General features: G+C 43.8%; 51 protein-coding genes (2 of these 51 only partly in view). 31 read left to right on the plus strand and 20 right to left on the minus strand.

The window, feature by feature from the left end; all coding sequences use genetic code 11:
• Both EBI00_RS08975 and EBI00_RS08980 read right to left on the minus strand, forming a co-directional pair.
• Nucleotides 1-62 carry the beginning of an EAL and HDOD domain-containing protein gene (locus EBI00_RS08975; protein WP_123095597.1) on the minus strand. The gene continues 1,165 nt to the left of window position 1, outside the view, so 62 of the gene's 1,227 nt are visible here — the first part of the coding sequence; the start codon lies at nucleotides 60-62; the stop codon falls past the left edge of the window.
• Between the two features lie 44 nt (nucleotides 63-106).
• The gene (locus EBI00_RS08980; RefSeq protein ID WP_158600740.1) at nucleotides 107-1,360 is read right to left on the minus strand and encodes an EAL and HDOD domain-containing protein; all 1,254 of its coding nucleotides are present in this window, start codon (nucleotides 1,358-1,360) and stop codon (nucleotides 107-109) included.
• Nucleotides 1,361-2,214: 854 nt separating this feature from the next.
• Here EBI00_RS08980 and EBI00_RS08985 point away from each other — a divergent pair.
• The 4 genes from EBI00_RS08985 to EBI00_RS15980 all read left to right on the plus strand — a co-directional run bounded on the left by EBI00_RS08985 (nucleotide 2,215) and on the right by EBI00_RS15980 (nucleotide 5,552).
• Nucleotides 2,215-3,834, plus strand: a complete 1,620-nt coding sequence (locus EBI00_RS08985; protein ID WP_123095599.1) for a methyl-accepting chemotaxis protein — start codon at nucleotides 2,215-2,217, stop codon at nucleotides 3,832-3,834.
• 236 nt (nucleotides 3,835-4,070) lie between these two features.
• Nucleotides 4,071-4,835 (plus strand): sigma 54-interacting transcriptional regulator, encoded by a 765-nt coding sequence (locus EBI00_RS16240; RefSeq protein WP_277749201.1) that lies wholly within the window; start codon nucleotides 4,071-4,073, stop codon nucleotides 4,833-4,835.
• Entirely contained in the window at nucleotides 4,804-5,121 is a 318-nt protein-coding gene (locus EBI00_RS08995; RefSeq protein ID WP_206612573.1) for a DUF5655 domain-containing protein, read from the plus strand. The genes EBI00_RS16240 and EBI00_RS08995 overlap by 32 nt, the downstream gene beginning before the upstream one ends.
• A 263-nt stretch (nucleotides 5,122-5,384) precedes the next feature.
• Entirely contained in the window at nucleotides 5,385-5,552 is a 168-nt protein-coding gene (locus EBI00_RS15980) for a hypothetical protein (protein ID WP_158600741.1), read from the plus strand.
• 106 nt (nucleotides 5,553-5,658) lie between these two features.
• Here EBI00_RS15980 and EBI00_RS09000 read toward each other — a convergent pair whose 3' ends face one another.
• Both EBI00_RS09000 and abiEi read right to left on the minus strand, forming a co-directional pair.
• The gene (locus tag EBI00_RS09000; RefSeq protein WP_241556992.1) at nucleotides 5,659-6,426 is read right to left on the minus strand and encodes a nucleotidyl transferase AbiEii/AbiGii toxin family protein; all 768 of its coding nucleotides are present in this window, start codon (nucleotides 6,424-6,426) and stop codon (nucleotides 5,659-5,661) included.
• A 124-nt stretch (nucleotides 6,427-6,550) separates the two neighbouring features.
• Nucleotides 6,551-7,075 (minus strand): type IV toxin-antitoxin system AbiEi family antitoxin, encoded by a 525-nt coding sequence (gene abiEi / locus EBI00_RS09005; RefSeq protein WP_123095600.1) that lies wholly within the window; start codon nucleotides 7,073-7,075, stop codon nucleotides 6,551-6,553.
• A gap of 307 nt (nucleotides 7,076-7,382) precedes the next feature.
• Between abiEi and EBI00_RS09010 the strand changes: the two genes are divergently transcribed.
• Entirely contained in the window at nucleotides 7,383-7,940 is a 558-nt protein-coding gene (locus EBI00_RS09010; RefSeq protein ID WP_123095601.1) for a histidine phosphatase family protein, read from the plus strand.
• A 41-nt stretch (nucleotides 7,941-7,981) separates the two neighbouring features.
• Here the strand turns inward: EBI00_RS09010 and EBI00_RS09015 are convergent, their stop codons facing one another.
• The 3 genes from EBI00_RS09015 to EBI00_RS09025 all read right to left on the minus strand — a co-directional run bounded on the left by EBI00_RS09015 (nucleotide 7,982) and on the right by EBI00_RS09025 (nucleotide 11,979).
• A complete protein-coding gene (locus tag EBI00_RS09015; protein WP_123095602.1) occupies nucleotides 7,982-8,842 on the minus strand; it encodes an NAD(P)-dependent oxidoreductase in 861 nt (286 codons plus the stop codon).
• A gap of 82 nt (nucleotides 8,843-8,924) precedes the next feature.
• Entirely contained in the window at nucleotides 8,925-9,971 is a 1,047-nt protein-coding gene (locus tag EBI00_RS09020) for an NAD(P)/FAD-dependent oxidoreductase (RefSeq protein WP_123095603.1), read from the minus strand.
• Between the two features lie 100 nt (nucleotides 9,972-10,071).
• Complete coding sequence (locus tag EBI00_RS09025) at nucleotides 10,072-11,979, minus strand: tetratricopeptide repeat-containing diguanylate cyclase (RefSeq protein ID WP_123095604.1); 1,908 nt, start codon at nucleotides 11,977-11,979, stop codon at nucleotides 10,072-10,074.
• Nucleotides 11,980-12,202: 223 nt separating this feature from the next.
• Between EBI00_RS09025 and EBI00_RS09030 the strand changes: the two genes are divergently transcribed.
• Entirely contained in the window at nucleotides 12,203-15,355 is a 3,153-nt protein-coding gene (locus EBI00_RS09030; protein ID WP_123095605.1) for an EAL domain-containing protein, read from the plus strand.
• Between the two features lie 54 nt (nucleotides 15,356-15,409).
• Here EBI00_RS09030 and EBI00_RS09035 read toward each other — a convergent pair whose 3' ends face one another.
• From EBI00_RS09035 to EBI00_RS09045, 3 genes are all read right to left on the minus strand, one after another.
• Nucleotides 15,410-16,027, minus strand: a complete 618-nt coding sequence (locus tag EBI00_RS09035; protein ID WP_241556993.1) for an OmpA family protein — start codon at nucleotides 16,025-16,027, stop codon at nucleotides 15,410-15,412.
• 224 nt (nucleotides 16,028-16,251) lie between these two features.
• Complete coding sequence (locus EBI00_RS09040) at nucleotides 16,252-16,674, minus strand: VOC family protein (protein WP_123095606.1); 423 nt, start codon at nucleotides 16,672-16,674, stop codon at nucleotides 16,252-16,254.
• A 150-nt stretch (nucleotides 16,675-16,824) separates the two neighbouring features.
• Nucleotides 16,825-17,142 (minus strand): hypothetical protein, encoded by a 318-nt coding sequence (locus EBI00_RS09045; protein WP_123095607.1) that lies wholly within the window; start codon nucleotides 17,140-17,142, stop codon nucleotides 16,825-16,827.
• A gap of 106 nt (nucleotides 17,143-17,248) precedes the next feature.
• Between EBI00_RS09045 and EBI00_RS09050 the strand changes: the two genes are divergently transcribed.
• Nucleotides 17,249-18,277: a nucleoid-associated protein gene (locus EBI00_RS09050; protein WP_123095608.1), complete on the plus strand. Its 1,029-nt coding sequence runs from the start codon at nucleotides 17,249-17,251 to the stop codon at nucleotides 18,275-18,277.
• Nucleotides 18,278-18,355: 78 nt separating this feature from the next.
• Here the strand turns inward: EBI00_RS09050 and EBI00_RS09055 are convergent, their stop codons facing one another.
• Nucleotides 18,356-19,000 carry an HAD family hydrolase gene (locus tag EBI00_RS09055; RefSeq protein WP_123095609.1) on the minus strand — a complete coding sequence of 215 codons (645 nt, stop codon included), beginning with the start codon at nucleotides 18,998-19,000 and terminating at the stop codon, nucleotides 18,356-18,358.
• Nucleotides 19,001-19,239: 239 nt separating this feature from the next.
• Nucleotides 19,240-19,431, minus strand: coding sequence for a hypothetical protein (locus EBI00_RS09060; protein ID WP_123095610.1), 192 nt, complete (start codon nucleotides 19,429-19,431; stop codon nucleotides 19,240-19,242).
• A gap of 162 nt (nucleotides 19,432-19,593) precedes the next feature.
• Here EBI00_RS09060 and EBI00_RS09065 point away from each other — a divergent pair, with 162 nt between their 5' ends.
• Nucleotides 19,594-20,076: a DUF2947 family protein gene (locus EBI00_RS09065; RefSeq protein ID WP_123095611.1), complete on the plus strand. Its 483-nt coding sequence runs from the start codon at nucleotides 19,594-19,596 to the stop codon at nucleotides 20,074-20,076.
• Here the strand turns inward: EBI00_RS09065 and EBI00_RS09070 are convergent.
• Nucleotides 20,056-20,784 carry a tRNA-uridine aminocarboxypropyltransferase gene (locus tag EBI00_RS09070; protein ID WP_123095612.1) on the minus strand — a complete coding sequence of 243 codons (729 nt, stop codon included), beginning with the start codon at nucleotides 20,782-20,784 and terminating at the stop codon, nucleotides 20,056-20,058. The two genes, EBI00_RS09065 and EBI00_RS09070, sit on opposite strands and share 21 nt — an antisense overlap.
• A 278-nt stretch (nucleotides 20,785-21,062) precedes the next feature.
• Here EBI00_RS09070 and EBI00_RS09075 point away from each other — a divergent pair, with 278 nt between their 5' ends.
• A complete protein-coding gene (locus tag EBI00_RS09075) occupies nucleotides 21,063-21,827 on the plus strand; it encodes a DUF1499 domain-containing protein (protein WP_123095682.1) in 765 nt (254 codons plus the stop codon).
• Nucleotides 21,828-21,892: 65 nt separating this feature from the next.
• Complete coding sequence (locus EBI00_RS09080) at nucleotides 21,893-22,480, plus strand: TetR/AcrR family transcriptional regulator (RefSeq protein ID WP_123095613.1); 588 nt, start codon at nucleotides 21,893-21,895, stop codon at nucleotides 22,478-22,480.
• Between the two features lie 37 nt (nucleotides 22,481-22,517).
• Here EBI00_RS09080 and radD read toward each other — a convergent pair whose 3' ends face one another.
• Nucleotides 22,518-24,275, minus strand: a complete 1,758-nt coding sequence (radD, locus tag EBI00_RS09085) for a DNA repair helicase RadD (protein ID WP_123095614.1) — start codon at nucleotides 24,273-24,275, stop codon at nucleotides 22,518-22,520.
• A 30-nt stretch (nucleotides 24,276-24,305) separates the two neighbouring features.
• Here radD and EBI00_RS09090 point away from each other — a divergent pair, with 30 nt between their 5' ends.
• From EBI00_RS09090 to EBI00_RS09140, 11 genes are all read left to right on the plus strand, one after another.
• Complete coding sequence (locus EBI00_RS09090; RefSeq protein WP_241556995.1) at nucleotides 24,306-25,061, plus strand: 2OG-Fe(II) oxygenase; 756 nt, start codon at nucleotides 24,306-24,308, stop codon at nucleotides 25,059-25,061.
• Nucleotides 25,062-25,127: 66 nt separating this feature from the next.
• A complete protein-coding gene (trhO, locus tag EBI00_RS09095) occupies nucleotides 25,128-26,123 on the plus strand; it encodes an oxygen-dependent tRNA uridine(34) hydroxylase TrhO (protein WP_123095615.1) in 996 nt (331 codons plus the stop codon).
• A gap of 285 nt (nucleotides 26,124-26,408) precedes the next feature.
• Nucleotides 26,409-28,478 carry a DNA polymerase III subunit gamma/tau gene (gene dnaX / locus EBI00_RS09100; RefSeq protein WP_123095616.1) on the plus strand — a complete coding sequence of 690 codons (2,070 nt, stop codon included), beginning with the start codon at nucleotides 26,409-26,411 and terminating at the stop codon, nucleotides 28,476-28,478.
• An 18-nt stretch (nucleotides 28,479-28,496) separates the two neighbouring features.
• The gene (locus EBI00_RS09105) at nucleotides 28,497-28,823 is read left to right on the plus strand and encodes a YbaB/EbfC family nucleoid-associated protein (protein WP_123095617.1); all 327 of its coding nucleotides are present in this window, start codon (nucleotides 28,497-28,499) and stop codon (nucleotides 28,821-28,823) included.
• A 9-nt stretch (nucleotides 28,824-28,832) separates the two neighbouring features.
• Nucleotides 28,833-29,426, plus strand: a complete 594-nt coding sequence (recR, locus tag EBI00_RS09110) for a recombination mediator RecR (protein ID WP_123095618.1) — start codon at nucleotides 28,833-28,835, stop codon at nucleotides 29,424-29,426.
• A 1-nt stretch (nucleotide 29,427) separates the two neighbouring features.
• Entirely contained in the window at nucleotides 29,428-30,570 is a 1,143-nt protein-coding gene (gene rnd, locus EBI00_RS09115) for a ribonuclease D (protein WP_123095619.1), read from the plus strand.
• Between the two features lie 59 nt (nucleotides 30,571-30,629).
• Entirely contained in the window at nucleotides 30,630-30,923 is a 294-nt protein-coding gene (locus tag EBI00_RS09120) for a YcgL domain-containing protein (protein WP_123095620.1), read from the plus strand.
• 17 nt (nucleotides 30,924-30,940) lie between these two features.
• A complete protein-coding gene (locus tag EBI00_RS09125; protein WP_123095621.1) occupies nucleotides 30,941-31,420 on the plus strand; it encodes a YcgN family cysteine cluster protein in 480 nt (159 codons plus the stop codon).
• A 52-nt stretch (nucleotides 31,421-31,472) separates the two neighbouring features.
• Nucleotides 31,473-33,347, plus strand: a complete 1,875-nt coding sequence (locus EBI00_RS09130) for a VWA domain-containing protein (RefSeq protein WP_123095622.1) — start codon at nucleotides 31,473-31,475, stop codon at nucleotides 33,345-33,347.
• A 17-nt stretch (nucleotides 33,348-33,364) separates the two neighbouring features.
• A complete protein-coding gene (locus EBI00_RS09135; RefSeq protein ID WP_123095623.1) occupies nucleotides 33,365-34,165 on the plus strand; it encodes a class II glutamine amidotransferase in 801 nt (266 codons plus the stop codon).
• 74 nt (nucleotides 34,166-34,239) lie between these two features.
• The gene (locus tag EBI00_RS09140; RefSeq protein ID WP_123095624.1) at nucleotides 34,240-34,488 is read left to right on the plus strand and encodes a hypothetical protein; all 249 of its coding nucleotides are present in this window, start codon (nucleotides 34,240-34,242) and stop codon (nucleotides 34,486-34,488) included.
• Between the two features lie 163 nt (nucleotides 34,489-34,651).
• On the opposite strand, the gene cysK is transcribed toward EBI00_RS09140, so the two are convergent.
• On the minus strand, nucleotides 34,652-35,617 hold the full coding sequence (gene cysK, locus EBI00_RS09145) for a cysteine synthase A (protein WP_123095625.1): 966 nt from the start codon (nucleotides 35,615-35,617) through the stop codon (nucleotides 34,652-34,654).
• A 269-nt stretch (nucleotides 35,618-35,886) separates the two neighbouring features.
• On the opposite strand from cysK, the gene hrpA reads away from it, so the two are divergent.
• From hrpA to EBI00_RS09175, 6 genes are all read left to right on the plus strand, one after another.
• Nucleotides 35,887-39,762 (plus strand): ATP-dependent RNA helicase HrpA, encoded by a 3,876-nt coding sequence (gene hrpA / locus EBI00_RS09150; RefSeq protein WP_123095626.1) that lies wholly within the window; start codon nucleotides 35,887-35,889, stop codon nucleotides 39,760-39,762.
• Nucleotides 39,763-39,803: 41 nt separating this feature from the next.
• Nucleotides 39,804-40,592 (plus strand): MlaA family lipoprotein, encoded by a 789-nt coding sequence (locus EBI00_RS09155; protein WP_123095627.1) that lies wholly within the window; start codon nucleotides 39,804-39,806, stop codon nucleotides 40,590-40,592.
• 109 nt (nucleotides 40,593-40,701) lie between these two features.
• Nucleotides 40,702-41,649 carry a tripartite tricarboxylate transporter substrate binding protein gene (locus EBI00_RS09160; protein WP_123095628.1) on the plus strand — a complete coding sequence of 316 codons (948 nt, stop codon included), beginning with the start codon at nucleotides 40,702-40,704 and terminating at the stop codon, nucleotides 41,647-41,649.
• 30 nt (nucleotides 41,650-41,679) lie between these two features.
• Nucleotides 41,680-44,418, plus strand: a complete 2,739-nt coding sequence (locus EBI00_RS09165) for an EAL domain-containing protein (protein WP_123095629.1) — start codon at nucleotides 41,680-41,682, stop codon at nucleotides 44,416-44,418.
• Nucleotides 44,419-44,500: 82 nt separating this feature from the next.
• Nucleotides 44,501-45,610 (plus strand): ABC transporter substrate-binding protein, encoded by a 1,110-nt coding sequence (locus EBI00_RS09170; RefSeq protein WP_123095630.1) that lies wholly within the window; start codon nucleotides 44,501-44,503, stop codon nucleotides 45,608-45,610.
• The gene (locus EBI00_RS09175) at nucleotides 45,597-47,921 is read left to right on the plus strand and encodes a putative bifunctional diguanylate cyclase/phosphodiesterase (RefSeq protein WP_123095631.1); all 2,325 of its coding nucleotides are present in this window, start codon (nucleotides 45,597-45,599) and stop codon (nucleotides 47,919-47,921) included. Before EBI00_RS09170 ends, EBI00_RS09175 begins: the two co-directional genes overlap by 14 nt.
• A gap of 33 nt (nucleotides 47,922-47,954) precedes the next feature.
• On the opposite strand, the gene EBI00_RS09180 is transcribed toward EBI00_RS09175, so the two are convergent.
• The 5 genes from EBI00_RS09180 to lipA form a co-directional block, all read right to left on the minus strand.
• Nucleotides 47,955-49,067 (minus strand): PQQ-dependent sugar dehydrogenase, encoded by a 1,113-nt coding sequence (locus EBI00_RS09180; RefSeq protein ID WP_123095632.1) that lies wholly within the window; start codon nucleotides 49,065-49,067, stop codon nucleotides 47,955-47,957.
• A 152-nt stretch (nucleotides 49,068-49,219) separates the two neighbouring features.
• Nucleotides 49,220-49,741 (minus strand): sugar O-acetyltransferase, encoded by a 522-nt coding sequence (locus EBI00_RS09185; protein ID WP_123095633.1) that lies wholly within the window; start codon nucleotides 49,739-49,741, stop codon nucleotides 49,220-49,222.
• 68 nt (nucleotides 49,742-49,809) lie between these two features.
• Nucleotides 49,810-50,760, minus strand: a complete 951-nt coding sequence (gene tal, locus EBI00_RS09190) for a transaldolase (RefSeq protein WP_123095634.1) — start codon at nucleotides 50,758-50,760, stop codon at nucleotides 49,810-49,812.
• 5 nt (nucleotides 50,761-50,765) lie between these two features.
• Nucleotides 50,766-51,791 carry a tRNA dihydrouridine(20/20a) synthase DusA gene (gene dusA, locus EBI00_RS09195; RefSeq protein ID WP_123095635.1) on the minus strand — a complete coding sequence of 342 codons (1,026 nt, stop codon included), beginning with the start codon at nucleotides 51,789-51,791 and terminating at the stop codon, nucleotides 50,766-50,768.
• A gap of 322 nt (nucleotides 51,792-52,113) precedes the next feature.
• Nucleotides 52,114-53,133, minus strand: coding sequence for a lipoyl synthase (gene lipA / locus EBI00_RS09200; protein WP_123095636.1), 1,020 nt, complete (start codon nucleotides 53,131-53,133; stop codon nucleotides 52,114-52,116).
• 421 nt (nucleotides 53,134-53,554) lie between these two features.
• On the opposite strand from lipA, the gene EBI00_RS09205 reads away from it, so the two are divergent.
• From EBI00_RS09205 to proX, 4 genes are all read left to right on the plus strand, one after another.
• Complete coding sequence (locus EBI00_RS09205) at nucleotides 53,555-54,190, plus strand: SDR family oxidoreductase (RefSeq protein ID WP_123095637.1); 636 nt, start codon at nucleotides 53,555-53,557, stop codon at nucleotides 54,188-54,190.
• A 363-nt stretch (nucleotides 54,191-54,553) separates the two neighbouring features.
• Nucleotides 54,554-55,750 carry a glycine betaine/L-proline ABC transporter ATP-binding protein ProV gene (gene proV, locus EBI00_RS09210; protein ID WP_123095638.1) on the plus strand — a complete coding sequence of 399 codons (1,197 nt, stop codon included), beginning with the start codon at nucleotides 54,554-54,556 and terminating at the stop codon, nucleotides 55,748-55,750.
• A complete protein-coding gene (gene proW, locus EBI00_RS09215; RefSeq protein ID WP_123095639.1) occupies nucleotides 55,747-56,820 on the plus strand; it encodes a glycine betaine/L-proline ABC transporter permease ProW in 1,074 nt (357 codons plus the stop codon). Before proV ends, proW begins: the two co-directional genes overlap by 4 nt.
• Nucleotides 56,821-56,866: 46 nt before the next feature.
• A protein-coding gene (gene proX / locus EBI00_RS09220; RefSeq protein ID WP_123095640.1) for a glycine betaine/L-proline ABC transporter substrate-binding protein ProX crosses the window boundary here: on the plus strand, nucleotides 56,867-57,671 show its 5' portion. 182 nt of this gene lie beyond the right edge of the window; the window shows 805 of its 987 coding nt (coding positions 1-805); it begins with the start codon at nucleotides 56,867-56,869; its stop codon lies off the right edge, out of view.

The raw sequence follows: 57,671 nt of genomic DNA on the forward strand, positions 1-57,671 counted from the left end.
CTATTGAGTATTGGTTGTTGAGCCATCATTAAATCATCTAATACCGTTGGAAATTCAATCATTTTTATTTTATGTCCGAGTTGTATTTTTTAAATGTATTTTCTTATTATATATTTTTAAAAAGATAATCCGTACTTAACAAAGAATTTAAGTATATAATGTGTAAGTCACTGATCGAGATGTTGATAATATCTGAAATATTGTCTTCATCCTGAAATCTGTCTTCACTTAGTTGAATGGCTGTTTTAAGTAAAATTCCTAGAATACCTTCATGGGCAATAATCGCTCGATTACATTCTTCGCTTAAACCAAGGGATGGCAATATTTTATCTATTGGGAAATCAAAGATGGCATCTAATACTGATAGTAACCCAACGAGATATGCTTGAAATGACTTATTTGGATCGTATGTTTTGATCACAGCCTCACAAAATTTTGCTCTTATGAGTGCCAGTTTGCAAAGTTCTTCAGGTTTGTTGTTTGCTGATTCGGTTAAAATAAAAAGAGTAATGACTTTCTTTACTTCGTACTGTCCCAGGTAAATTAATGCATGATCAATACTGCTTATGCTGATTTTTTTTCTTCCAGCGCTATTGGCTAGCCGAAGAAAACGACTTGTCATCGCTGGATCTTTTTTTACAACTTTTGCAATTTTAGCAAAGTCAAAATCCTCATCCAAATTGATTCTTAGTAAATCACTGATGGAGTTACTTGATAGTTTAAACTCTTTTATTTTTATGCTTTTTGGGGTGGAAAAATAAGGTCCTTGAAATAAATCTACGTTAAGATCTGATAATGAATCGTAATCTGAATAAGTATTTATGTTTTGGATTATTATTTCGCAGTTGGGATTTAACTGATTTATAAAGTTAATGCCATTCAATAATATTTTTTTATCGTTATTAAACTCCAACTTAATGTATTTTATTTTACTAATAATGTCCTTGTTTTTTTTAATCTCTGCTTTATCTGAAAAAAATAAAAAATTATTTTCATTTAAGCTTTTTATATGTTCGTTTGATTCAGGGTTTTTAATTATTTCTGAATTTAATCCGAGAGCAACTTTTTCAGGGGGCAAAATACTAGGTATTTCAGATTCTAAAAATCGTTTTGGGATGTTAAGGAGTGCGCGTTTTTTATTGGAAAACTCAAGCATGCCGAATAAAAGAATGGAATCAGTAAAAATACCATTTTTATGTACTTCTAATTTTTCATGATTTTTTGGATCTTTATAAGTGATTTCATAAGCTACGACATTGCCCTTTGAGTTTAATATAGGCTGCCGATAAATAAAGCCGTTTAGAAAAATAGAATTATTTTCTTGATTATCAAAGAAAAGATTTAGGAACGCACTGTCCATAAAAATCACCATACGATTTTAAATTTTTATAATTCGTGGAAAAGCTTTGAGACACTGATTTTTATCTTGTTATTCTCTACACAACTTAAAAACACAAGCATCTTACAGTAAAATGACAACGATAATCATACTATTAACAAAAAATAACAAAATATTACACTTATAGTTATTGCTATATTTTTTAAGCAATAATTGATGTCCCTGTAAGAGATACTTTTTCTCCAAAAAGTTCGGCTAATGAGAATGAAAAACATCCGGTTTTTGTCTATACAAGTACATTTGTACCATCAAAAAGCAGTTTTGGTTTCCTGCTAGGTGTCATTGTGCAGTGGCGCCATGAAAGTTGAGTGCAAAATGCACAGTGGGTTTTTAGAGAGGACGAGGATGAGTTTTATTTATTGAAAAATTCATTAAATAATTGAATTATAAGGTTTATATTTATAAATATATTAAAATCTATCGGTTTTATGTATGTTTCTTCACACTCTAAAAAACAACAGAAATGATAGGGCGAAACGTCGATTCCAAGGTTAAGTGGCCCTGTCTGAAAATAAAAAATTTATTGAAATCAATACTTAACCAAAAAAATAGACGAATTTCTTTATGTCGGCCGCTCCTTATGTGATTTTTTTCTAAAAATTTACATTTTTATAATAATCTTGACAAAATAATACATAAAAGTGATATTGCTCCGATTGACAGTATTTTTCTTATTTAGTAGCTAAAAAAATACTGTCATATAAGCGGTGCTTATAAAATGTGTGATCAAGCAAGGAGGGTTAGAGCACTATGTTTCGTTTGCCACCTCCTAAGTAATTTCATGCTTATCATAGCATCGCTATTCGGAGTATCTCGTGTTTAGAAAAATCAGTATTAAAACTCGCCTTATGTTCTCCTTTTTAATCATCACATGTTTGATGGTTGGTATTGGTGGCGTTGCCATACTCACAATGAAAGAAATACGCAGTAATTTAACTGCTATAGAAAGCAATTATTTGCCTTCCGTGAGGCATTTGGGAGTGATGAGTACTAATCTAACACTGATAAGGCTTTATACTCTGAGGTTGCTTGTTGAAACAGACAATAAAGCAATGCAGTCCATTTCAAAAACAATAGATGAAACCAAAAAAAGTTCCAAAGAGTCGGATACTTACTACCAAACTCTCATAACGGAAGATCGAGAAAAAGCATTGTATGCGTCATACAAAAAAGCTGAGGAAATATATTATCGCTTGCAAGTAAAAGTGGTGGAGTTTTCTTTGCGTAACAATAACGTTGACGCTAAAAAACTTATGGAAGAGATGAACCAAGCTGCTAATCAGGTAAATGATCTTCAGCAAGAACTCATTAAGCTTAATCGAGAATATGCTGATAAGGCTTCGTTGATTGCAGGATCACAATACACTCAAAGTTTTATTTCCATAGTCACTATTATTCTAGTCAGTGCAAGCTTTGCCTTAATCATTGCTTTTGTCATCTCCAAAAGTATCAATTTTCCGCTGCGTCGAGCAGTTAAAACTGCACAGACTATTGCTCAAGGTGACCTCACAGAGCATATTGTGACAGAGGGCGACGATGAGATAACAGAGCTATCGAGTGCTCTTATAGACATGCAAGAAAGTCTCAAAAATGCCATTATCCATATTGGTGATTCTTCAAGCCAGTTAGCATCGGCTGCAGAAGAGTTGAGCAGCGTAACCGAAGGCTCTACCAAAGATTTAACGCTGCAAAATAGTGAAATTCAATTAGCCGCTGCGACTATTTCGGAAATGAGTTCAGCCATCAATGAAGTGGCTAGAAGAGCCCAGAAAGCCTCAGAAGATTCTGCCTATTCAGCAAGTTTAGCGGAGCAGGGCAAGAAAAAAGTGGATCAAACAACGACGGTAATTATTGAAATGAATGAGGGTATGATAGTAAGTACTCGCGTGATCAATCAATTAGCTGAGCAAGTAGCATCAATTAGTCAAATATTGGATGTCATTCGTGCTGTCGCAGAGCAGACAAATTTACTGGCTTTGAATGCAGCTATTGAGGCTGCTCGAGCCGGTGAATCTGGACGAGGTTTTGCCGTCGTGGCGGATGAGGTCAGAAATCTTGCACATCGTACTCAAGAATCCACAGGGGAAATTGAGACCATGGTTCGACAAGTACAGCTTTCTGCCAATGAAGCCGTGTCTTCGATGGAAACGACGAGCCAAAAAACAACCCAAGCCCAGTTAGTCGCAGATGAAGCAACAAAAGCATTTGAACAAATAACCGCCCGGATTGTATCAATAAGTGACAGCAATCTTATGATTGCCAGTGCGGCAGAACAACAGTCTAATGTGGCTAAAGATATAGACGGCAACATCACCAAAATAAGCGATTTGGCAGCACAAACAGTGGTTGGTGCTAACCAAACGACGGCAAGCACGGCGGAGTTAACCCGATTAGCTATAGAACTGAATGAGTTAGTTGTAAAATTTAAAGTATAAGTCGTTTCCCCTAAATTCTTACCGTGACATCTAGTGTGTATAGTATGTATACAGGCTGTAAGTCGATAGAACAAAAACAATGGCAATCCAGCGTTTAAGACCCCAGTATCCTTAGATGCTGGGCGTCTTGAGCGGTATGATCTTGGTCAATGGCTTGTTTCCTAATGATGTGCTGAGCGAAAAACTGTAGTAGTCTTTACAGTCGGTCAGTTGTTGTTTTCATTAGGGATGAGTTTGTGGTTGATAACGTGTTAGTGTCATGGATTGGCGAAGCCGATCTGCAATCAGCGGCGGCAAATTTGCCTTCAAGTGGGCCTATATCAGCCACTTTGTCTTCTGTAAAGTTTGATAAGATCATTTTGCTGTGTTCCTATTCTGCGGTGAGAAGTTCACCTTACATAGATTGGCTCAGATACCAAACACAGATTGACGTTGAATATCATCAAGTAGCACTGATATCCCCAGTGCATTTTGAATCCATTTATCTTGCAGCAGATAAGCAACTGGCGTCTATTGATTCCCCTAACACTCAGTTGTCTATTTTACTGAGTCCAGGCACACCTGCTATGCAAGCTGTCTGGATTTTGCTTGGTAAAACCAAATATGCCGCGACTTTTTATCAATCCAGCAAAGAGCAGGGCGTTCAAGAAGCAAATATCTCGTTCGAGATATCAGCGGAATACACGCCGCTAGCCACCACACTCACTAATGAGCAGTTAACACAATTAGCCAATGGTGACAGTGCGCACACAGCTGCCTTTGAACACATCATCACACAAAACCCCATCATGGAGCGTCTCAAGCGCCAGGCACACATTTTGGCGGAGCGTGACGTGCCCGTGCTTATCCAAGGGGAAACCGGAACCGGTAAAGAGCTCTTTGTCCGCGCCATCCATAATGCGAGTTCGCGTTCAGATCAGCCCTTTGTGGCGAGTGAGTTTTCGACAGGGGCGCAGCACGCGGGTCGGATTGATACTCGAGCTAACGGCGACGATTCGTGAGTTTATCCTTGGCTTAGATAAGTCCATTGAGGAAGTGCCGAAGAAGTATTATGTCGCTTACAAGATCTCGCAAAATATCGTCTGCATTGAAGTCAAAGGGCGTAATATCAAGTTATTTTTGAAGTTGAAACCCTCTGATATACCAGCGGATACAGGCCATTATCGTGATGTCACATCAATAGGGCATTACGGTACGGGCGATGTGGAATTTACTCTTGCCTCAGAAGCGGACTTTGAGCCAGTAAAAGCCTTTATACAAATGGCCTATAACAAGGTTGGTGAGTAGAGATCGGTTCTGAGCAATACCCCACAAATCTAGTCTCGATAATTTATACAGCATGCTTCAAATTTTCGCAGAAGCTTTTTGTTTGTTGGTAGATGACATAGTGTTTTGGCGCAATTGTAAGTTAGGGTTGGCGCAATTGTGGCGCAATTGTGGCGCAATTTCTGGAATCGCGCCAACTTGAACGAGTTGCTTGGCGCAATTTTAGCGTTTTTTTACTTAATAAATGTTTAACTGATGTCTAGTGAGGTCGTGTCACCATCTTTATGAAGACTAAGTTAACGAAAAATCATTATCGTGATGCCACGTCAACTGGGTATTGGGGTACGGGCGATGTGGAATTTGCTCTTGCCTCAGAAGCGGACGTAGGTTGCTCACAGCCTCAGGCCATAGGCTTCTCGCTTTTTTCATGGCACCATCAAAGTGCGGTTTGATCGCTCGCCATGGGATATCTCATGTTAGCAGCCCAATATTCAAAGTGTTTATATGAGACAGCGTACCAAGCTTTTGCTTTGGCGAGGTACGGGAAGTCCATACTGTTTAAAGCCCCATATCAAATTTCTTTGTCTGTAAATCCGCTTTGAGTATCGGGTCTGTCATGCTTTTAATCTCAAGTTGCACGTATTGCCAATATTCTGGGTTATCAATTGTTCGAGCTTTAATTTGGCTTGGAATGAAACGGCTCATTTCGTTGTTGAAGTCGGCTTTTACCTCTTCTTCGTTGAGTAATTTTTCGACCTGAGGCGTAAGCGACTCTATGAAGTGAGATTTTGTTTTTTCTCTTGCCGCAAGTTTTTTGTTGATCAGCTCTATGGATACGTCAATACCTCTTTGTTTGATCCAAAGAATATCCCAAACATCACGAGGTTTAATACGTCTGGAACGGTATGCTAGAGCAATGAATTTATCTGCCAAGGTTTCTTCTAATGACTGTACAGGGATCAAAAGTCCTTCTGTTGGAACGACGACATCGTAATGATTGACCAGTGGTCTTTTTTCAATGTCGAAAGAAGGGATAGCACAAATGTCGATATGCATTTTTTGACGTGGTAGATCAGGGCGGTTGGCTTCTTTTTCGATACTGATTTTCCAAGAAGATGTGTCGCCTTGTTTGACTTGGTTCGGCTTATTGACCCAGACTTCTGTTTCATATTTTTTTTGTATGTACTTTTGAATCTCGACTTCCAGACCATCAAAATCATCAGGTTTAAAGTCATGCCCTCCATTAAAGTCTAAATCCTCAGACAATCGAGAGCTGTTGTGACATAAACGAAGTGATGTGCCGCCAATAAAAGTCAGTGACTGCATAACTCCCTATTTTACCATGACCGCCATAATATCATGGTGCAATATTTCTTTTTCTATAACAGGAGTTATCCCTGCGAACTCAGGATTGGTGTTAACAATTTGTTTGATGACTTCTTTGAGCATGTTATGCCTCCAGCATGTGCAGATTTCGATTACAGTTTTTTAAATCAATAAGAGCTTGGGGTGTTTTGGCTCGATACATTTTGATATCTGAATCGAAATAAATATTAGGAGCGATTGTCTCGATGGTTTTTTTTGTATGCGTAAACTCAATGACCCCATAAGGTGTAGAAAAAATGCCACTTCTGCCTTTTGTCATCACAGTGAGTCTGTCCATAACAATTTGTGAAATATCACCTGTATAGCTAAGTTGGCTCTCTAGGCTGATGTAGTTAAAAACGTCTCCTCTGAGCTTATTTACAATCTTGTAAATTGCTGTTGAACCATCAGGCGGCGTTATTGTGCTTTCAAAAATACCGGTTGCGACTCTTCGTAACACACCTTTTTTTACGCAATCTGTGAGGAACTTTGTAAAAGCTGGGGTATGCTTTTCGCTGAGCATAAATGCTATCTCTGCCGCCGTATGAACCCCCCCACCAGCTTTAGTAGCGTGAGACAGTGCGGACAGTAATTTTTCTTTTTTACTCATGATGGTCTACGAATTATTACTCTATTGGTATTAAATTGTAGACTTTGTAGATTAATTAGACAACATTCAAGTCTACAAAATATTACTTTTAAGGTGTTTCTTTGTAGACCTAATATACTGAAATAAGCTCTTAATGGTATGAGGCTGTATTTTGCTTCGAAATGATATGATGAGCTTTTCTATTAAGCATTGGCTTTTGTGTATGCTTTCATCGCTCTTTTTATATTGAACCTCTTGGTTTGTTGGTGCGTACTTTTCACTGGGGGCGCGATGCTATTAAGGCAGTCATTATAAAGGGGACGGGTTGATGCGGTGGTTTGTGTGTTTGTTGTTGTGTGTTGGGCCTTTGGTGAGTTGGGCGGCGACAGAAGCGGAGGCTTGGCAGTCGTGGCGTGAGGGTAATGCTATTTTGATTATGCGTCATGCTTTGGCGCCTGGTGGTGGGGATCCTAACGGTTTTGTGTTGGATGATTGCAGTACACAGCGCAATCTTAATGACGTTGGTCGTCGGCAGTCTGTTGCTTGGGGTCAGTACATAAAAAGTCAGTACGAGGGCTCGGTTTCTGTTTATAGCAGTCAGTGGTGTCGTTGTTTAGAAACCGCGCGCTTAATGGCGCTTGATGAGGTGATGCCTCTGCCAATGTTGAATTCATTTTTTGCCGGTCAAGGCGATAGAGTCGGCCAAACAGCTGAGGTGCTGGAGCGGTTTTCATCCCCATCTGTGGATCAGCCAACCGTGTTGGTAACTCATCAGGTGAATTTCACCGCGCTTACGCAGGTATTTCCTAGCTCAGGAGAAGCGGCTATTTTGTCATTGCCTCTGACGATGCCTGCCAAAATCTTAGCGCGCATCGAACCACGATAACAGCCGTGTTATCGTGGTTACTTGGCTACTTTTTTTAATAACTATTTAACAACCTTGTACACGGCTGCGATGTCGCTGTCGGCTAAGCCCGCTTTTATGGCTTGTTTGAACGCTTCGTTGGCGATGGCGGCCGTGGGGAGTGGTTGTTCTAGTTGATCCCCTAAGGCGATGGCTAGGCGTAAGTCTTTTTGCATGTGTTTAAGGGGAAAGCTGGTGGTGTAGTCTTCATTGAGAAGCATGGCGCCTTTGCCTTTAAACATGGGATTGGCCATGGCGCCCGCGTCGACTATGTCTAAAATTTGTTGCCCGTCTAAGCCTGCTTTTTGTCCTAAGGCCATACCTTCGCTAAAGATGCTTAGCATGCCGCCCATCATCATGTTGACCACCAGCTTCATGTTTGCGCCTTGACCGACGTCGCCAAGATAGGGTGACATTTTCCCCATGACCTCAAAGGCTGGTAGTGCGTCTTGGTAAAGGGAGGCATCGCCCGCGGCTAAGATGATGAGGGTGCCGTCTTCTGCGGGTTTTTTTGTACCGGAAACGGGGGCTTCTAAAAAGCGTCCGCCTGCTTGAGAGATGAGATCTGAGATGGTTTGCGAGGTGTGGTCATCCACGGTAGACATATCGACATAACCTCGGCCAGCACCAATTCCAGCGGCTACGCCGTCTGGGCCTTGGCAAAGTGCCAGAGCCGCTTCTGGGTCAGACACCATGGCAAAGGTAATATCGCAATGCGCTGCAACGTCTTTTGGTGTTGTACCTTGGTGAGCACCTAATGCGACCAGTTCTTCGCATTTTGCGGTGTTTCTGTTCCAAACCGTTACGTCAAAACCCGCTTTTAGAAGATTTGCGGCCATGGCTTTGCCCATGATGCCTAGTCCTAAAAATCCAACACTTATCATAATTCGCTCTCTTGTCTAATGGTTTTATCTGATGTTGTTTTCGTATGATCGCTAATCTTACGTTGTCGTTAGTATTATGTGATCAGTTTGCGTTTAGGTTTTTCCATTGTTTTTTAATAAACAGGTCTTTTTGCTTCATGTTGACCATGAGTTTTAAAGTGGTGACCGCGAAGGGGAGCTGAACAAACCCTTGGTGACGACCAACCGGTACAAGGGATACCATAGGGTTGAGTTTGTAGTCTTTGGGGGTTTTATAGTTGGCCATAGCTATGATGTTTTTAGCCAACGCAGAGGCTTGTTTGTCGGCTAAGTAGCCTAATTTTCCTTCTGGGGTATTAGCGCAATCACCCAAGGCAAATAAATGCTGAGTGCCTTCGACACGAAATTGAGCGTCTACTTTTATTCGGCCATTTTGGTCTAATTGATCGTTAAAATGCACTTTCATCATACTGGTGTTGGGCGTGCCCCCCACACAGTGATAAACCAGATCCGCGTTTTGGTAGCGGTCATCATTTGGGCTAAGTCTGGTGTTGTATTGTATTTTAACCCCAAGGGCGCTCAGTTGCTTGTCCGCCAGTTGGCTGGCTTTGGGTTTGAGTTCTGGCAGTACGCGATCTGAGCCGTGGACTAATGTGACGGTTTTTTCTGGGAAGTGATCGGCTATCTCGCCCGCTAGTTCGACTCCAACAATCCCGCCTCCTACGATGAGGATGGTTTTGGCGTCATTGAGTTGCTGACGGGCGTGGGTTAATTCGGTTTCTCGCTGGGCTAACTGCATGGCGTTTTGTGATTTGGCGATGGGAAAAGTCGAATAGGATGAGCCGCTTGCTATCACCGCCATATCGAACTCAAGTTTACTGCCATCGGCTAATAGGGCGGCATTGTGTGTCAAGGTGGTGACGTCGCCTTGATGAAAGGTGCCTTTAATAAAGGTTTCATAAGGTAGGCGTGAACGTTTACCTAGGTCTGGCTGACCCAGCGAGCGAAGCGTTGCATAGGTGACTTCAAAGTAGGCTTTTTTATCCACTAAATTAACATGGTTGAACCCCGCTTTTGCTAGGTCTTGTGTGACACGAGCACCGGCGAATCCGCCGCCTATTATGAGTATCTTGGCCTCTTTGTTGAACATCAAATCTCTCTTTTTATGGTTACAGGGTAATACATTGTAATGTGTCTAGTATGTAGTTGTTGGTGCACTGTCTCCGGTGCATGATTTTAAGAGTGTGTCGTTAGCGCACTGAGTCGGTTGTCGGTTTGTTGGCTTCTTTCATGGTGTACATACGTTGGTCTGCTAGTGATATCAACTCTTGGTCGTTGCGTACTTCGTCCCGCATGGCGAGACCATAGCTGGCGCCTACTCTGGCAAACCCCGTCTGCTGAGTCCTGGTCAAGGCGTCCTTCATCCATTCATTTACGATTGTGTGGGGTATGGTGTGATGAAATAAGATCGCGAACTCATCACCCCCTATTCTAAACAGCTCAGCATCTGCTCGGCTAAGGACTTTCTGCATTTGATTTGCATAGCTTTTTATCAATTCGTCGCCCTTTTGATGGCCATAGTTGTCGTTGTAAAACTTTAAACCATCAATATCGGCAATGATCAATGCTGTGTAATTGGGCTTTTTCAAAGCGTGTAAGAATGCATGGCGGTTACCCAATTTTGTGAGCTGATCTTCTATCGCCATCTGGTGAAGCTGAATGCTTTTTCGACGCAGTTGAAAGAGCATCACTGAAATGATGGTTACAATGATGACGAGAGTCGTAGCGGCCCAGGTCAACACTCGCGTGTGTAAATGAGCTCGATTTTCATTGGCTTTCGCTAAGGCGAGTTGTGCTTCAGATAGAGCCTGCTGCTGTGAAAGACGTTGGTTTTCTTGTTGAAATGCTAGGTTAGCAATTTCTGTTTGATTAATGCGTTGGCTCTCTTCGACAAAAGCGGAATGATAGCGTGCATAGTATCCCAATGCGCTTTGGTACTGGCCAAGTTTTGTGAGCACCTCAACGTAGTCTAGATACGCCTGAGGTGGGTTGCCTTCACGAATATGAGAGGGCGATTCTATGGCTTCTTTCAGAAGACGCTTTGCTTTGTCTAACTGATTAAAGTAGGCGTAGAGAAAACCGAGATGACGTGTAGCATCTTTCAAATAATCTTCATTTCCCACCTCTGTTGCTAAAGCATGAGTGGATTTTGCTAGCTCGAGCGCCAAATCAAATTCTTGTAAATGACGCAGTACTTCAATATGAATCAGGGAAAAATACAAAAAATAATCACGCCTTGGGTCAACGGGGTTAGCAAGGTAAGTCTCAATAGCATCCAGTGCTTCCACAGGGCGTTGCTGTCGTTCTAAAGCAGACGCCAGAATAGCATACAGATAGCTGATGGCATCGACTCTGCCTTCTGGCACCATGTTTAAAGCAAGGCGAATAAACTGCTCGGCGCGTTGATAGTCTTTTGCCTGTAGAAAGGCTTCGCCCAAAATTACTTGTATAACAAATATAGAAGGGTGGTTGTCATCAACGGCTTTAAACCAAGCCTCGGCTTGATAAAAATAGGGCAATGCTTCGGCAACACGTTGCTGCCTTACAAGCAATTGTCCATAAATATGATAGAGATTGGCTTGAACTGTTCTGCTGTCATCCGTGGTTGGGGTCCATTTTTTTATGGTATCCAGCTCCACATCTAGTATGCTCTTGAGGGTGGAAAATTCAGTAAAAAACATCAAGTCATAGCTTATTTTCATCATCCAACGGTAGCGAGGGGCGAGTTTCATAAAAGAAGCGTCCTCACTCACCAAAAACGCGGCCAAAGCTTTTGTGGCAGCCGTTTGATTTGTTTTTCGAAGTATTAGGCTAACATTCGCACTGACCTCGATGTAGTCGTTTTCGGCGATCGAGTTTGAGTCAACAATGATTCTGGAGAGTATTTCAATCACAAGCTTTTGATTGCCAACGTCCGCTGCGGCACTCATTTTTTGCATTGCTATAGCAATACGGTTTGACGCTAATGGGCTTAATAGTTCTGTGTTATCCCATGGCGTATCGGCTTGCAATGTAGGGACGCGTAGTAACACAAAAACAACAAAGAGCAGTGCCAAAAAGTAGTGGAGACGTTTTTCCTTGAATTCTAGTGAAAGCATTAGAAACGACCAAGATTAGAGGTCTCTAAATCTAATGCATTATTTGACCGACTGTCAAAAACAAAACGCCCAACACCTGAGAAATCGCGTACAAACACTAAATAACCATTAAAATTGAAAATAATAAGTATCTGTCTACCATTGTAATGATAAAGGACTCGTTCATCTTTACAAACTGATACAATAATTTTGGTAATCAATTACATGGCTGGTATAAAAATAAATGGAAAAACCACTTCACCCTCATAATGAATCACTGCGTTTGGCGGAACTGTATCAGTCATCTCTTTTAGAAGGCAAAGAGAATGCCTGTTTTGATCGTTTGACCCGTCTTGCTAAAAATGTATTTGATGTTTCATTATCGTTTCTTTCTTGGGTGGATGAGTCATCTCTTATGTTTGCCTCTAAACAGGGCGCTCTTAGCTTGTTGGCGGATCGAGAGGTGTCTTTCTGTGGTCATGCGATTTTATCCTCTGGTCTATTTGAAGTGAAAAATGCGTTAGAAGATGTGCGTTTTGCTGATAATCCCATGGTGGTTGGCTCACCTTTTATCCGCTTTTATGCCGCCATGCCGCTTTATTCCACTAAGGGTGTTGCCTTAGGTGCTTTGTGTATTATGGATATCAAACCGCGCTCTTTGTCGCCCTCAGAGCAGCAGACTCTAAAAGAGATAGCCGAGCTTGCGCAGCTTGAAATTCAGCGTTTAGAATGCCCGTCAACCTACCAAGATTCTGAATCTCTGCAGCGCTTGTCTGAAGTGATCGTTCGTGCCCAATCCCATTTTATTAATCAAAAAAGTCGTAGAGAAGCCTTTAACTTATTGCTTGAGGACATTCTTAAAGTTACCAACAGTGAGTACGGTTTTATTGGTGATGTGGTGTATTCCGAAGAAGGGGTTCCTTATCTAAAAGCCTACGCCATAACCGATATCGCTTGGAATGACGCAACTCGGCAAATCTACGCGCAGGGGACCATAGATGGCGTTGAGTTCCGAAACCTAGATTCTTTATTTGGCGCGGCATTGCGCACTAAACAGCCGGTGATATCGAACCATCCAAGCCAAGATGCTAGAAGTGGAGGGTTGCCAAAAGGGCACCCTGACTTAAACAGCTTTTTAGGTGTTCCCATCAATAGCGGTGACAAAATGGTTGCCATGGTCGGCATGGCTAATCGAGTAGGAGGGTACGACGAGGATTTTGTGGCTTTTCTCAACCCTTTAATGCTAGCTATTGGCCAAATTGTTGATGCGTCTAATCGTCAAGCAGCGCAAGAGAAGGTCAAGGCGGAGTTGGCCAATTTGTCTGCGGTTGCCAGTCAAACCACCAATGCTGTGGTTATTACAGACGCTAGGGGTAAGACGGTTTGGGTGAATGCAGGCTTTACGCGTTTGACCGAATACACGCTAGAAGATATCCGCGGAAAATCCCCTGGCGAGCTGCTTCAAGGTCCAGAAACAGATCTATTGACCGTAAAAAAAATGCACGCCGCTTTTGTTAAAAAGCAAGGGTTTGAAGTTGAAGTCATTAATTATTCCCGATCTGGTCGCGCTTACTGGGTACGTGTGTCTTGTACTCCCCTGTTGAGTGAGTCGGGAGAGTTGGAGGGCTTTATTGCTATTCAAAGTGATATAGACGCACAGAAGCGCAATGAAATCATGCTTCAAGAGTCGGCGCGTTTGCAGTCAACGATTTTAAACACCATGGTAGAAGGGCTTATTACTACGGATCAAGATGGTGTTATTCAGATGTGTAACCCTGCGGTGCTCGATATCTTTGGTTATTCTCAGGAAACGCTAGTAGGCCAAAATGTTAAGTTTTTGATGCCCGAACACTATGCGAAGACGCACGATAAACACATGCATAATTACAAGGTCGCCAAAGCCAAGCACGACATCATGGGCAAAGCACGGGCTTTGACTGGCAAGCGAGCTAACGGAGATATTTTCCCACTAGAAATTGCTGTAAAAGAAACCTTATACAATGACAAATTGCTCTACGTTGCGTCCATTCGTGATATCACCGCGTTAACGGAGCAGCAAGAAAAAATAGAAAAACTGGCGTATTTTGATCCTCTTACTCAGCTTGCTAATAGACGCCTATTGACCGCGAGAATTGAAAGCCTTTGCTCTGACAGGGAGCAAAAAGACGACTGTAATGCCTTGTTGTTTGTTGATTTAGACGATTTTAAAAACGTCAACGATGCATTAGGGCATACCGTTGGGGATCGCTTGTTGGTGGAAATCAGTCAGCGTCTGATGTCGAGTGTTTTAACATGCCATGACACCGTTGCCCGACTGGGGGGCGATGAGTTTTGTGTGTTGTTGTCATCGTTAGGGCAATCCCAAGAACAAGCTCAAGAAAAGGCGCTGCTTGTTGCTGAGCGTATTATTAAAGAGATTGAAAAACCGTTAACTATAGAGAATGAAAGGCTTAAAACGTCAGCCAGTATTGGTGTGAGTTTTTTTTGTGGTGAACAGGTGGATTTAAGTGCATTGATGAAGCAAGCCGATATCGCCATGTATGAAGCCAAGAAAAAAGGCAAAAATCAAGTGTGCGTTTTTAGTTCTGATATGGAAGCGCGTCTGCTTGAACGGTTAACACTAAAATCGGAATTAAGAGCCGCCATTAATGACTGTCAACTGGCCGTACATTATCAGCCTGTTGTTAATCAAGATGCACGCATTGTTAAATTGGAAGCCTTGGTGCGATGGCTTCATCCAACAAAAGGTTGGATTCGTCCAGATATCTTTATCCCGATTGCAGAAGCTTATCAACTCATTGTGCCTTTGGAGGATTTTGTGCTTCACAGAGTATTACAAGACCTCGTGAGTTGGCGAACGGTATCACCTGATTTGGATTGGAAAGTGGCGGTGAATATTAGTCAGTTTCAGTTATCTTATGAGCACTTTTATGATCAGGCGGTTGCGGCGTTTACGGAATACCAACTTGATCCCAGCCAAGTGATTTTTGAAGTGACAGAAAGCGCGATAGCGCAAAATATAGATAAGAGTATTGCCAAAATGTCCGCATTAAAGGCCCTAGGCATTACTTTTTCGTTGGATGATTTTGGCACGGGTTATTCGTCATTAGCGTATTTGAAACAACTGCCTATCAGCGAGCTTAAAATAGACCAAAGTTTTGTAAAAGGTTTGCCTGATGATCTTGATGACGTTGCGATAGTGCATTCAATACTGTCGTTGGCAAAAGCAATGAACCTTAGGGTGGTTGCTGAGGGAGTAGAAACGAACCAGCAATGGGCGTTTTTGAAGTCTGGCCATTGCGATAACTTTCAGGGGTATTTGTTTGCCAAGCCAATGCCAGCAAGCGATATTGAGAAAATCATAAAAGGCTCAAGCTTGCTGGGAGGTAATAGTTAATTCCAAACAAGAAAGCCACAACTGCGGATCTTGCTGTATTATGAGCGGCTGAGACTATTTTTTTCTGAATGCTGTGTTATTTAGGCTCTGGTCAACACTGTAAATAGTCCAGCGCTCACTTGCAAATTGTTGTCTTGCGAAAACTTCGGCAACAACTCGACGGTTTTGACGTCTGCCTTCAGGGGTTTCATTGGTGGCAATAGGTCTTGTTGGGCCATAGCCAACACTTTTAACGCGGTCAGGTTTAATTCTGAAACTGTCAACAAGCACAGAAGCAATGGCAGCAGCCCGCTGTTCAGATAGACTGCTATTTAGTTCAGCTGATCCCTGGCTGTCAGTGTGTCCTTCGATAACAACGTTGCTATCAGGATGGTCAGCTAAGAAGTCAGCAAGATCTTTCAGCTCAGGGTAAAAGCGAGGTTTGATTTCGGCTTTACCTGTATCAAATAATACGTTTAGCTCAACGGAAAGTAGCTTAGTATTTTTACTAGGACAACCATCGTTATCAACAGCGGCACCTTGAGATGTATTTGGGCAAAGATCACGAGCATCAATAACACCGTCTCTATCAGCATCAGCTAGACGTGTCTGCACATTAGAGGCGTACAAACTCTCCGCTACAGCAAAATGGCTGTAAGCAAACAGTAGGGCAGCAATGCTAATGTGTTTCATGAGGCTTTTCATCATGCTGTTAATACACTCTTTTAATCTTAGTAAAGTCAGTTTAGATAAAAAATACCATTCTAGCTAACGGTATTTTGTATCCTTATTTTATATTTGGACAGTTATGTAAAGAAATGTAACTGTCCGAAAAGCTTTATTAACCTACAGCGAATAACACTGGATAAAAAGTGTGAACCGTGGCCTTAAAGAAGGCTACCCGCAAAAGTTCACTATTACCAGCTGCCGGTGTTTTCCATGGACACCCAAGGTTCTGCCGCTTCTAGTGATCCCTCTTTCTGTAAAAGTTCGATGGATATACCATTTGGGTCTTTAATGAAAGCCATGTGCCCATCACGAGGTGGTCGTAGTATGGTAACGCCCAAAGACTGCAGTTTTTCACACATTTGATAAATGTTATCTACTTCGAAAGCGAGATGGCCAAATTGGTCACCGCCAGTATAGCTTCGATCACTCCAGTTATGAGTAAGTTCAACTTCTGGGGCGCCTTTTTCTGTGGCGTAATAAATCAATGAAAACTGACCCTTCTCACTGTCCATGCGTCGCGTCTGGATGAGTCCTAGGCCTTCGGTATAAAAACGATGGCTTTCCTCTGGTTTGTCGGTTCTGATCATGGCATGTAGATAACGAATGGACATATCAATTCCTTCTAAATGAATAACAACAAGTGATGTATTATTGCAGTTAGTTTTGAATAAGACAAAGTGAGGTACGCAACTCTCACTTTAGATTCATATTTTACTTACACCCAATATACCCAAAGCCATATGTTTGCTGCACCCAGCGCTTTATTCTTCCCATACCCAGCGTAAAGGTTCGCCAAAATCATCATAGATAATGGTTTTTTTGGGTTTCTTTTTGGCCTGAGTAGGGGCAAAAGGTTTCGAGGATTTTTTTTGTTGTATGGCGGCCACTACATGATTTAATGGGGTTCTCTCTTGCTTGGGCTCGTTAAAGCCGATGTGGCTCGTGTTATACTTGCCATCAACGAGACCAGATTCTCCCATGTTGACTTGCTGGATGGTTCCATTTGCCTTGATAAATTGGTCGACCTGAGACTCCAGTTCTTTTCGTGTGTCTTTTTTTGTTGTCTTGGGTTTTATCATAGTGTCTGGGGAGGATTGTATCCTGCCATGCTAGTTGGTTAATGGTAATAGGGTAATGGGTTAAAAACTGATCATAATCTTCCATATTAAACGTAAGAGGTAGCTGGTGTCTATTAGCAACTTAATTGTACATGAGATCCAAAAAAACGAAGGAGAACGCAAAGCTGTGCTCATTGCACGACCTTCAGAGAACCCCATCGATGATCAGGCCGAGGTTTTGTCTGCTCAGGTCACGAGTTTATTCAACCGTTCTGGTATGAGCACAGGGCGCTTTGCAAATCCACAAGGCAGTGACGAAGGGGCGCAGTTGCCTTCGTTGTTGATGACTTATTTCAAAGAAAATGCGTTTACGGATTTTTCGGGTTTTACTAAAGTGTGTGCCGCTGATTTTTTGAAATACCTAGAGCCCGTCGAAGAAGCGGGTGGTGGCTTGTTGTGGTTTAATCATTTTGAGCTGCACGGTACGCATTTTTTATACATTGTTATGTTGAAGCGTAAGCAGGGGATTGGTTTAGGGTCAGATCTTAGTTTATCTCAGGTGGAGCAAATCGAGATGGAAAAGCTTCACATGTCGCTGCGCATCAATTTATCTGCTTGGCAATCTGGTGATGAAGGGCGCTACATCTCATTTCGTTTGGGTCGCGCCCCCAAATTTGAAAGTGATTATTTTACGCAATTTATTGGCTGTGATGAGCCTAAAGTCACGGCGAAAGAGACACGTAAACTGGTCGATTTAACCTCGGCGTTTTGTCAAGCGGAGGGCTTTCCAGCGAAGCAGGCAAACGAGTTTAAGAAACTTGTTTCAGAGCAATGTCAGGCCAAAGCGCAAGACAACGAGCCTTTAGCAATGAAAGACATCGCTGCCCAGGTAGAATCACGCTTCTCAGTCGAACAAGCGAATAAGTTTTTAGAAATAGCCGATTCAGACAGCTTTAAAATGGAAAAGGAAATGTTTGTCGAAAAGGCGGCATTGAAAAAGCTCACCAGAATATCCGGCAGCACCAGAGCGCTGACGTTGAGTTTTGACAGTGATTTGCTGGGAGAGTCGGTGGTATTTGACGCAGACTCGGGCACTCTTACGATTAAGGATCTGCCGAAGACGTTGCTAAAACAACTGCAGTCTATGTCTAATTAGGCCCTTTGCTTTGAAAGGATCTAATTAGACGCTTGCTGTTAAGACCGCATTGCACCAAGAAGGTTTGCTAAAAGAGGATTACAGTCCCAGCAAGCCTTCCAATTCTTTCATGGTTTTGAAGCACTCTGTTGCCCCCGCCGCCAGTTGCATATCGGCATCGAGTGTCTCGCTAAACGCCAACACGCGCATTCCAGCCGCTCTGCCTGCTGTAATGCCAGCAACAGAATCTTCAATTACTAGGCAGTCTTTTGGGTCGATGGCCAGCGCAGCCGCCGCTTTTAGATAAAGGTCGGGTGCCGGTTTGCCATGCTCAACGTCTTCAACACAAAAGCGGGTTGAAAATCGATCGGCCAGCTGGATCTTATGCAGTTTATAATCCATTTCTTCACGACGAGCGTTTGTGGCCATTGCAATAGGTACGGTGATTTTACCCAGCAGTGATTGAACGCCATCAATTGGCTGCAGATTTTGCTCCATGGCGTCATGAAAGCGCTGCCGATAATCTGCATCAAAGTTTGTGGGGAGTGGTTTGCCAAGCAGTTTCTCAGCATTTGTAAGATTTTGTTTATTGGTAAACCCAGTGAATTGTGAGTGTAAGGTGTCATCATCCAGCTCTAGGCCGCATTCACTTAGCATGGTTTTGAGAATCTTATTAGAAACACTTTCTGTGTCTACAATCACACCGTCACAGTCAAAAATAATGGCTTTGTATACTTGCGTCATAGGTCAAATACTTGGTTGAGAATGAACCAAGATCATAACTAACTTGAGGTAGGTTAAGGAAGGGAGGGAGGTGTTATTATTTTTCTCCCCTTAAAAAAAATCAAAGAATGTAAGATATACTATTATTTAATTTTTATGAGCTAGGTGATCTGTTTTTTCTAGATGAATAAAGTATTAATCTCATCTAGCGTAACTGCATTGATTATTATATTGCTGTTATTAACGTTTCGCTTCTTTGCTTAATTCGTTACTTGGCTTAAGCGTTGTGGGCGATTACTGGCTTTTTTCAATGCTTTGAATGAGCTCTGAAAGAAAGTAACAACAGCTTTGACACGACGAGCGCGTTTTTGACGACGGGCATGGTCTTCAGCGGTAGTGTCTTCAAAGCCCCATTTAGCAAGTAAAGCTTCATATTGTTCTTGAGAGTCCATAATATTCTCCTGTTAGTATTTAATTGATATGTTGTTTTATTACAACATTTATAATATTAGTGAACCTTGACCGATTGAACAAACGATCCTTTTTCATCAAAAAGGTGAGTTTTTTTCATCGATCATGTTCTTAGTCCTATTTTGTTTTGTAAGGAATTTTCATTGTATCAATCGCTAGATCAGTTTCCGAAAAATTGGATTTTTAAACGTCAAGACCCAAAAGTTATGCCAGAAGATTTGCAGGCAATACGATTACTGAGTGAAGAAAGAGCGGCGCAAATTTGGCGAGATTATGTCAGTGATGGGCAGGTGCACCCTGATCACTTCACCGCGAACGATTGGCTTAACAAAGACGCAGCTAAAGTCACGGATGGGAAGTTGCAATGGGAAAAAGTGTGGGACAGTGAGCAGTCTGCCTTACCTGATGCGGTATTAGAGCACTTTGCTTCATGGGGAGAAGACACAACGGTTTTCTTTTGTTGTCATAGTGATGTGGTGTTTGAATTGCCATGGGGTGTTTTTCAGCGTTGCTGGAAAGCGTTTCTATTTCTAGATAATGGTCCTGTTTTGGTGGGCAAGAAAAAGAAACATGCGGCGCAATTTCATTCTAATGGTTGGATGAATTTATTGCTTCGTGTTGTCTAGCATGCTGCTGTCATTGCCCCGTTTGCGGCTCATTAGGCAGCGTTCGTTGAAAGTTTGGTAATAGTGAAGCAGCTGTTGGCTTTGCGACTCATGTCCTAAGGTGTGTAATAGCATGGCGGTCACTTCTGCCGTGGCAAATTGCATATCATGGCTGGCGTGGCGAACGAGAAAAGAGCGCTGGGCTGCGCTGCTTAGTTCAAAATGTGGGATGTGTTTTAACCACTCACTTTGATGAAACATCTTACTGGCTTGCTTCCAAGTGCCATCCAAGATGATGAAGCAATGTTTCTGATTTTCGTGTTGTATGGGCGTGAGTAGCACTCTTTGCTTTCTATTTTGACTTTGTGCCGTGTCAGTGTGCGGAAAAAGTACGGTGCATTGTTCTTTTTTACGGTTTAAATGTTGAATTAATTCGTCTGATGGTGCTGTTCTGCTCCACACGTATGCTTTGGTGTCGTTGGGAAAAAGATCTGCAATGAGTCGGCCGCTGTTGGTGGGTTTGTGTATTTCGTCTCGGTGAAATAGCAGGATAAACTCAACGGGGCAGGCTTGTTGTGCTCTTAAATGACAAAAACAAGCGAATTCGGCCATTAAGCAATTGGGGCAGCGAATTACATTGATGCCACGAGCTAAAAACGGGCGCTTGGATTCTGCTTTGCATTGCGTTCTTAATATATCGACACAGTGCTGTGTGTGAGTGTTTTTCATTGCGTTGTCGTCTTGTGTTGGCGTGTAGAGCGTTTTGCTCGAATACAAGTAGGCGCTATTATGATTTTTTTCTCGCCAATGTCTATTTTTTCTCGCCAATGTCTATTTTTTGTCGCCAATGTCTAAGTGGTATCTGTCGAGTGGAGCATATCGCTGACAAAACTCTGACAAAAAATATGCAAATACAGAGGAACGGGGTAAAACTTTGCTATTGTAGCTGTTCGTAATGATCAAGTCAGGATATGGTTCAGTTATTACTTTTTCGTGATGAGTTGTCTATGAGTCGTTATATCTCACCCGTTTTGTACATTCTTCTCATGTTGGTCGGTTGTGTTGCGTTTGTTTCAATAGCGGGTGTTCGTGTTGGGATGTTTGAACCTATCACAGGGTTTTCCATGTTACGTAAGAGTGTTTACTTCTCTCTTATTTTGTCATTGTTAGCGGTAGCGTCGCTGTGCGTCTGTCGTAAAGAAAAAAATCTAGCCAGTCAGCGTTTTTTCGCGTTAGTGCTGATCATTTCTTTTGTTTATAGTGTTATGTGGATAGGTTTTTATTTGCAAAGAACCAACTTGCCAAACATAAATGACATTACGACGGATACCGAGACTCCTCCCGCCTTTTTAAATGTCAATTTCATTCGCAGTTCCTCTGAAAATTCTGTTCGTTACGATCAAGCGTGGGCATCGATACAGGAAGAGCATTATCCTGGTGTGAAGCCGTTATTTTCCTCCAAAGATAAAGATACGGTGTTTGAATCGGCTTTGCGATTGGTTCAAGAGCGTGAATGGGAGGTTGTGGCCGTTTACTCGGGGGCGGGTATTATTGAAGCAACGGCCCGTACGCCAATTTTTGGTTTTCGCGATGATGTTGTCATAAGAATATCGCAACGCAATCAAAGCGAGATCCGGGTGGATATGAGATCATGCTCAAGAGTAGGCAGTGGCGACTTTGGCGTTAACGCTGAGAGAATCGAATCTTTCATGAAAGATCTGGCCACTGTATTAGACAGATCTTCTTTTCCAAGTCTTAATTCAATGCGTTAATTTGTTCTCGTGTTCACCTTTTAGACAGGCTAGACTCCTTCTACCTTATTTTGGGAGATGTGACAGTGGGTCTTCGTCAGCAACAAAAAGCCAATACTCGATCTAAAATCAAAATCATCGCTAAGCAAGCGTTTCTTACCCAAGGCATTGAAGCCACCAGCACGCGCTATTTAAGTGAGCAGGCGGGTATTGCCGTCGGGACTTTATTTGTGCATTTTCCTGATAAGCTGGCTCTGGTAAAAGACATTTTCTTTGACGAAATGGACGCTGCATTGCGTGCGGCTGTTGTCGATCAGAAGCCCAGTTCTTCTCCTATTGATTACCTCTTGCAAATGGCGCAAGCATTGTTTGATTTCTATGACAAATTCGCCGAATTTACACGTCAGGTGTTGCTAGACAGTTTGGCGAATGGCGGATTTCATACCCATCAAATGACGGTAATTTCAGACGGTATTGTTAAGCGATTCAAGCAGGTTGGGGTTGATGATAAAACCGCCTGTATTTTTGCGGAAAACATGATTGCCAATTATTGGTTTGTTTTATTAAACGGTGTGTCTAAAGGGGAATTAGGCCAGACGGCCATTGACCAATTACAACGGATGAACTTGCCTTTCGATGTGTCTTATCGAAATGCTCTTAAAAAGAAAGGCTAAGGAATTCATGGTTGTTTTTCTTGTTAACATTCCTAGATCAATTTAGGGTATTGGCTTTGCGATACGGACCTTGATAATCAAACAGCCTTTCAGTGACTTGCCAGTGTTGTTTTTGTTTTTTCGCGATCACAAAGTCGGGTATGGGTAAGTAGGGTAAAAAACGCTCTACGTCTTCAAGGGTTTCAAACGCAATAGATTGGCTGCCATTGGCGATTCGGCGTGCAAAGACATCATTAAATGTTTGGCGTGATTTTTTGAAGTTAAAGCGAAATATCTCCGACAGTGTTAAGCCGTCTTCATCATGGTAGGTGATTTTAAGGCTCTTATCTTTGCTGTTTATTTTGGGCGTGATGCCTGCACAGCGTAGTACTTTGTTGTCTTTTAAGTTAAGTGCGTTCCTGAGTAAGTCATCGGCGTCGATCAGTTTTTCCGCACAATGTTGGCATTGTCGTGCGGCGATGTCATTTTCTTCATTGCAATAGGGGCAGCGTTTAAAGCGAAAGCGGTAGGTACACTGTTCTTCTATACCGTCCGCTTCGATTAAGCCATGGCAGCGGCGCCCAAAATGTTCAAGGACATTGCCTTCAGCGTCTTTTCTCCCCCAGAAAGTGTTGGCAAAATCGCAAGCAGGGCAATGTATTTGTACAGCAACGGAATCTGGAGTTGGGCGTTTTTCTCCTATTTCTGGCTGGAAAATATTGTAGCCGTTGTTCGTGTAGTCCAAGACGAGACAGTCTTTTTTACCAGGGCTTAAGCGTAACCCTCGGCCAACAATTTGTTGAAATAGGCTAATAGATTGTGTTGGGCGTAAAATGGCAATAACGTCCACATGTGGCGCGTCAAATCCTGTGGTTAATACCGATACATTGACGAGGAATTTAATCTCCTTGGCTTTAAAAGCTGAGATCAAGGCGTCCCGGTGTTTTAGTTTGGTTTTGCCTGTTACGAGCGCCGTTTTGTCGGTGGGTAGATACCCAACAATTTCTTTCGCTTGATCAATGGTCGCGGCAAAAATCATCACACCTTGTCGATCGGTGCTTAGCTGAAGGATCTGCTCGGTGACGGCTTGGGTCACACGTGGGTATTTGTGAATAAGTTCATTTAACGCGATATCGTCGGTGTTTTGCTCTCCATCTAGGCTTTCAGTCAGTAGGCTAAAGTCATAATGAGCGATGGCCGCGTCATAATGAATGGGCGGGGTCAAATAGCCTTTCTTTACCATGTGTTGTAAGGGGAGTTCAAAAATGCATTTTTTGAAAAATCCCTCAGGGCAATGCCGAGTGTAGCCATGGTAATGATGTTGGTAGATCCAGCCGCTGCCTAAGCGGTAGGGCGTGGCGGTCAAGCCAAGAATTTTTACTTGTGGATTCAGTGTGCGAAAGTGCTCGATGGTCTTGAGGTATTGGCCTTCGTCTTCTATGCCAACACGATGGCATTCGTCGATAATGATTAAGCTGGCAGGGGCATTGAAATCAGAGAGATTGGCAGATAACGACTGAATGCTGGCGAAGGTTGTTTTTTCGGCGCTGTTTTTTTGTCTGAGACCCGCTGAAAAAATACCAGCAGATGTCCCGGTTGCGATAAATTTTGCGTGATTTTGTTCGACAAGCTCTTTGACATGAGCCAGGCAAACGACGCGACCTTTTGCCAATCGACTTAGTTCTGCTATGACCAAACTTTTGCCTGCGCCGGTAGGAAGCACAATAACCGCGGGGTCATTTGTATGACGAAAATGCGCCAAACAGGCGTCCACGGCTTGTATTTGATAGTCGCGTAATTGAAAGGTTTGGGTCATAAAAAGGGCGAAATCTTGGTGTTTTTGTGTGTGTGGCTACAGTATCATAACAGCCTACGTTATTTTGCCTTTTTAGAAGTGATTAATCTATCTATGTCTACCCATGTGCTTCCCGCCCCCCAACTTTATGTTGAGAATTCTATTCCGGCGTTTAGCCGTGAAGAACCGTTTGAAAATCTATTGATGGATTTGCAAACGAAAGGTTGGAGTGTTCAAGATGAATTTTTTTCTACGAACTTCACTCAGGCACTTATGGATGAAGCTGAAAGCATACAAAATGCTTTTATGTTGCAGGCGGGTGTGGGTCGAAAACAAGACCATCAAATTGTCTTGGATGCACGTCGTGATTACATTCAGTGGATCGATCCTGATAAACCTATACGCACAGACTTCTTAAAAATGATGGCTGAATTACGTGTTGCTCTGAATCGCCGTTTGTTTCTTGGTCTGTTTGATTATGAGGCGCATTTTGCTCGTTACGAAGAAGGCGCGTTTTATGAAAAGCATATAGACGCGTTTAAGGGAGAGAGTAATCGTATTTTGTCCACTGTGTTGTATTTGAACGAGGAGTGGCAAGAAGGCGATGGTGGCGAGCTGGTGATTTACGATGAAAATGACCCATCCATTGAGGTTGGACGGTTTTTTCCAAAGAAAGGCCGGTTGGCGGTTTTTTTAAGCGAATGTTTTTATCACGAAGTAAAGTTGGCGAATCGAACTCGTCACAGTATCGCCGGTTGGTTTCGTGTTAATAATACGACGGGGAGTACGCTTGATCCAGACCAATAAGTCTCTATAATACGCGCCTTGTTTAATTGCTCTGGTTTTACGTTCCAGATCGCATAGGAGAAAGTTATGTCTAAAGTCGTAGTGTGTGCCCTTTACAAATTTGTTGCTTTACCCCATTTTGAGTCCCTTCGTGAACCTCTTCAAAAAACCTTAGAAGATAACGGTATCCGTGGCACCTTGTTGCTTGCCAGCGAAGGTATTAACGGTACAGTGGCGGGGTCTCGAGAAGGTATTGATGCCATTTTGACATGGTTAGATCAACAGCCGGGCTTGGACAATATCGTATCCAAAGAATCTTACGATGAAGATATGCCTTTTTATCGCACAAAAGTTAAGTTGAAAAAAGAAATCGTCACCATGGGTGTTGAAGGCATTGACCCAAAGCGTGTGGTGGGTACGTATGTTAAGCCTCAAGATTGGAATGCGCTGATTTCTGATCCTGATGTGGTGCTGGTCGACACGCGAAACGATTACGAAGTGCAAATCGGTACCTTCAAAAACGCCATTAATCCAAAGACAGAAACCTTTCGTGAGTTTCCAGCGTACGTGAAAGAAAGCATGGACCCTGCAAAGCATAAAAAGGTCGCTATGTTTTGTACAGGCGGGATTCGTTGTGAAAAATCCACCGCTTACATGCTTGAGCAAGGCTTCGAAGAGGTGTATCACCTTGAAGGCGGAATCTTAAAGTACTTGGAAGAAGTGCCGAAAGAAGACACTCTATGGGAAGGTGAGTGCTTTGTTTTTGATAATCGTGTTTCGGTCAATCACGATTTGCAAAAAGGCGAATACGACCAGTGTCACGCGTGTCGTATGCCAATTACCGAAGAAGAAAAGCAGAGCGAACACTACATTCAAGGTGTGAGCTGTGTGCATTGCTTTGAAAAATTCACGGACGAACAGCGCCAGCGTTTTATTGAACGCGAGCGTCAGGTTCAGCTTGCTCGTGCGCGAGGTGAAGAGCATATTGGGGCGGATGTACTGGATGCCGTTGAGAAGCACCGTTTAGAAAAAGCCCTAGAAAAAGAGCGTCAACGCAAAGTGCGTGAATCTAAAGTAGGCTAGTTTGTCAATGTGTGTTCGAGAAAGCCTGCTCTGCACGGTTAACAGGTTTCTTGTCCACGCTTTTTAAATGGCACTATTTAAGCGGCTCTCTTAATTATTTTTAGTGAGTCGCCCTGTTTAATATCACAATTTTTCAAATGTCAGAAATTGATCAAAATTGATCCAAGAAATGACCTTTTGTGTTTTTTCTTCTGATTACCTAACTCTCTGTGCGCTTAGAATGGTTCCGAAATACGCTCTACTACCGTACAATAAAAAATCGCTTTTTATCAGCCAGTATCCATCATGAGTTATCAAGTTTTAGCACGTAAATGGCGTCCGCAGACGTTTCTTGACATGGCAGGACAAGACCACGTTCTTCAAGCCTTAGTAAACGCTTTGCGCCAACAGCGTTTACATCACGCCTATCTATTTACCGGAACGCGCGGTGTGGGTAAAACGACGATTGCGCGAATTTTTGCTAAGTGCTTGAACTGTGAGACCAACGGTATTACGCCTGAGCCTTGTGGAACTTGTGATAGCTGTAGAGAAATCGCTGAAGGTCGTTTCGTTGATCTGATTGAAGTGGATGCGGCCTCTCGAACCAAAGTAGAAGATACCCGAGAATTATTAGAAAACGTGCAATACGCACCCACTCGTGGTCGTTTTAAAGTCTACCTGATAGACGAAGTACACATGCTGTCGACGCATTCCTTCAATGCCTTGCTAAAAACCCTTGAAGAACCTCCGGCACACGTCAAGTTTTTGTTAGCAACCACAGATCCACAAAAATTGCCGGTCACTGTACTGTCCCGTTGTTTGCAATTCAATCTGAAGAATATGTCTTCTCAGCGCGTTGTGGATTATTTACAGACAGTCTTAAACGCTGAGCAAGTAGGCTTCGAGCAGGCGGCATTATGGCAAATTGGTCAAGCCGCCAATGGCAGTATGCGTGATGCCTTGAGTCTAACGGATCAAGCGATTGCGTTTGGTAATGGCGCTATTTCAGAATCGGGTGTGACCGCCATGTTGGGTTTGGTTAATCAAACTCAGGTGTTGGATTTGTTAGAAAGTGTCGCCGCGAAAAACGCCGCGAATGTTTTGTCCCGTATTGAAAAATTGGCCGACTATCAGCCGGACTTCACCGCTATTTGTGGCAGTTTACTAGATGTTCTGCATCGCATCGCTATAGAGCAGCAAGTGCCGGGTGCCTTAGAAGATCAACTGGGTGACTTAGCGAGAATTCGAGCAGTCGCGGCCAGCGTTAGTGCTGAAGAAATACAAGTCATGTACCAAAACTTGCTGATTGGTCGTCGCGATTTGCCTTTGGCTCACTCGGCAAGGGCGGGTTTTGAAATGCTCATGCTGCGCTTGATTGCATTTCGTCCAACGCCACCCATTGCGGTCAGCCATAGTGCTCCGCCCGTTGTGCAGCACACCCATACGGGCAGTAACGCGCACCCAGCCAACGCACAGCACAACTTTGCTCAGGCTGAGACTGAGCCAGAATCTGAATCAGAGCCTGAATATGCACCAGAGCCTGAACTTGTACCTGAGCCTGAATATACACCAGAGCTAGAGCCCAAAAATGCCCTAGAAGATCAAGTCGTCCCAGAACCAGAACCAGAACCAGAACCAGAGCCAGAGCCAGAGCCTTTGCTCGTACCTAGGTCTGAGGTTGACCATGCGCCGCCACCAAGCTCGTCGCCGTACGCTGAACATCCGCCTTGGGAAGAGGCACCTGTTGCTGACTTGCAAGACGAAGATGCGGTAGGGGATGAGGAGGACGAGCAGGTTAGGAGTATTGCCGATGTTGCAGACCCATATAACCCCGCCGCCGAATTAGTCGACGCGCTTGTCAGTTCGCCTGCTGAGCCTCTCGTCAGCGAGGAAAATATCGAGCCAGACACGCGATTATCAAAAATACCCGACACCATTGCTCAGCCTGCTTTAGGGTTACCTATGCCTGAACTAACGCATTTTAATCAGCTGACGATGCAGGTTTGGTGGTTACTGGCGCCCCGTTTGCCGCTGACAGGCTTGGTGCAAAACATTCTGATGAATTCCAGTTTAGTGGATGCCAGTGAACAAGGGATTCGTTTAGAGGTGCCATTAGAATACGGACACATGTTAAATCAACTTCGCTATGAACAAATACAGGGTGCATTGAGTGAGTTTTTCGCGATGCCTGTGCCCTTGATTATAGACACAGTAGAAGACACCAGTGGTGTGACCGCTGAAGAGTTTGCCGCCAGTAAGCGCGCTGAAGCCTTGCAGGTCGCAATCGAGCATTTGAATTCGCATCCCGTCGTGCAGGCATTATCTGCCACTATGGGCGCACAATTAGTTTATGATACGGTTAAAGTCAAAGCCTAAAATAGGAGTGTAGAGAGTATGTTTAAAGGTGGAATGGGTAATATGATGCGCCAAGCGCAGCAAATGCAAGAAAATATGCAAAAAGCCCAAGAAGAAGTGGCGAACATGGAAGTCGAAGGTCAGTCTGGCGCTGGCTTAGTGAAAATCTTGATGACAGGCCGACACGATGTGAAACGCGTTTCTATCGACGATTCTTTGTTTGGTGATGATAAAGAAATGCTAGAAGACTTGATTGCCGCGGCCGTTAACGATGCCGTACGCAATATCGAAGTCAGCCAAAAAGAAAAAATGGCCGCAGCGACAGCGGGTATGTCTTTGCCACCTGGTTTTAAAATGCCCTTTTAGGAGAGTGTGTTGTTTAGTCCCTTAATAAAAGAATTGATTGAGTCTTTGCGTTGTTTGCCGGGCGTTGGGCCAAGATCGGCCCAAAAAATGGCCCTGTACCTACTAGAGCGCGATCACCAAGGGGCAGACAGACTCGCGAACGCACTAAGAGAAGCGCTTGACAAAGTCGGGCGCTGCTCCAGTTGTCGTACTTTAACAGAAGAGACCGAATGTCAGTTGTGTCAAGACCCAGACCGCGATGCCAAGTCTTTGTGTATTGTTGAAACGCCCGCCGATGTGGTGGCCATTGAATCAGCCGGCAGTTTTAAGGGGCGCTACTTTGTACTCTTGGGGCATCTGTCACCGATTGATGGCATTGGCCCTGAAGAATTGGGTTTAGACCGTTTGGAAATTTTGGTTCAACACAATCAAGTAGAAGAAGCCATTATTGCCACTAACTCGACGGTAGAAGGTGAGGCCACTTGCCACTATATTGCTGAAAAATTAAAAACATTAAACATCAATGTAAGCCGTATCGCTCATGGCGTTCCTATGGGCGGTGAATTGGAATACGTTGATGGAAACACTCTGGCTTTAGCGCTAGAGGGACGGAAGAAACTCTAGTATGAATGATCAAGATGATGCTCTGAATATTGTTTGGGTAGCGGATAACACTTCGCTGGCCACTTGGTGTGATTATTGGGCGCAGCTGCCTGTGATCGCGGTGGATACGGAATTTATCCGTCGCAGTACCTATTTTCCGATCACAGGGTTAATCCAAATCAGTGAAGGCGACAAAGCGGTATTAATTGATCCATTAGCCATTGATGAATGGCAGCCGCTTAAAGCGTTAATGGTAAACCCGTCAGTAATGAAAGTTTTCCATGCCTGTTCTGAAGACATGGACGTTTTTGATCGTTTATTAGGTGTATTGCCGACGCCCTTTTATGACACCCAGATCGGGGAAGCTTACGCCAGTGCCCAATGGTCACTCAGTTACGTAAAGTTGATCTTTGAATATTTGCAGATAGCGGTAGATAAAGATGAAACGCGCTCAGACTGGTTGCAACGGCCTTTGACGGAGGCACAAAAGCGTTACGCGGCCTTAGATGTGGTGTATCTGGCAAAGGTTTACCCCATGCAAATCGCTCGTTTAGAAGCCAAAAATATGCTTGATTGGGTGATGGAAGACTGCGAGTCATTGAAGTGGCAATATCAAATGAATGCTGACCCAGAACAAAACTGGGATGGCGTGAAAACCGCATGGCGACTACCGCCTGCTGGCTTAACTCTGCTGCGCTTGTTGTTTATTTGGCGTGATGAGCAGGCTCGCAAAGAAGACGTTCCAAAAGGGCAGATTCTCAAAGATCGTACCCTTTGGTCGTTGGCAAAAATAATGCCTACGCATCACAAAGCCATTTCTGAAGCGGAAGAAATAACAGGGCGTCAACATCGCTTATACGGTGAAACGGTATTGAAAAAAGTGGCGCTGGTAAACGAACTGTCTGCAGACGAATATCAACGTCCTTTAGAAATTCCCTTGCCATCGCAAGCAGGCGAACTTACAAAAGCCATTAAATCTTTTGTGCGTGAGCGGGCTGATGCCTTAGACATTGCACCAGAAGCTATGATGAAACGTAAGTTATTAGATCCTTTGGTTCGACACCTTTTTGATGGCACAGACATCGATTGGCAAAACCCCGCTTTAACAGGCTGGCGTCGTAAGGAGATTGTTGATCCTGTGTTAGAAAAGTTTAATAAGTCTTAATAGTAAGCGTGTGAATTAAAAAAAGTCCCAGAAGGGCGTGATATCGCCAAGAGAAAACTATGAAACAACATTTAATTGTACAAGTGTTCCGTTCTACTAAATACGACGGGATGTATTTGTACGTAGAAAAAAGCAAAGGGTTAAAAGACGTTCCAGAAGAATTGATGGCGCGTTTTGGTAAAGGTATTAGTGCCATGACCATGCTGTTAACCAATGAAAGTAAGCTTGCTCGCGCAACACCTGAAAAAGTGACAAGCGAAATCCGAGAAAAAGGTTTTTATTTGCAAATGCCGCCAGCAAAAGAAGACTATTTGTTGGATTTGTATAAGACCCCCACACAAGCCGTTTATTAACTACTTGGATTGCGATCATGATTGCTAAGCGTTACGAGCCGTTTTGGAAGACCATTCCAATGGAGCAAATGTCTTCATCAGAGTGGGAGTCTTTGTGCGACGGTTGTGGCAAATGTTGTTTACAAAAGTTGCAAGACGATGAGACGGAAGAGGTGTATTACACTAATCTAGCTTGTCATCAACTGAACATTGCAACATGCCAGTGTAAAGTCTATGAAACACGCCAAGAAAAAGTCGCTAGTTGCGTGACGTTAACCGCAGGTCAGATTGATGTCTTTGAATGGCTGCCAGACACTTGCAGCTATCGCGTTTTGCATGAAACCAAAGATCTGCCAAACTGGCATCCTTTAGTGACTGGCAGCAACAAAGAAATGCTGCGCCAGGGATTAAGCGTTCGACATTATGCGGTTAATGAGCGTACTGTCAGTGAAGAAGACTGGGAAACACATGTTATTAAATGGGTCCATGGCATGCCGGAGCCTCATGAGATAGTGTGAATACCTGTGAGATAACATTAACAGTGTAACGTCGTTCAAGGAGTTCGCAAACGTGAAGTGGTTGAAAATCAATACTGTGTTGCTGTTATCCGTCCTTGTATTCAGCATGGCACCTCTTACTCAAGCGAGTACGCAGTTTCGTATCATTGTTGACGCCTCTGGCAGCATGCTGATCAGTGATCCCGACAAGTTAACCCCCGAGGCCTTACGTCTCATTTCTCAGCTTGCCCCTGAGGATGAGTCGACTTTGGGTGTTTGGCTGTTTGGTGAAGCGCCAAGGGTGCTGTTTCCTGAAGCCAAAGTTAACACTGAGACCAAAGCTAAGCTGGCGAATTTTTTACGAAACTACACAACAGAAGATGTGCAGACAGATCTAGAAGCCATTATTCGTATGCTGTTGGATACCCCAGATTTGGGGGACCTATCGACCGATTTTAATCGACATTGGATTCTGGTGACCGACGGAATGGTCGATATCAGTTTAGATGAAGCGGTGAATGACGCCTCACGAGAGCGGATTTTAAATGAGCTTACGACGCAACTTGTTGAGCGAAACGTGCATCTTCACACCATTTCTATTGCGGGTCATACAGATAAAGAACTGCTTCAATCCATCGCCTTGCAGACAAATGCTACCCATACTGAGGTGGCTTTTCCCGATGATTTACTGGATACCTTTGATCGCATTTTTACTCAGGCTTCCCCCTCCGAAGAGTTGCCCATCAATGGCAATCAATTTTCTGTGGACGCTGCAATAGAAGAGTTAACACTTCTCATGTTTCATGAGGAAGCACGCCAGCCCCGTATTCTTATGCCCAATGGCGACATCTTGCCATTGCAGAGCAATGACAAAGTGGCTCTCTCGGTGTCTGACCATTACACCTTGATCACCATACAAGATCCTGCGCAAGGGCTGTGGTCACTTAGGGATGTGGACTTAGAACGCAGTAGTGTACGAGTCATGACTAATTTAAGTGCCCGCATGAGTGTCTTGTCTTCCATTGTTTTTGAAGGAGAACCTATTCGTTCTGTAGCGAACCTTTTTGAGCAAGAAAACAAAATCACTGACAATGCGATATTAGATCTAGTGACAATAAAACAAACACTGATACACAATAACGGTGACATTAGAAACACCCTTTTTAGTGGTGACATGGTGCACTTTCAGGATCAATTTGAGCAAGAATATGAGGGTATTAGTGAGCCTGGATTGTACGAGCTAACTAGTGTTGTTGATGGTAAAACTTTTTCTCGACAAATCGTTCAGCAGTTTACTGTGCATCCTGCCATTGACTTTATCGGTGTACCAGTAGGAAACGACACCATCCGTTTTTCAGCTAAGCCTGTTAACTTAAAATTAAACCTGTTTGCTTCGAGTATTACCCTCCTATTCTCTTACCCCGATGGCACATCAGAGTCGATTTTAATGCCTTTGATTGGGCAAGGTTATTGGGAAAAAGCACTTTCAGTTGATGCTGGTCGTTATGTTAAGGTGAAAGCCAGATTAATTGGGGTCACGCAGTTTGGTAGGCGTTTTGAATATGAAACGCCTGAGTGGGTGGTTGGAAGAGACGCGGGTAAAGCCCCCATTGCTATTCGCAGTGACCGATTGACAAAAGAAGCTCTTTTTGCTTCGAATATTGCATCGCTGACAACGGCATCGGATACGGACAGCACCGCGCCTATGTTGGTGGCGCCTTCTATTACACTTGTGGATGACACAATGCGAGATATCGTGCCAGCCGATAATAATACGTCCATATCAGCTGAAGCAGAGGTGCGTAACACAGACGCCAATAATAATGCAGAAAGCATACTTTCTTCTAAAGACTGGATTCTGTATGTGTTATTAAATGTAGGCGGTATATTCATTATTGGTGGTGGTATCCTGTTGTATCGACGGATCAAAAAGAACACACCTACCTAAAAGAGACGAATAAAATCATGTGTGAGTTATTAGGCATGAGTGCCAATGTGCCAACAGATATTTGCTTTAGTTTTTCAGGCCTACGTGCCCGTGGCGGTCGTACTGGCCCACATAAAGACGGCTGGGGCATGGCCATGTACCGAGATGGCGACGTCTGGTCTATACATGATCCACGCCCTAGCGCCGATTCTGACATGGCTGAAGTCATCAGCCGTTCATCGCTAAAATGTGATATCGTCATTAGCCACATTCGTCAAGCCAATGTCGGGGCCGTGAGTCTGTTAAACACTCATCCGTTTCACCGTTTGCTTTGGGGGAAAACTTGGACTTACGCACACAATGGTCAATTAGAGTCATCTGGTTCGTTATCCATAGTGCATCACCATCCATTAGGGAGCACGGACTCGGAGAGAGCATTTTGCTGGATTGTGGAGCAACTGCAAGCGCGCTTTGGTGATCAGGAGCCGTCTTTAGATACCTTATCGACAGCCTTGTCTGAATTGTCTCTACAGTTAAAGCAACGCGGTGTGTTTAATATGATGTTGTCAGACGGTGTGCGTCTATATTGCTTTTGTACCACAAAGTTACACTGGATTACCCGCCGTGCTCCTTTTAAAAAAGCCACCTTGTCTGACGAAGAGGTGATTATCGACTTTAAAGAAGTTACCACAGACAAAGATGTTGTGACTGTCATCGCTACTCAACCACTGACCCACGACGAAACCTGGCAACAAATGGCTGAGGGAGAGCTGTGTGTATTCGAAGGCGGCGAAGTCGTCAGCCAGATAAAAGATGATCGTCTACCTAAAGCGTTGTAGATTCGATGATATTTGGGTTAAAGAATAATTTGCTGGTATTCTTGCGGCACGATTGACTTAACAGAGTAGAAAGAATGATTAATGACAACGATGTGATTGAGACCTTGGACGAGCTTGAGACGTTTTTGCGTTTAATAGAAGCCGGTGGTTTGGGGTTGAATAATGTATCGGGCGTGGCGTTGGCAACCAACAATGCCAATGGTCGTCCGTTTGTGGCGGTGCTGGATGATAATCAACAGTTATTACTGGGCCGCTGGGTCACTCCTTATGTGTTTGAAAATGGCAAAGACATGGTGCGTTACGGTACGAAAAAGCCGCATTAAATAGGTAAAAAAGTGCCCCCTCCCTGACCCTCCCCTTGAAAGACATAAAGGGGAGGGTACTAGACAGACAGTTCACACCCCTTGAGAGGCTAAGGGGAGGGAAGCAGTTTGCTCCTCCCCCTTACTAAGGGGGAGGTCGGGAGGGGGTTATCCATGTTAATGATTACTGAACCAATTCGTTGTTAGTAAATTCGCCTTCAAATAAAGCGGTAGACAAGTAACGTTCTCCTGAGTCTGGCAAAACCACGACGATTTTTTTGTCTTTAAATTCTGCTAGTTTGCTCAAGCGTTCCGCCGCAACGACAGCAGCACCACAAGAAATACCGCATAATATACCTTCTTCACGCATTAAGCGTTTTGCCATGGCAATCGCGTCTTCGTTGGTGACTTGCTCCACACGGTCTACCATCGAAAGGTCTAGATTTTTTGGTACAAAGCCTGCGCCAATGCCCTGGATTTTGTGTGGTGACGGTGTTGGGTCTTCGCCGTTTAGGGTTTGTGTAATAACAGGCGAGCTGGTGGGTTCTACTGCCACACTGATGATGGCCTTGCCTTGAGTGTTTTTAATGTAACGACTCACGCCTGTGATAGTACCGCCAGTGCCGACGCCAGCAACAAATACGTCAATGTCGCCATTGGTGTCTTGCCAAATTTCTGGGCCAGTGGTTTTTTCATGAATGTCAGGGTTGGCTGGATTATTGAATTGTTGCAGTAACACGAAGTTCTCGTCTTGAGCGATCTCTTCGGCTTTAGCAATCGCGCCTTTCATGCCTTTAGCAGGTTCCGTTAGGACGATCGTCGCACCAAGCGCTTTCATGACCTGGCGGCGTTCAATACTCATGCTGGATGGCATAGTGATGGTTATGGGATAACCACGAGAAGCGGCAACGAAACACAAGGCAATGCCTGTGTTACCACTCGACGCTTCTACAATGGATTTGCCTTTTGTCAGAATGCCTTTCTTTTCTGCATCCCACACCATGTTGGCGCCAATGCGGCATTTTACTGAAAAAGCAGGGTTACGAGATTCGAGTTTAGCCCAAATATTGCCATTGCCAATACGGTTTAGTCGTACAAGTGGTGTGTTACCAATGGTTAAAGAGTTGTCTTCAAAAATGTGTGCAGACATGCCGTGTCCTTTTTTGTTGATGGTTGAGATAGTCTGTGAATCGTGATCGCATCGTATTAGATGGGCCGCGAATGTTGTTCACTATAACCTTTAGGTTGGGATTAATGTTAGAATTTACAACCATATAGATAGAGGTTTTCGTGTAACCACGTCGCTTTGTTGGAAGCACAACCCTAAGACCTCTAACACCAACGGCGCTTTATTTGATTACCATTATTTTCTTTGCGCCAATTTTTTTCGCCAAGTAAAGGGATACAAGTTTACTTATCATGTCGACCAATGCCGTAATGACGCGTGACCGTCACCTTATTGATCAAAAACAAGCACAGCTGGCCAAGCGTCAAAAGAGCGGCTTGCCATTTGATAAAATGCAATCTGAGTTAAATGTACTCATTGAGCAGTCTGAAACCTTGTATCAAGCACGTTTGTCACGCCTGCCGAAAATCATTTACGACGAAAGCTTGCCTGTGGCCGCTCGTGCCGATGAAATCATCAAGGCGATTCAAGAAAACCAAGTGGTGATTATTGCAGGTGAGACGGGCTCTGGTAAAACCACGCAATTACCCAAGATGTGTTTGCAAGCCGGCCGCGGTATCGCAGGTCTTATTGGTCATACGCAACCAAGGCGAATTGCGGCGCGTAGTGTGGCGGAACGCATCAGTGATGAGTTGCAAGTTAAGTTAGGCGAGCAAGTGGGCTTTCAGGTGCGTTTCAGTGACGAAAGCAACGAAGAAACCCTAATTAAACTGATGACCGACGGTATTTTGCTGGCAGAGATCCAACAAGATAAACGCCTGTATAAATACGACACCATTATCATCGATGAAGCCCATGAGCGCAGTTTGAACATCGATTTTCTGTTGGGGTATTTAAAGCAGGTATTGGCGGCCCGTCCCGACCTGAAAGTCATTGTGACGTCGGCCACCATCGATGTAGAGCGTTTTTCTGAGCACTTTAACAATGCGCCTATCATTGAAGTGTCTGGCCGTACTTATCCGGTAGAAGTGCGTTATCAGCCCTTGATGAGCAAGTCGGATTCTGAAGAGCTAGACGAAGACCAAAGCATGGAGCAAGGCATTCTTGATGCGGTAGAGCTGTTGATTGCCGAAGAGCGTCAATCTGGCTATCGCGGTGCAGGGGACATTCTGGTGTTTTTGCCAGGGGAGCGAGAAATTCGCGACACCGCTGAAATCTTACGTCGTGCTGAGTTGCGCAATACTGAAGTCTTGCCGCTTTATGCTCGTTTGAGTGCCAGCGAACAGCAGCGTATTTTCAAATCCCACTCTGGGCGCCGTATTGTCTTGTCGACCAATGTGGCGGAAACTTCGTTGACGGTACCGGGTATTCGCTACGTCATTGACCCAGGTTTAGCGCGCATTAGTCGCTACAGTGTACGTTCTAAAGTTCAGCAATTGCCCATTGAAAAAATCAGCCAAGCCAGCGCCAATCAGAGGGCGGGGCGATGTGGTCGTGTAGCGGATGGTATTTGTATTCGACTCTATGACGAGGCTGATTTTAATAATCGAGCTGAATTTACTGATCCAGAAATTTTCCGCACCAACTTGGCCTCGGTTATTCTGCAAATGGCCAGTTTAAAGTTAGGGGCGGTGGAAAAATTCCCCTTCGTTGAAATGCCTGACAAGCGCATGATCAACGATGGGTATCAAGCCCTCACTGAGCTAGGCGCTTTAGATAAAGAGCGCCTGACACCGATTGGTCGACAGCTCGCTAAGTTGCCCATTGATCCGAAATTAGGCCGAATTCTCATTGCTGCCGAGCAGCACAGTGTGCTCAAAGAAGTGGCGGTGATTGTCAGCGCCTTGTCCATACCGGACCCGCGGGAACGACCGCAAGACAAAAAAGCACAGTCAGATCAAGCTCACGCAATCGATAAAGATGAAGACTCTGATTTCGCTGTATTCTTGAATTTGTGGGAGCGGTTTGAAGAGCAGCGCCAAGCGCTATCACAGAACCAGTTACGTCAGTATTGCCGTAAGCAATTTTTAAACTTCATGCGCATGCGCGAGTGGCGAGATATTCATCGCCAAATCATGATTGCCTGCAAGCAGCTTGGCTTTAAAGAAGTACACCATGCGGAGCGCCATTATGAAGCGATTCATCGTTCGTTATTAGCGGGCTTGTTTACCCAAGTCGCCAATAAAATGGAAGACAGCAAAGAAATGCTGGGGTGTCGCTCGCGTAAGTTGGCGATTTTTCCGGGCTCTATGTTATTCAAAAAACCGCCACAGTGGATTATGGCCGCGGAATTGGTGGAAACCAGTAAGCTTTATGCACGCGTTGCTGCACGTATTGATCCTGCTTGGATTGAAGAGTACGCGGCACCCTTTGTCAAACGCCAGTACTTTGATCCGCATTTTGAGCGTAACCAAGGTCGTATTATGGCCCACGAACAAGTGTCGCTTTATGGCTTGGTGATTGTGGCGAAACGCCGTATGGATTATGGCCATGTTAATCCAGCAGAGGCTCGTGAGATTTTTATTCGTTCTGGTCTAGTGGAAGGCGAGCTGCGCACTAAACAGGCTTTTTATCGCAAAAACAAAGCCTTGATTGAGTCCTTAGAAACCCAAGAAGCCAAATTGAGAAAGCGCGATATTTTGGTCGATGACGAAACCGTTTTCGCTTTTTACAATCAGCGTTTACCTGATCACGTGCGTAACACAAAAAGTTTAGAGCACTTTGTGAAAACCGCACCGGATGCCTTGTTAATGACTCGGCAAGATTTGGTGAATCAAGATATCACAGTGGATGACATGGCTTTTCCTGATTCGTTTGGTTTGAACGGGGTGGCGTTACCCATTGATTATAAATTTGAGCCAGGCAAAGAGACCGACGGCGCGACTTTAAAAGTGCCCGTTGGCTTGTTAAGACAGCTTAGTTTAGAGGATCTAGGTTGGGCGGTGCCTGGTTTTATTAAAGAGCGTTGCGAGGCCTTACTTCGAGGCCTGCCCAAAGCCTTGCGCCGCCGTTTTGTGCCGATTCCGCAGTTTGTGGATCGTGTATACCCGAATTTATCGAAAGATAAGGGGGATTTGCTTGAGCAACTGAGCTTGCAAATCAAGCGTGAGACTTTGATCGATATTCCACTGAATGAATGGAATGCGGAAAAGCTTGATTCACACTTAACCTTGAATTTAGAGGTGGTGGATGAACGCGGTAAAGTGCTGGGTACGGGCAAAAGTTTGGGGCAACTGCAAGCGAAGTTTAGTGACTTAGTAGAAGAAAGCTTCGCGAAGTTTGGCACTAAACAGCATGAGAAGGAAGGCTTAACGACTTGGCCTGAGCAAGGTATTCCTGAGCTTCAAGAGATTAAGCAAGCGGGCATTAAGGTCACAGCGTTTCCCGCTTTGGTAGCCCAAGGCGACAGTGTTTCGTTGAAGATGTTTGACGATCAAAACACGGCAATAGAAACGCATCGAAAGGGCGTCATTACCTTGCTTAAGGTGACTTTGAGTAAAGAAATGCGCTATTTGCAAAAAAATCTGCCACATTTAAAAGAGTCCATGCTGATTTTCTCCCCTTTGGGTCAAAAAGAGATCCTCTTAGACGACTTGTTAAATGCCGTTTTGGATAAGGTGTTTTTAGATGGGCGGCCTTTGCCGAGATCGAAGCAAGACTTTGAGCAGACGGTGCAAACTCATAAATCCAGTCTAATCGCCGTAGCGAATGATATGGCTGAGCAGCTTTATCGCGTTTTGTCATCTTATCAAGGGGTGGCGAAGAAGATGAAAGGCAATATTCCACTGCCGTGGACGCGGGTTTTTGGGGATATTAAGGTGCAATTAGAACACCTTATATATCCGGGATTTATCGGTAATACGCCACTGTTTTGGTTGGGGCAGTTACCGCGCTATTTTAAAGGCATCGAAGTGCGTCTAGAGCGTTTTCAGAATCATTTGAACAAAGAAAATCAATGTGTTACTGAGCTTGAATCCTTGTGGCAAACCTATGCAAAACAGAAAAAAGCCCATGATGAAAAAGCCTTGTATGACCCAGAATTGATCAAGTATCGCTGGATGTTAGAAGAATACCGAATATCTCTGTTTGCTCAATCGGTTGGTACGCTAGAGCCCATTTCCGATAAACGTTTAAAAAAACAGTGGCAAGAAGTAAAAAAATTGGTTTAGTCTTATATTGAATTTAATAGAGATTTTATAGGTAAAGTAAAATGCACAATGTCATAAGCGCTTTGTTGTTGAGTTTGCTGATGGGTTTTTCTCAGCCCGCGTTAGCCGCAACAGAAGAAGATCCATGGGAAGGCTTTAACCGTGCTATGTTTACTTTTAATGATGCGGTTGATGGCGCTGTACTAAAACCCGTTGCAGAAGGCTACAAGGCAATTACACCGAATCCAGTACAAAAGGGCGTCAGTAATTTCTTTTCTAATTTAGGTGAGATTGGCAACATCACTAATAATTTATTGCAAGGTAAATGGGACGAGACAGCTTCGTCGACGTTTCGTTTTCTGATTAACAGCACCGCAGGCTGGTTCGGTATTTTTGATGTGGCGAGTGAGCTGGGTTTACAGCATTATAAAGAAGACTTTGGTCAGACCTTGGGCTACTGGGGCGTGACATCAGGACCTTATCTAGTATTGCCTTTTTTAGGGCCCTCTACTGTCCGTGATACGTCGGGATTGGCTGTGGAGTTTTCCTACATTGATGAAAAAAGCATTCTGGACCCTAATAGTGACGAAAAGCTAGGTTTGTTGGGGTTGGACATTGTGGAAACGCGCGCTCGTTTGTTAAGTGCTGAGTCAATGATCATTGGCGATAGGTACAGTTTTGTTAGGGATGTGTATCTGCAAAGCCGCGCTTTTGCTGTTTATGATGGTAATCCTCCTAGAAAAGGCTCTGCCAGAAAGGGCGAGTTGCCCGATGATTCCTCAGATTTTAGCGAAGAAGACAGTTGGGGTGAAGAAGACAGTTGGGGGGAGGCAGATAGCTGGAGCGAGTGATCTTTTCAATAATTAAAAATGCTCAGACTCACCCTAAGTAGGCTTTTATTTACAATAGATTACACAAGCTTGTGTCATACTTAGACACGACTGTGGTGGGAGAAGGCTAATGGGTTTTTCCAAAATGTTTTTTAACATGGTTCTATTTTTAATTGCGTCTATGGCGTCTAACACGGCGTTGAGTCAGAACTTCCCTAATAGACCTCTTACCATGATGATTGGTTTTAATGCGGGTGGCAGTACGGATTTACAAGCTCGTGTTTTGGCTCCTATTTTAGCGGAAATTTTAGGTCAGCCTGTCAATATATTGCACATGCCGGGCGCTGGCGGCAGTGTTTCTGCGGCTATGTTAGCGAATAGCAAGGAAGGCGGGTATGTTTTCCAATATGGTTTGTCAACGCCTTTTGTGATGTCTCCTCTAGTAACCAAAACTTCCTATGACGCTACCAGCTTTCGTTATGTAGCGGGCGTTACTTTAGATCAACTGGCGTTTGTGACTGGAGGGAGCAGCCCTTTTGCAGATTGGGAAGGCTTTGTAGCCTATGCAAAGCAGAATCCTGATCTCGTATACGCAACGCAGAATCAGTTTGATCGTTTGATTATTAATCGCATAGCCAAAAAGGAAGGCATTTCATTGCGTATTGTTCCAACCACAGGTGGAGCTGGTATGGCGCCGTTGGTGCTTTCTGGTGATGCCCTGCTTGCTTTTAGCGGCGGTACACACAGTGTCTACACAGAAAAAGGTCAAATGCGTGTTTTAGCCAGCCTGACCAGTTCGCGATTAGCGTATTATCCTTCTGCGCCTACGTTAAGAGAGCTAGGTTATGATGTGAGTATGAATCCTATCCGTGTGGCTGCGGTGCCGAGTAATACCAGTGATGAAGAGGTGGCTATATTGGCCGCCGCCTTTGAAAAAGCCGCGCAACATCCACGCTTTATTGCGGTGACAGAAAAAACGATTAAGATGCCGGTTGTTTTCATGGACGAACCCACATTAAAGGATTTATTTTCCCGTCAGGTGGCAAAATACCAAAGACTCCTTAACGAGGCTAATTAATGTATTTATTCTCTGTGGTTAATTTTTAATATGCCATCTAAAAGATTCAATTCTTCTGAACGCCGACCTCGCTTTTTTGAGTTGAAGTTTACCACGCGTATTGCCTTAGTATTTGGCGCATTGGGTTTGTTGACTTTGTTGGTAAGCATGCTTTACGCCTATCGGGCAGCAGAGCAGAGTTTGGATCTAGAAATCCACAATGCACTACAGCAGAGACAAAAAACGATTGAAAACTTGGTCTCAATTCGCTTGAGCCTGCTGGATGTATATTTGCAGAGCTCGGCCGCCAATCGAATATTTAGTTCGATCGACAATGGAAATGAAAGTGGCATTAGCATGATGGCAGAAGACATGGCTTTCATGTTTCAAGACTCTGCATTAGGAGCTAACCTAGACATATTTTTTATTACGAACACCAACAATGAGTTAGTCTACGATGCTGGCTTGCCTCTTTATGACATCAGTGCTTTCTTTGAGGAAATGCGATCGCCTTTTCTTTATGCAAATCGCTGGAGTTTGGTAAACTCAGGTAATTTGAACGCATTAATTAAATCTGTTCCATTGTTTGATCCTGCCACTATTCAGCTCAAAGGTTATATGTTTATAGGCCTTGCAATCGGACAGAATAGAGAGTTCGTTGCCGATGTGGCGCAACAAATTGATGTTGATATCCTTAAAATCGGGACAAATAACAAGCCATGGCAACGATACTCTGGCGTAAATTTCGTCAGTGAGCCAGCACGATTCCCTCTTTTGGGTACAGTCGATAAAAGTAACGATGTGTACCTTATGCGTCAGGTTATTTCGTTACCCAACGACATAAATAAGATTTGGGCTGAGGTAGGTCTGTCAGCCGATCGCTTTCCCTCTATAACCGAGACATATCAGCAGACATTTTATTTGTTGTCTGGTGGTTTTATTGTCGTGCTGCTGATCGCTGCCAGCTTAATTCATATCAGTCACACTAAAAATGTGGCTCGGCTAATGGATTTCATCAGAGAGATTCAAGGTGGTTCTAGGGGCGTTCAATATGAAAAAGGGGGCATTAAAGAATACAATCAGGTGGGGTATGCCATGCAGGAGATGGTACATGACCTCAATATCGCAGCGACTGTGTTTGAATCCGCGGAGGGCATGATTGTTACCGACCCAGATCAGAAGATATTACGTGTCAATCGGGCGTTTACCGAAATAACGGGGTACAGTGTGAGTGAAGCCTTAGGTCGTCCTTTAGACTTTATTCAGTCCGATCACAATAATGCGGTCTTTTTGAGAGAAATGAACGACGCTTTAGTTAATAAGGGATTTTGGCAAGGTGAAGTGTGGAACACCCGTAAGAACGCGGAAGAGTACTTACAATGGATCAGTATTACAGCCGTTCAATCTGAGAGTAGCGAACACGTTAACAACTATGTGGTTACCTTGATCGATGCGACACAAAGAAAAGCCGCAGAAAACAAAATCACGCAGCTAGCTTTTTATGACCAATTAACCGGATTACCTAATCGCCAGTTGTTAATGGATAGGCTTAATCATGCCATTGCAGCGAGTGTCCGACAGAAAAGGTCGGGGGCGATTCTATTTATTGACCTAGATGATTTCAAAACCTTAAACGATACTCGAGGTCACGATGCGGGGGACATCCTGCTTCAGCAGGTAGCAGATCGATTAGTTAATAATGTTCGTAAAGATGACACGGTTGCCCGCATTGGAGGTGACGAGTTTATTATTTTGCTGGAAGATTTAGATGAGGACATTAACATCGCCTCACAGCAAGTGGAACTGCTAGCAGAACAGCTGCTTAAATCTTTGTCGGCACCTTATCGTATTTTGGCGATTGAATATTTCAGTACGCTCAGCATTGGTATTACCTTGTTCCAAGGGGACCAAGTGTCTTACGAAGAGTTACTAAAACAAGCTGACCTTGCCATGTATCAATCAAAGGCCGCTGGGCGCAACACACGGCGCTTTTTCGATCCTTCTATGCAAGCGAGAGTCTTGGAGCATGCCGAACTGGCGAATGACGTTCGCAAGGGAATGACAAATAAAGAGTTTGTGCTGTTTTTTCAGCCACAAATAGACACTAATTTGAACATTATTGGTGCTGAGGCATTGATTCGATGGTACCACCCAACACGCGGCTTGGTGACTCCAGGGCATTTTATTGACGTGGTAGAGGAGACAGGTCTGATTTTACCGCTCGGTCAATGGGTGCTGGATAGAGCCTGTCAAGTGATCGCTCAATGGGAAAATGCGAGCTCGACAAAGAATCTCACGTTATCAGTCAATATCAGTGCTCGACAGCTGATGCAAAGCGATTTTGTTGAGCAGGTGATGGCGTCGCTGAAGCGAAGTGGCGCAAATCCTCAGCGTTTGAAACTAGAACTGACGGAAAGTATGTTGTTGAATGATGTGCAAGATACGATTTTAAAAATGAATTTATTGGGTGATCAGGGAGTATCCTTTTCGCTAGACGATTTTGGTACAGGTTATTCTTCGCTTTCCTACTTACGTCAGCTGCCACTTGAGCAACTAAAAATAGATCAGTCTTTCGTACAAGACCTTGAAAACCAAACCACTATAGCGCAAACCATAGTGACACTAGCCAAGGGGCTAGATATGTCTGTGATCGCAGAAGGTGTCGAAACGGAAGAGCAGTATAGGGCGCTTGCACTTTATGGCTGTGAAGCTTATCAAGGATTTTATTTTGGTCGACCTATGCCGCTAAATGACTTTTTAGCGAGAGTCGAACATCACTTAGGCACGTAAGAGTTATTCCGTTGAAAAGCACAAAGAAGGGTATTGGTGTGATTTTGGCAAAAATGCCAATAATAGCGACACAAGTTAAAGGGTGACTATTATTAAGATTGTGACATTGGCGGCTCTGATCGAATATCGTTTTAGGTTTGATCTTGTTTATTTCTGTGTATCGATTTGTTTTTTGGCAATACTGCCAGCGCAAGCATCTAGTCAGGAAACACTCAATATTCTCAATTGGGACGATTATATTGCCTCGTCTGTGATAGAGGAATGGCAGGAAAAAACAGGCGCTAAGGTTCATATTATTACTTATGATGATGAAGAAATTCGTGATGTTTTGTTGGCAGACGGTTCTCAGCATCAGGTGGATCTTGCTGTAGTAGATGCCAATTCAGCTAAAAAACTGACCAGTTTGGGGCATGTGGCTGAACTCGAAGGATGGGATACTCAAGCTGCACCTTCACTGATGAGAACTGACTGGATAGAGCAATGCGGAGATCGCAGTGTCCCATATTTATGGGGAACTTACGGAATAGCTTATCGTACGGACATGCTGAATGAGCCGGTTTCTTCTTGGTCTGACTTATTTTCGCAAAGGCAGGACATGTCGGGGCATATTGGCATGATAAGCGACTATTACTCTTTGTTGGCGCCAGCTTTGTTAACACTGCAACTGCAAGCAGACAGTAATGAAAGAAAGGATTTAGAAGCTGCGTTTGGATTGTTAAAAGAGCAAACAGACCAGGTTTTAACCTACGAATATGCGCCTTCTTTTTTACTTAATTCAAAGCGTAAAGCAGACCTTTATGCCGCAATTGTTTATAGTGGTGACCAGTACACTATGAACGAACTGGTGGGCGAGGACGTTTGGCAGTATGTTATTCCAAAGGAAGGAGCGCTCGTATGGCTAGACTGCTGGATAATCCCATCGCGCAGTCAGAAACGTGATTTGGCAATGTCCTTTCTAGCACATATTGGGCAACCGAATGTGGCAGCAATCAATTCTGAAGAGCTTGGTGTGGCGACAGTGGATGTGAACGCTTATCACTTACAAAGTCAGGCATTTCGAGAGGATCCATTGGTATATCTTTCTGAAACAGACTTTAATAGCCTGCTCCCATTTGCGCCTATGTCAGATTTGCAAATACGTCAGCGTATTCGTATTCAAGAAGCAATAAAGGTTATTCATGAGTCTAAATAGACGACTTATTTTATTACTGCTCCCGATTGTTATTTTTGGCTATGGCTTTGCGACGTTTTTTGTTTATCAATATCAAAAAATCAATATAGTCGAGCTTGAACAGGCCAAACTGGAGCAACGTATGTTGCAGCTTCAGGGCATTTTTAACAAAGAAGCAGCGATTGCTGATAACCTAGTAGGGCTGTTTCTGGAAGGCGGTTATTTGATGAGTTTTCTAGCAAGTGAGCCTTCAAGTTACCGCGATGCGACTCTCAGTCAAAGCTTACACAAGATGGCGAATCAGTTTTTGACTAATCCTTCGAGCCGGGTCGCCTTTGCTCTCTACAATGGTGTTGGGCAACCGCTGTTTTATTATGAACGCAGTACTGATCCTTTTGCGACGATTAGTCCATCACATCAGAGCTTGTCACTCGAGATGATAAACAATCGATCAATATCGGAACGGCAGCTCATCACAGAGGAGTCTGGTAGTCGTTTTATTAGTGGTCGATTGCTTGATAGGGTGGCTTTTTTGCCCTTTAAAGGTAGAGACATTCGCGCTAGTGTGCAGTTGTCTTTTTCGGTCCAGCTGGATCAGTTTTCCGCTATGCTAAGCCACCTTGAAGAGTCCTACATGACCACAGCTCAGTGGTCTAACATACTCAATAGCGAGAAAGGGCTGTCTCATTCGATAGAAGTTTTCCCAGGTTACTTCCTTACATTACAACCTGATGAGACCATTATAAATTCACCCATGCTGGCGTTTTTGATCCGCTTAATGGCAACCGCTGTCGCATTAGGTAGTGTGACCTATGGGTTGCTTTTATTACTGATGTCTCGTTTTATTACGTCGCCGATCACGAAACTGGACAAAGAATTGACGGAGGTGATGTTTTATCAAAAAGACAATATTTCTCCGACGTTTAGTAAAAGCGAAGTCGGACAACTCAGTAAGAAATTCTATGACTTGTTTGGTCAGTTGCAAGCTAATCTAAAACATACCCATCAAATGGCGGTAACCGATACGCTAACCTCCTTGCCCAATCGAATTCGCTTTTATGAATATGCTAAGCATATTTTAATGAAAGCCGAGCAAAACAATGATTTTGTTTCTATGGTCTATATCGACCTTGATAATTTTAAATTCGTTAATGATACCTATGGGCATGAAGCTGGGGACGAATTACTCTGCTCTTTGGCGACAGATTTAAATGGATTGGTTTCCTTTATTCAGCAGAATAATGGCAGTTGCATGGCATCACGTCTGTCTGGCGACGAGTTCGCAATTGTCTTGCAACATCATAATGCCGAAGAGGTGGACGTGTTGGCGCAATCGGTGGTCGAACTGTTTTCTTCTGGTTATCAGTCTGATAACTACCATTTTCCTGTTTCCGCTAGTATGGGTATCGCTTCTTATCCGGGAGATGGCCCGACATTGAATGAACTAATAGCCAGTGCGGATATGGCTATGTATCACGCGAAACGCTCAGGAAAAAATCGTTTTGAGCATTACTCTGTTAGTATTGCAGCAGAAGCGCGACGAATGAAGAGTATAGAAAACCACCTTAAAGTCGTTGATTGCGATAATGAATTTGCGCTTGTTTACATGCCTTACACAGGAGTGGATGATCAGGTTAAAGGGTTTGAAGTTCTGATACGTTGGCATTCTCCCGAATTGGGTAATGTGGACCCAGAAGAATTTATTCCTATTGCGGAGCAAACAGGCACATACGCTAAAATAGACAAATGGGTATTTGAAACAGCGTTCAAAAAGCTGCCTGAGATACGTGCTATTTTTGGCGAAGATTGTACCTTATCCGTCAATATTTCCGCCGCAGAGTTAGGGCACAGAATGGCGTTAGAGCATCTGGTTGCGTTGAAAAAACACTATGGTATTGCGGATGGGAGCGTTGAGATTGAACTGACGGAAACCTTTGCCTATGCAGAAAGTGATGCGGTGTTTGACGTGTTGCATGGTCTTCAAGAGGCCGGCTTCAGTATTGTGATTGATGACTTTGGAGCAGGTTACACGCCACTGCTACACATGATCGACTATCCCGTCAGTAAAGTAAAACTTGATAAAGTATTAACAACACGCATGACGGGTCCTGAATACTCTAAGTTACTTAAGCCATTGATCGAGTTGTGTCATTTACAAGGCATTGTTGTGACGGCAGAAGGTGTTGAAAACCAAGCACAACAGCAATTCTTAAAAGAAGCGGGTTGCGATTACTTTCAAGGGTATTGGCTGTCCAAACCCATACCCTTTGAAGCGTTAGATGCTTGGTTTGCTCGATATCAAACCCTGACTTTTTATCAAGATTTGAATTGAAGAGCTAAAATCTGTTTCAGTTAACGGCTGATTTTATGAGCCGTTTAACGTCACTTTTAGCAGCTTGCCTGAATCTGTGCCAATGTAGAGAACGCCCGTATCGTCTTGGGCAATAGAGCGTAGGCGCTCATTCAAGTCTTCGAGGTAGCGCGTTTCCGTGTATTCACCATCTTGGTTTATGCTCACACGGTTTAAATGTCTTAGAGCCAATGCAGGTGAAATAAAGTCGCCATTCCAGTCAGATGCATTACTAGACTTATAACGCAACAGGCTGCCTGGTGCGATGGACGGTGTGAACACGACCTCAGGATTATCAATGCCCTCTTTCTCTGCGCCGTCACCTATGCTGGGTCCCCAGTATTCTTTACCGTATGAAACAATAGGCCACCCGTAATTGCCACCGGCGCGAATAAGGTTGATTTCATCACCACCACGTGGGCCATGTTCGTTAGACCAAAGTGTGTCGGTTTTTGCATCATAGTAAATGCCCTGTGGATTGCGGTGGCCATAGCTCCATATTTCGTTTCGACTGTTGGCGTCAGAAACAAAAGGGTTGTCTGAAGGGACGCTGCCATCTAGGCGTAAACGAATAATACTGCCCGCATGATTGGACAGATCTTGTGCGAGATCGCGTTCGCCTCTGTCACCGATAGAAAAGAAAACATGGCCTTTGTTATCAAACGTGATACGGCTGCCGTAATGTTTCGTGCCTGAAACAACGGCATTGGTCACCAATACATCTTGCCAATCAGATAAGTGGTTATTATCCAGTTTGGCTCTGCCGAGCGCCGTGGTTGAGCCTTCACTGGTTGGTTTCGCATAGGTGAAATACAGCCAGTTTTGAGTATTAGCGATAGGGGGGATTGCCACATCAAGCAAACCACCTTGCCCACGGTTATCTACATTAGGTAAGCCTGTTAAACGGGTTGTCATGCGCGTTGCGAGATTCACCCGATATGCCGCGCCATTTTTTATCGCTACTATGGCGGTTTGGTTGTCTAGCAAGACTAACCCCCAAGGGATACCATTGAATTGGGCAATGGTTTCTACCTGCAAAGGTGTCTTTTTTTCTGAATCAGTAATGTGATTTGAGGCATGAGCAGGCAGTACAAGAGTGCTGGCTAATAACACGATCCAAGTTTTCATCGGATTACCCCATTATTTTTGCTTATGATAAAAAGAGTATATAGCAAAAAAAGCGCGGTTTACGACAAAATTGGCTGCCTCCTTCGCTACTTGTTCATTTCTTACCCAGTTGTAATGGTTAGTAAAGAATGGGTCAAAAAATGGCCTGAGTGTTATCCGTAATAGCGTTCATTATCGGCGATGTGTCGAGTGACCACTGCATTCGCAGCGATAATGGCGTTATCGCCGATTTTAATGCCAGGGAGGATTTTGGCTCCGCCGCCAATCCAGACTTTGTTGCCTATGGCAATAGGGCGTGCAAAGCACTCGCCAGAGGCTCGTAACCCAGCCTCTCTTGGGTGATCAACCGTATAAAGATGCACACCGGGTCCGATGAGTACATCGTCACCAATTTGGATTTTGGCGCTGTCGAGGAAAACACACTGGAAATTAATATAAACCCGTTCGCCAAGATGAATTTGCGATCCATAGTCACATTGAAAGCCGGGTTCAACTACCACGCTGCCAAACTCGGCAAACAAACGGGTGACATGACGAAGGTTGCCCTTGCTTGGGTGTGCATTGAATTTAGCACAAGCAAGGCGAGCTGCTTCCCTGCGTAGGCGAAGATCTAGGTCGATCGCATTAAATGTTTCACCGTTGATCATCTTTTCAAATTCTGTTGTTTCGGTCATCTTTTGTTCTTCTGGTGAAAAATAAAAAACGCGACCTAGGTCGCGTTTTTAACGTACTTGCTTCTATTTTAAAGCATAGACGCTAGCGTCACTTCCAACTTACGCTGATCCGCTGCGAAGTTACGAATGCCTTCAGACAGTTTCTCTGTTGCCATTGCGTCTTCGTTCATTGCCCAACGGAATGCCGCTTCTGTGATTGCTGATGGAGCAGGTTTCACATCCGTAGTTGGCACCAATTTACGCTCAAGTTTGCCTTCGTCTTTTTTCAGCTCTTCAAGTAGGTTAGGGCTGATGGTCAAACGGTCACAACCAGCAAGTTGCTCGATTTCGCCGATGTTACGGAAGCTCGCGCCCATCACAACGGTTTTGTAGCCGTGTTGCTTGTAGTAATTGTAGATTTCAGTAACCGATACTACACCTGGATCTGTTTCTGCAGTGTATTCTTGGCCAGTCGACTTTTTGTACCAATCAAGGATACGACCAACGAATGGAGAGATCAGGTAAACGCCAGCTTCAGCACAGGCTTGCGCTTGCGCGAAAGAGAAAAGCAATGTCAGGTTACAGTTGATGCCTTCTTTTTCTAGCTCTTCTGCGGCTTTAATGCCTTCCCAAGTAGATGCGGCTTTGATCAGAACGCGGTCACGAGACACGCCAGCTTCTTCATAAAGGGCGATCAATTTACGAGCTTTCGCTAGTGTCGCTTCTTTATCGAAAGACAAACGCGCATCCACTTCAGTTGAAATACGGCCTGGAACATATTTTAGGATTTCAGTACCAATGATCACTGCAAGCTTGTCGCCAGCGTCTAGGATTTGCTGGTCTTTATCGTTGCTTTGCGTTTTTGCCCAAGCAACCGCTTGATCAAGGAAAGGGGCATATTCAGGAATTTGTGCCGCTTTAAGCATCAAAGATGGGTTGGTTGTCGCATCTTGTGGTAAAAAATCTTTGATTGCCGTGATATCACCGGTGTCGGCCACAATGGTCGTAAACTCTTTTAATTGAGATAACTTGTTGCTCATTGCTCTTATCCTTTGTGTTGATGATGTTTGACCAAATCAATGGCGTCTAATAATACATTTATCTGTGCGTCGGCTTTATGACCGTTTTCAGAAAGGTAACGACGGAACTGTTTACCGCCGGGTTCGCCCTGAAAGATACCCAGAATATGTCGGGTTAGGTGCATTAAGCGTTCGCCTTCTTGCAGCTTGCGTTCAACATAAGGAACGAAAGCTTCTAGCGCCTCGTAGCGATCATGAACCAACGGCTGACCGCCAAACAATGCATTGTCGACTTGGCTCAATATCCAAGGGTTATGATAAGCCTCACGGCCAACCATCACGCCATCGACATGCGCTAATTGTTCTTGGCATTCTTCTAGTGTTTTTATGCCACCGTTTATAATGATTTCAAGGTCTGGGAAATCTTTCTTCAACTGATGCACATAATGGTATTTTAGTGGTGGTATTTCACGATTTTCCTTCGGGCTTAAGCCCGCCAGAATCGCATTACGAGCGTGGACAATAAAGGTCTTCACGCCAGTTGTCGCAATATCACCAACAAAATCTCGTACCACACTGTACTCTTCTTGGTCGTCTAAACCAATGCGATGCTTAATGGTCACAGGAATAGTGCAGTTGTCTTGCATGGCACGCATGGCATCCTTCACCTTATTAGGGTGAGCCATCAAACACGCACCGATCAAACTGTTTTGAACTCTATCGCTCGGGCAGCCGACATTAAGATTAACCTCATCAAAGCCCGCTTGCTCCGCTATTTTTGCGCATTTACCCAACGCAATCGCATCAGACCCACCTAATTGAAGAGCAATAGGGTGTTCGCAACCATCGTATCGTAAGAATCTTTCAGGATGATGACCTTGCAACAAGGCACCCGTCGTCACCATCTCGGTATACAGCAGCGTATTTTTTGTTAATGTTCTCGCAAACACACGGTAATCGCTCGTGGTCCACTCCATCATGGGTGCAATAGAAAATCGGCGATCAAGCTTAGTGCTTGAATTTACTGGGGTTACCCCATTATCTAATGGCATTGTGTACGTATCGAATAAGTTCAAAAAAGCATCGCAACATAGGGGAGTGACTCCCTGCGACATATGCGCAATATTATGTCATAAAATTACAAGATATCTAAGAGACAAGAGGGTCTAGTTTTCGAGTTATTAAAACAATCCCTAAATAATCGGTTATTTGTTGGGTGAATGTATCAATTAGGAGGAATGCAAAACTTATCGGTGAAGTAAGGCTAAATGAGTATAAGTGTAAAGCGGTTTGCTGGTTTAATGATTTTGTCCCCACAACAACCATGGGTAAGAATCCCCATGGTTGTTTGTATCAATTGAGTGGTGTGCTTTCTTATTTTTGAGCTGTGCCTAAGCCGACGTTGTTCTTCATGAGAACTTGCTCTGCACGATAGCTAGAACGAACAAGCGCTCCAGAAACAACTTCAAGGAAGCCTCTATCAAGACCCCATTGGCGATATTTGTCAAACTCGTCAGGGGTGACGTATCGAATAACAGGAAGGTGATGTTCTGTTGGCTGTAGATATTGACCGAACGTCAAAATATCACAATTTACAGCGCGTAAATCATCCATCGCTTCTATGATTTCTTCTTCTGTTTCACCTAGGCCTAACATGATACTGGTTTTGGTCAGTACGTCAGGTTTGTATTCTTTCGCGTGTTTTAATACAGCGAGGGTTTGTTCGTAAGTGGCACGTGGGTCCCTAACTGGGTGAGTCAGTCTTTTTACTGTTTCCACGTTTTGAGCAAAAACGGATATACCACTGTCAACTACGGTTTCTATGCTCTTTAGATCCCCTTGGAAATCGGGTGTGAGCGCTTCTACTGACACATCGGCATTTTCTGCTTTGACTCGTTTTACAACTTCTGCGTAATGGCCGGCACCACCGTCGTCTAAATCGTCACGGTTTACTGAGGTCAATACTAGGTACTTAAGCCCCATCAGTTTAACCGATTCGGCTGTGTTCTTGGCTTCGTTTTCATCGAGCCAGCCTTTTGGGTTGCCTGTGTTGACCGCGCAAAAACGGCAAGCACGGGTACAGGTATCGCCCATCAGCATGATGGTCGCTGTGCCTGAATTCCAGCACTCACTGATGTTTGGGCACATGGCTTCTTCACATACTGTGCTGAGTTTGTGCTCGTGTACGATCTTTTTCGTCGTGTTGTACACACCACCATCTTTCATTTTGATGCGAAGCCAAGAAGGCTTTTTCAAGCGCTCTTGAGCTTCTTTGCTTGTCGCTTTAATGCCGTTTTTAATGGCGGTAATGCCTTTATCGTTAACAAATTTATTGCCATTCTTGATTGGATCAGAATGGATTTGAACAATCGGTATACTGTTAGAGTCATTCATAGGAGTCGCTTACTTTTCAATCTAAAGGGAGACTGCTGAGAAAATTCTTGTTCCGTAACACTTTAAACGTCACGGATACGATAAAAATTTCCTAGTGATCTATACGTCAAGAATACCGTTATTTATAAGCTTGAACAATGTTCCGACGAATTAAACTACATAAAGCCCCCTTGTCTGTATTGGTTGCGGTGCCCTGATAGAGTCTAGATATCATGCTGCCTTTCTTTGTCATCAAGAATCGGCATTTAATATCCAGCAAATATGAAAGCCAATAAGGCGGGGTTTTATCCTGACGTCACGCCTCTATAGTATAGGTAAGGTATTAATCAATATTCACCACAAAAAGTGACTAAGCCTATACGAAAAAAAGGCTTCGCAGGATCAAGGATATTTTTTCTCAACTTTTATAAGGAGAGGCGTTATGAATAAAACATTAATTATTGGTGCAAGTGGTCAGATTGGACAAATGGTCACCACCGCCTTGGCCGAAACGGATCAGCCTGTTAGGGCTTTAGTACGAGATAAAACGAAACTTGAGCCTATTGCAGGCAGTCAATTGGAAATCATGGAAGCAGATTTAGAAGGAGACTTCAGTGCCGCTTTTGACGGTATGAGTAATGTTATTTTTTGTGCAGGTTCTGGCGGTACAACTGGGGCCGACAAGACGCTACTAATCGATCTGTGGGCGGCCAAAAAAGCGGTCGATTACGCCAAAAAACAGTCGGTTAAAAAGTTTGTCATGGTCAGTAGTATGGGGGTGGATGACCCAGATGCGATAGGAGGTGACATCAAACCCTATCTGGTGGCAAAACACATGGCAGACCAGTATTTAATGGAATCTGGGGTCCCTTACACGTTAGTTCGTCCTGGGCCATTAACGAATGACGAAGGGCAAGGCAAAATTACCATAAAGCGCCCCGCTCATGTTGATGAAATGTCGATTTCTCGTGAGGATGTGGCTAAATCCTTGTTGTTTATTCTCACAAAAGAGGGGTTGGACAGTAAGATTTTTGAACTTTTCAATGGTACTTATGAAGTGGAAAACGTGTTGGTTTAATGCTCTAAAAACACGTATTTAATGTATCAGATAAGAAAAAAAACCGATTACGATAATATCGTTGTCGGTTTTTTTTTGTCTATTATTTGATCTTGATAAAGTTTCTATAGGGAGTTGTTTTTTAAGTGGTTTATCGCTGTACCCCAGTATTTTTAGTTACAACTGTACGGACTTTTTGTTTTGTTTTTCTCTATCCGTCGAGTCAGTTTATGAAAATGCCAAGCTGGAAGGGCATCGGGTCCGTTTTAAATAATGTGTAAATATTTAGTCTTGTAAACAATAACTTTTGTCTCTATGCTAAATAAGCATCAAGTCGTTACTCAGCAACGACTTGCGCAATGTGTTTAACAACAGAGAATCACTATGGGTACGAAACTCGAAGTTAAAAACCTATACAAAATTTTTGGAGAACATCCCAAGAAAGCATTAAAAATGCTGGAACAAGGCATTGATAAAGACGAAATATTTAAGAAAACTGGACAAACTGTCGGTGTAAAAGATGCCAGTTTGGCTATAGAGGAAGGCGAAATATTTGTTGTAATGGGCCTTTCTGGTTCCGGTAAATCGACACTTGTTCGACTGTTAAACCGTCTAATAGAGCCCACACAAGGACAAGTGCTAATTGACGGACATGACATTACTAAAATTGATGACAAATCTCTACGGGATGTTCGTCGAAGTAAAATTAGCATGGTGTTTCAGTCATTCGCTCTAATGCCGCATATGAATGTTCTTGACAACGCAGCCTTTGGCTTAGAGTTGTCTGGTGTAGGCGTTCAAGAGCGCCAAGAAAAAGCACGTAGTTCGCTAGCTCAGGTTGGCCTAGAGTCTCACGCTTACAGTTACCCTGACGAATTATCAGGTGGTATGCAACAACGAGTTGGCTTGGCCAGAGCATTAACCAATGACCCTGATATTTTGTTAATGGATGAGGCTTTTTCTGCGCTTGATCCACTCATACGAACTGAAATGCAGGATGAATTAGTTCGATTGCAGTCTGAGCACCAACGTACCGTGGTGTTTATTTCTCATGATTTAGATGAAGCCATGCGTATCGGCGATCGAATTGCCATCATGCAAGGTGGTGAAGTGGTTCAAGTAGGCACTCCAGATGATATTTTACATAATCCTGCCAACGATTATGTACGCTCTTTTTTCAAAGGAGTTGATGTCAGTAATGTGTTTAGTGCAAAGGATATTGCTTCGAAATCAAAACTCACGCTTATTAAGAAAGATTCCAGCGAAGGTTTACGCAGTGGTTTGCAATTACTGAATGAGCATGAACGAGACTATGGGTATGTGATCGATAAAAGCAACCGCTTTATCGGGGTGGTATCGGCCAGCTCATTACATGATGTGATTAAAAACAAACAAACGCTTGCTGAAGCTATTATCGAAGACGTTCAGGCTATCTCAGCAGACACTTCCATCAGAGATATTATTTCGATAGTTGCTCAAGCACCGTGTGCTGTACCAGTTATTGATGAACAACAAAAATACGTTGGTGTTGTGAGTAAAGCGCGGTTATTGGAAACATTGGATAGGGAGACTTCAGCATGAGTACAGTTTCAAATCCTTGGGCAACAACCTCTGAAGAAGCAAACGCAAACGAGTCTACGGCAAGTAATCCTTGGGGCGGTACAAGTGACACACAAAGTTCTGATGCTGCAGCCATGTCAGCGAGCAGTACACCTGCAGAGGCAACAGAGTTTAGCCTATTGCAACCTTTCCAAGAGGTCTGGATTCCACTTGATAATTGGATTGAAACAGGTGTGGGTTGGGTTGTAACAAATTTTCGGCCTTTCTTTACAGCAATTAAAGCGCCAGTTGATGCAACATTAACAGCGGTCGACAGCGCGTTTAATGCAGCCCCTCCATTGTTGGTAATTGCTCTGTTCGGTCTGATCGCTTGGCAGTTATCGGGGCGACGTTTAGCAGTAGGTTCGGTGTTAGGACTGGTTGTACTCGGGGCGATTGGGGCTTGGCAAGAGTCGATGACGACCTTGGCTCTCGTTTTAACGTCAGTACTGTTTTGTATTGGACTTGGTATACCTACAGGCATTGCAATGGCACGTAGCGATCGAGCCGCAAAAGTGATTCGTCCCATTTTAGATATCATGCAAACCACTCCCGCTTTCGTATATCTGGTTCCGATCGTTATGTTGTTTGGTATCGGTAATGTTCCTGGTGTCATTGTAACGATTATTTTTGCTGTGGCACCTGTAATTCGCCTTACAAATCTAGGTATTCGTCAAGTACCAAGTGACTTAATAGAAGCGGCAAACTCGTTTGGTGCTGATAAAAAGCAAATGCTGTTTAAAGTCCAGTTACCGCTAGCTATGCCCACTATTATGGCGGGCGTTAACCAAACGCTCATGCTTGGATTGTCTATGGTGGTGATTGCTTCGATGATTTCGGTAGGTGGTCTTGGTTTGATGGTATTACGAGGAATTGGTCGCCTTGATATTGGTCTCGCTACTATTGGTGGCATTGGTATTGTTATTCTTGCGGTTATTTTGGATCGTATGACACAGTCGCTCGGACAAGATGCTCGTCAGCGCGGTACACGCCATTGGTACGAAACTGGACCAGTAGGACTGTTACTAGCGTTAAAAAAATCAAAATCATAAAACTATGATAATGAATACAAAAAACTCATTCAAAGGAGATGTTCCAATGAAAAAAGTAATTGCACTAACGTCACTCGCTGCACTATTTAGTGGTGCTGCTCTAGCAGATGGCCACTTACCAGGCCATGGAATATCAGTTACAGCAGTTCAAAGTCCTATTGCGGAGGAAACATTTCAAACCGTAGTTGTGAATAAAGCGCTAGAGAAACTGGGTTATGACGTTCAGCCAATTAAAGAAGTGGATTACAGTGCAGGTTACACATCAGTAGCTAACGGTGATGCTCAGTATTTGGCAGTGAACTGGTTTCCACTGCATAACTCTATGTACGCAAATGCGGGTGGTGACGATAAGTTTTACCGAGGTGGTTTTTACATAGAGGGCGCGGCTCAAGGCTATTTAATCGACAAAAAAACAGCCGATAAGCACGGTATTACCAATATTAATGACTTTAAAAAACCTGAAATTGCCGCATTGTTTGATACGAATGGCGATGGAAAAGCAGACTTAACGGGTTGTCAGGCTGGTTGGGGTTGTGAAGGTGTGATTGAGCATCAGTTAGATGCGTTCGGCCTTCGTGATAAAATCACTCATAATCAAGGTCAATATGCTGCGATTATTTCCGATACCATCGCTCGCTTCAATGAAGGTGAATCCGTTTTTTATTATACATGGACACCATACTGGGTATCAGGAAAACTGGTACCAGGGCGTGATGTTGTGTGGCTGGAAGTGCCTTATTCTTCTAACCCTAATAACACGGATACAGTATTACCAAACGGTAAGAATTACGGTTTTGATATTAACAGTGAACGAATTGTTGCTAACAAAGCATTTGCAGAAGCCAATCCTG

The organism is Marinomonas hwangdonensis, assembly GCF_003721245.1.
Lineage (GTDB): Bacteria > Pseudomonadota > Gammaproteobacteria > Pseudomonadales > Marinomonadaceae > Marinomonas > Marinomonas hwangdonensis.

Excerpts from the sequence above, each read along its gene's own strand:
- EBI00_RS08980 (WP_158600740.1), bottom strand. The coding sequence starts at position 1,360 with ATGGACAGTGCGTTCCTAAATCTTTTCTTTGATAATCAAGAAAATAAT.
- EBI00_RS15980 (WP_158600741.1), top strand. The coding sequence starts at position 5,385 with ATGAAGACTAAGTTAACGAAAAATCATTATCGTGATGCCACGTCAACT.
- EBI00_RS09000 (WP_241556992.1), bottom strand. The coding sequence starts at position 6,426 with ATGCAGTCACTGACTTTTATTGGCGGCACATCACTTCGTTTATGTCAC.
- abiEi (WP_123095600.1), bottom strand. The coding sequence starts at position 7,075 with ATGAGTAAAAAAGAAAAATTACTGTCCGCACTGTCTCACGCTACTAAA.
- EBI00_RS09010 (WP_123095601.1), top strand. The coding sequence starts at position 7,383 with ATGCGGTGGTTTGTGTGTTTGTTGTTGTGTGTTGGGCCTTTGGTGAGT.
- EBI00_RS09015 (WP_123095602.1), bottom strand. The coding sequence starts at position 8,842 with ATGATAAGTGTTGGATTTTTAGGACTAGGCATCATGGGCAAAGCCATG.
- EBI00_RS09020 (WP_123095603.1), bottom strand. The coding sequence starts at position 9,971 with ATGTTCAACAAAGAGGCCAAGATACTCATAATAGGCGGCGGATTCGCC.
- EBI00_RS09025 (WP_123095604.1), bottom strand. The coding sequence starts at position 11,979 with ATGCTTTCACTAGAATTCAAGGAAAAACGTCTCCACTACTTTTTGGCA.
- EBI00_RS09030 (WP_123095605.1), top strand. The coding sequence starts at position 12,203 with ATGGAAAAACCACTTCACCCTCATAATGAATCACTGCGTTTGGCGGAA.
- EBI00_RS09035 (WP_241556993.1), bottom strand. The coding sequence starts at position 16,027 with ATGAAACACATTAGCATTGCTGCCCTACTGTTTGCTTACAGCCATTTT.
- EBI00_RS09040 (WP_123095606.1), bottom strand. The coding sequence starts at position 16,674 with ATGTCCATTCGTTATCTACATGCCATGATCAGAACCGACAAACCAGAG.
- EBI00_RS09045 (WP_123095607.1), bottom strand. The coding sequence starts at position 17,142 with ATGATAAAACCCAAGACAACAAAAAAAGACACACGAAAAGAACTGGAG.
- EBI00_RS09055 (WP_123095609.1), bottom strand. The coding sequence starts at position 19,000 with ATGACGCAAGTATACAAAGCCATTATTTTTGACTGTGACGGTGTGATT.
- EBI00_RS09060 (WP_123095610.1), bottom strand. The coding sequence starts at position 19,431 with ATGGACTCTCAAGAACAATATGAAGCTTTACTTGCTAAATGGGGCTTT.
- EBI00_RS09070 (WP_123095612.1), bottom strand. The coding sequence starts at position 20,784 with ATGAAAAACACTCACACACAGCACTGTGTCGATATATTAAGAACGCAA.
- EBI00_RS09075 (WP_123095682.1), top strand. The coding sequence starts at position 21,063 with ATGAGTCGTTATATCTCACCCGTTTTGTACATTCTTCTCATGTTGGTC.
- radD (WP_123095614.1), bottom strand. The coding sequence starts at position 24,275 with ATGACCCAAACCTTTCAATTACGCGACTATCAAATACAAGCCGTGGAC.
- trhO (WP_123095615.1), top strand. The coding sequence starts at position 25,128 with ATGTCTAAAGTCGTAGTGTGTGCCCTTTACAAATTTGTTGCTTTACCC.
- dnaX (WP_123095616.1), top strand. The coding sequence starts at position 26,409 with ATGAGTTATCAAGTTTTAGCACGTAAATGGCGTCCGCAGACGTTTCTT.
- EBI00_RS09105 (WP_123095617.1), top strand. The coding sequence starts at position 28,497 with ATGTTTAAAGGTGGAATGGGTAATATGATGCGCCAAGCGCAGCAAATG.
- rnd (WP_123095619.1), top strand. The coding sequence starts at position 29,428 with ATGAATGATCAAGATGATGCTCTGAATATTGTTTGGGTAGCGGATAAC.
- EBI00_RS09120 (WP_123095620.1), top strand. The coding sequence starts at position 30,630 with ATGAAACAACATTTAATTGTACAAGTGTTCCGTTCTACTAAATACGAC.
- EBI00_RS09125 (WP_123095621.1), top strand. The coding sequence starts at position 30,941 with ATGATTGCTAAGCGTTACGAGCCGTTTTGGAAGACCATTCCAATGGAG.
- EBI00_RS09135 (WP_123095623.1), top strand. The coding sequence starts at position 33,365 with ATGTGTGAGTTATTAGGCATGAGTGCCAATGTGCCAACAGATATTTGC.
- EBI00_RS09140 (WP_123095624.1), top strand. The coding sequence starts at position 34,240 with ATGATTAATGACAACGATGTGATTGAGACCTTGGACGAGCTTGAGACG.
- cysK (WP_123095625.1), bottom strand. The coding sequence starts at position 35,617 with ATGTCTGCACACATTTTTGAAGACAACTCTTTAACCATTGGTAACACA.
- hrpA (WP_123095626.1), top strand. The coding sequence starts at position 35,887 with ATGTCGACCAATGCCGTAATGACGCGTGACCGTCACCTTATTGATCAA.
- EBI00_RS09155 (WP_123095627.1), top strand. The coding sequence starts at position 39,804 with ATGCACAATGTCATAAGCGCTTTGTTGTTGAGTTTGCTGATGGGTTTT.
- EBI00_RS09160 (WP_123095628.1), top strand. The coding sequence starts at position 40,702 with ATGGGTTTTTCCAAAATGTTTTTTAACATGGTTCTATTTTTAATTGCG.
- EBI00_RS09165 (WP_123095629.1), top strand. The coding sequence starts at position 41,680 with ATGCCATCTAAAAGATTCAATTCTTCTGAACGCCGACCTCGCTTTTTT.
- EBI00_RS09175 (WP_123095631.1), top strand. The coding sequence starts at position 45,597 with ATGAGTCTAAATAGACGACTTATTTTATTACTGCTCCCGATTGTTATT.
- EBI00_RS09180 (WP_123095632.1), bottom strand. The coding sequence starts at position 49,067 with ATGAAAACTTGGATCGTGTTATTAGCCAGCACTCTTGTACTGCCTGCT.
- EBI00_RS09185 (WP_123095633.1), bottom strand. The coding sequence starts at position 49,741 with ATGACCGAAACAACAGAATTTGAAAAGATGATCAACGGTGAAACATTT.
- tal (WP_123095634.1), bottom strand. The coding sequence starts at position 50,760 with ATGAGCAACAAGTTATCTCAATTAAAAGAGTTTACGACCATTGTGGCC.
- dusA (WP_123095635.1), bottom strand. The coding sequence starts at position 51,791 with ATGCCATTAGATAATGGGGTAACCCCAGTAAATTCAAGCACTAAGCTT.
- lipA (WP_123095636.1), bottom strand. The coding sequence starts at position 53,133 with ATGAATGACTCTAACAGTATACCGATTGTTCAAATCCATTCTGATCCA.
- EBI00_RS09205 (WP_123095637.1), top strand. The coding sequence starts at position 53,555 with ATGAATAAAACATTAATTATTGGTGCAAGTGGTCAGATTGGACAAATG.
- proV (WP_123095638.1), top strand. The coding sequence starts at position 54,554 with ATGGGTACGAAACTCGAAGTTAAAAACCTATACAAAATTTTTGGAGAA.
- proW (WP_123095639.1), top strand. The coding sequence starts at position 55,747 with ATGAGTACAGTTTCAAATCCTTGGGCAACAACCTCTGAAGAAGCAAAC.